Origin of the sequence: Sphingomonas sp. BE138 (genome assembly GCF_031456125.1) — a bacterium.
GTDB lineage: Bacteria > Pseudomonadota > Alphaproteobacteria > Sphingomonadales > Sphingomonadaceae > Sphingomonas.
Map to the genome: position 1 here is coordinate 1 of NZ_JAVDUC010000007.1, position 56,297 is coordinate 56,297.

General features: G+C 68.9%; 50 protein-coding genes (1 of these 50 running past the window's edge). 24 read left to right on the forward strand and 26 right to left on the reverse strand.

Annotated elements, in window-relative coordinates; all coding sequences use genetic code 11:
- Positions 1 to 253: 253 nt before the first annotated feature.
- Together J2Y58_RS10360 and J2Y58_RS10365 are read right to left on the reverse strand one after the other, a co-directional pair.
- Entirely contained in the window at positions 254 to 988 is a 735-nt protein-coding gene (locus tag J2Y58_RS10360) for a hypothetical protein (RefSeq protein WP_310102529.1), read from the reverse strand.
- Between the two features lie 2 nt (positions 989 to 990).
- Positions 991 to 2,211, reverse strand: a complete 1,221-nt coding sequence (locus J2Y58_RS10365) for a phage integrase central domain-containing protein (protein ID WP_310102531.1) — start codon at positions 2,209 to 2,211, stop codon at positions 991 to 993.
- A 418-nt stretch (positions 2,212 to 2,629) separates the two neighbouring features.
- On the opposite strand from J2Y58_RS10365, the gene J2Y58_RS10370 reads away from it, so the two are divergent.
- The 6 genes from J2Y58_RS10370 (at position 2,630) to J2Y58_RS10395 (ending at position 11,225) form a co-directional block, all read left to right on the forward strand.
- Entirely contained in the window at positions 2,630 to 5,551 is a 2,922-nt protein-coding gene (locus tag J2Y58_RS10370; protein WP_310102533.1) for a TonB-dependent receptor, read from the forward strand.
- Between the two features lie 113 nt (positions 5,552 to 5,664).
- Positions 5,665 to 7,320 carry a glycoside hydrolase family 43 protein gene (locus J2Y58_RS10375; protein WP_310102536.1) on the forward strand — a complete coding sequence of 552 codons (1,656 nt, stop codon included), beginning with the start codon at positions 5,665 to 5,667 and terminating at the stop codon, positions 7,318 to 7,320.
- A gap of 308 nt (positions 7,321 to 7,628) precedes the next feature.
- Positions 7,629 to 8,567: a serine O-acetyltransferase EpsC gene (epsC, locus tag J2Y58_RS10380; protein ID WP_310102539.1), complete on the forward strand. Its 939-nt coding sequence runs from the start codon at positions 7,629 to 7,631 to the stop codon at positions 8,565 to 8,567.
- Positions 8,560 to 9,300: a gamma-glutamyl-gamma-aminobutyrate hydrolase family protein gene (locus tag J2Y58_RS10385; RefSeq protein ID WP_310102542.1), complete on the forward strand. Its 741-nt coding sequence runs from the start codon at positions 8,560 to 8,562 to the stop codon at positions 9,298 to 9,300. The genes epsC and J2Y58_RS10385 overlap by 8 nt, the downstream gene beginning before the upstream one ends.
- Before the next feature lie 59 nt (positions 9,301 to 9,359).
- Complete coding sequence (locus tag J2Y58_RS10390) at positions 9,360 to 9,746, forward strand: hypothetical protein (RefSeq protein WP_310102545.1); 387 nt, start codon at positions 9,360 to 9,362, stop codon at positions 9,744 to 9,746.
- Between the two features lie 39 nt (positions 9,747 to 9,785).
- Positions 9,786 to 11,225: an MATE family efflux transporter gene (locus tag J2Y58_RS10395; protein ID WP_310102548.1), complete on the forward strand. Its 1,440-nt coding sequence runs from the start codon at positions 9,786 to 9,788 to the stop codon at positions 11,223 to 11,225.
- A gap of 2 nt (positions 11,226 to 11,227) precedes the next feature.
- Here the strand turns inward: J2Y58_RS10395 and rpoN are convergent, their stop codons facing one another.
- The 5 genes from rpoN to J2Y58_RS10420 form a co-directional block, all read right to left on the reverse strand.
- A complete protein-coding gene (rpoN, locus tag J2Y58_RS10400) occupies positions 11,228 to 12,697 on the reverse strand; it encodes an RNA polymerase factor sigma-54 (protein ID WP_310102550.1) in 1,470 nt (489 codons plus the stop codon).
- Between the two features lie 115 nt (positions 12,698 to 12,812).
- Complete coding sequence (gene lptB / locus J2Y58_RS10405) at positions 12,813 to 13,598, reverse strand: LPS export ABC transporter ATP-binding protein (RefSeq protein WP_310102553.1); 786 nt, start codon at positions 13,596 to 13,598, stop codon at positions 12,813 to 12,815.
- Positions 13,599 to 13,720: 122 nt separating this feature from the next.
- The gene (locus J2Y58_RS10410; protein ID WP_310102555.1) at positions 13,721 to 14,266 is read right to left on the reverse strand and encodes an LptA/OstA family protein; all 546 of its coding nucleotides are present in this window, start codon (positions 14,264 to 14,266) and stop codon (positions 13,721 to 13,723) included.
- 11 nt (positions 14,267 to 14,277) lie between these two features.
- Entirely contained in the window at positions 14,278 to 14,910 is a 633-nt protein-coding gene (gene lptC, locus J2Y58_RS10415) for an LPS export ABC transporter periplasmic protein LptC (protein ID WP_310102556.1), read from the reverse strand.
- Positions 14,903 to 15,523, reverse strand: a complete 621-nt coding sequence (locus J2Y58_RS10420) for a ribonuclease D (protein ID WP_310102559.1) — start codon at positions 15,521 to 15,523, stop codon at positions 14,903 to 14,905. The genes lptC and J2Y58_RS10420 overlap by 8 nt, the downstream gene beginning before the upstream one ends.
- A gap of 269 nt (positions 15,524 to 15,792) precedes the next feature.
- Here J2Y58_RS10420 and J2Y58_RS10425 point away from each other — a divergent pair, with 269 nt between their 5' ends.
- Positions 15,793 to 16,620 carry a cold-shock protein gene (locus J2Y58_RS10425; RefSeq protein ID WP_310102562.1) on the forward strand — a complete coding sequence of 276 codons (828 nt, stop codon included), beginning with the start codon at positions 15,793 to 15,795 and terminating at the stop codon, positions 16,618 to 16,620.
- Positions 16,621 to 16,842: 222 nt separating this feature from the next.
- Positions 16,843 to 18,369, forward strand: coding sequence for a peptide chain release factor 3 (locus J2Y58_RS10430; RefSeq protein ID WP_310102565.1), 1,527 nt, complete (start codon positions 16,843 to 16,845; stop codon positions 18,367 to 18,369).
- A 116-nt stretch (positions 18,370 to 18,485) separates the two neighbouring features.
- Here the strand turns inward: J2Y58_RS10430 and mgtE are convergent, their stop codons facing one another.
- Positions 18,486 to 19,889: a magnesium transporter gene (gene mgtE / locus J2Y58_RS10435; protein ID WP_310102568.1), complete on the reverse strand. Its 1,404-nt coding sequence runs from the start codon at positions 19,887 to 19,889 to the stop codon at positions 18,486 to 18,488.
- A 143-nt stretch (positions 19,890 to 20,032) separates the two neighbouring features.
- Here mgtE and J2Y58_RS10440 point away from each other — a divergent pair, with 143 nt between their 5' ends.
- The gene (locus J2Y58_RS10440) at positions 20,033 to 20,464 is read left to right on the forward strand and encodes a peptidylprolyl isomerase (RefSeq protein WP_310103055.1); all 432 of its coding nucleotides are present in this window, start codon (positions 20,033 to 20,035) and stop codon (positions 20,462 to 20,464) included.
- Between the two features lie 181 nt (positions 20,465 to 20,645).
- Here the strand turns inward: J2Y58_RS10440 and J2Y58_RS10445 are convergent, their stop codons facing one another.
- Entirely contained in the window at positions 20,646 to 21,530 is an 885-nt protein-coding gene (locus J2Y58_RS10445; RefSeq protein WP_310102571.1) for a LysR substrate-binding domain-containing protein, read from the reverse strand.
- A 300-nt stretch (positions 21,531 to 21,830) separates the two neighbouring features.
- On the opposite strand from J2Y58_RS10445, the gene J2Y58_RS10450 reads away from it, so the two are divergent.
- Positions 21,831 to 24,125, forward strand: a complete 2,295-nt coding sequence (locus J2Y58_RS10450; protein ID WP_310103058.1) for a CDC48 family AAA ATPase — start codon at positions 21,831 to 21,833, stop codon at positions 24,123 to 24,125.
- A gap of 160 nt (positions 24,126 to 24,285) precedes the next feature.
- On the opposite strand, the gene J2Y58_RS10455 is transcribed toward J2Y58_RS10450, so the two are convergent.
- Positions 24,286 to 25,593: an MFS transporter gene (locus J2Y58_RS10455; RefSeq protein ID WP_310102574.1), complete on the reverse strand. Its 1,308-nt coding sequence runs from the start codon at positions 25,591 to 25,593 to the stop codon at positions 24,286 to 24,288.
- Positions 25,594 to 25,746: 153 nt separating this feature from the next.
- On the opposite strand from J2Y58_RS10455, the gene J2Y58_RS10460 reads away from it, so the two are divergent.
- A complete protein-coding gene (locus J2Y58_RS10460) occupies positions 25,747 to 26,361 on the forward strand; it encodes a methyltransferase (protein ID WP_310102577.1) in 615 nt (204 codons plus the stop codon).
- An 8-nt stretch (positions 26,362 to 26,369) separates the two neighbouring features.
- Here J2Y58_RS10460 and J2Y58_RS10465 read toward each other — a convergent pair whose 3' ends face one another.
- Positions 26,370 to 27,833, reverse strand: a complete 1,464-nt coding sequence (locus tag J2Y58_RS10465; RefSeq protein WP_310102580.1) for a S41 family peptidase — start codon at positions 27,831 to 27,833, stop codon at positions 26,370 to 26,372.
- 112 nt (positions 27,834 to 27,945) lie between these two features.
- Between J2Y58_RS10465 and J2Y58_RS10470 the strand changes: the two genes are divergently transcribed.
- Positions 27,946 to 28,299: a hypothetical protein gene (locus J2Y58_RS10470; protein WP_310102583.1), complete on the forward strand. Its 354-nt coding sequence runs from the start codon at positions 27,946 to 27,948 to the stop codon at positions 28,297 to 28,299.
- 86 nt (positions 28,300 to 28,385) lie between these two features.
- The gene (locus J2Y58_RS10475) at positions 28,386 to 29,192 is read left to right on the forward strand and encodes a glutaminyl-peptide cyclotransferase (protein WP_310102586.1); all 807 of its coding nucleotides are present in this window, start codon (positions 28,386 to 28,388) and stop codon (positions 29,190 to 29,192) included.
- Between the two features lie 148 nt (positions 29,193 to 29,340).
- On the opposite strand, the gene J2Y58_RS10480 is transcribed toward J2Y58_RS10475, so the two are convergent.
- The 5 genes from J2Y58_RS10480 to J2Y58_RS10500 form a co-directional block, all read right to left on the reverse strand.
- Positions 29,341 to 29,475, reverse strand: a complete 135-nt coding sequence (locus tag J2Y58_RS10480; protein ID WP_310102588.1) for a hypothetical protein — start codon at positions 29,473 to 29,475, stop codon at positions 29,341 to 29,343.
- 214 nt (positions 29,476 to 29,689) lie between these two features.
- Positions 29,690 to 31,090, reverse strand: coding sequence for an ammonium transporter (locus tag J2Y58_RS10485; RefSeq protein ID WP_310103061.1), 1,401 nt, complete (start codon positions 31,088 to 31,090; stop codon positions 29,690 to 29,692).
- Positions 31,091 to 31,137: 47 nt separating this feature from the next.
- The gene (locus J2Y58_RS10490) at positions 31,138 to 31,476 is read right to left on the reverse strand and encodes a P-II family nitrogen regulator (RefSeq protein WP_028967359.1); all 339 of its coding nucleotides are present in this window, start codon (positions 31,474 to 31,476) and stop codon (positions 31,138 to 31,140) included.
- 132 nt (positions 31,477 to 31,608) lie between these two features.
- A complete protein-coding gene (locus J2Y58_RS10495) occupies positions 31,609 to 31,809 on the reverse strand; it encodes a DUF2007 domain-containing protein (protein ID WP_310102592.1) in 201 nt (66 codons plus the stop codon).
- Entirely contained in the window at positions 31,809 to 32,360 is a 552-nt protein-coding gene (locus J2Y58_RS10500; protein WP_310102594.1) for a pyridoxamine 5'-phosphate oxidase family protein, read from the reverse strand. The genes J2Y58_RS10495 and J2Y58_RS10500 overlap by 1 nt, the downstream gene beginning before the upstream one ends.
- 49 nt (positions 32,361 to 32,409) lie before the next feature.
- Between J2Y58_RS10500 and J2Y58_RS10505 the strand changes: the two genes are divergently transcribed.
- Both J2Y58_RS10505 and J2Y58_RS10510 read left to right on the forward strand, forming a co-directional pair.
- Positions 32,410 to 32,655, forward strand: coding sequence for a type II toxin-antitoxin system CcdA family antitoxin (locus J2Y58_RS10505; protein WP_310102596.1), 246 nt, complete (start codon positions 32,410 to 32,412; stop codon positions 32,653 to 32,655).
- Complete coding sequence (locus tag J2Y58_RS10510) at positions 32,656 to 32,955, forward strand: CcdB family protein (protein WP_310102599.1); 300 nt, start codon at positions 32,656 to 32,658, stop codon at positions 32,953 to 32,955. It abuts the gene before it with no gap.
- Here J2Y58_RS10510 and tldD read toward each other — a convergent pair.
- Complete coding sequence (tldD, locus tag J2Y58_RS10515) at positions 32,952 to 34,367, reverse strand: metalloprotease TldD (RefSeq protein ID WP_310102601.1); 1,416 nt, start codon at positions 34,365 to 34,367, stop codon at positions 32,952 to 32,954. The genes J2Y58_RS10510 and tldD overlap by 4 nt on opposite strands.
- 33 nt (positions 34,368 to 34,400) lie before the next feature.
- Positions 34,401 to 34,637 carry a zinc-finger domain-containing protein gene (locus J2Y58_RS10520; RefSeq protein WP_310102604.1) on the reverse strand — a complete coding sequence of 79 codons (237 nt, stop codon included), beginning with the start codon at positions 34,635 to 34,637 and terminating at the stop codon, positions 34,401 to 34,403.
- Between the two features lie 84 nt (positions 34,638 to 34,721).
- Between J2Y58_RS10520 and J2Y58_RS10525 the strand changes: the two genes are divergently transcribed.
- The 6 genes from J2Y58_RS10525 to J2Y58_RS10550 all read left to right on the forward strand — a co-directional run bounded on the left by J2Y58_RS10525 (position 34,722) and on the right by J2Y58_RS10550 (position 44,526).
- Entirely contained in the window at positions 34,722 to 35,663 is a 942-nt protein-coding gene (locus tag J2Y58_RS10525; RefSeq protein ID WP_310102606.1) for an ABC transporter ATP-binding protein, read from the forward strand.
- 196 nt (positions 35,664 to 35,859) lie between these two features.
- The gene (locus J2Y58_RS10530) at positions 35,860 to 36,795 is read left to right on the forward strand and encodes a DUF1080 domain-containing protein (protein ID WP_310102609.1); all 936 of its coding nucleotides are present in this window, start codon (positions 35,860 to 35,862) and stop codon (positions 36,793 to 36,795) included.
- 235 nt (positions 36,796 to 37,030) lie between these two features.
- Complete coding sequence (gene nadB / locus J2Y58_RS10535; protein ID WP_310102611.1) at positions 37,031 to 38,611, forward strand: L-aspartate oxidase; 1,581 nt, start codon at positions 37,031 to 37,033, stop codon at positions 38,609 to 38,611.
- A 145-nt stretch (positions 38,612 to 38,756) separates the two neighbouring features.
- Positions 38,757 to 39,866 carry a serine hydrolase gene (locus J2Y58_RS10540; RefSeq protein WP_310102618.1) on the forward strand — a complete coding sequence of 370 codons (1,110 nt, stop codon included), beginning with the start codon at positions 38,757 to 38,759 and terminating at the stop codon, positions 39,864 to 39,866.
- A 165-nt stretch (positions 39,867 to 40,031) separates the two neighbouring features.
- Positions 40,032 to 42,794 carry a DNA polymerase I gene (gene polA / locus J2Y58_RS10545; RefSeq protein WP_310102621.1) on the forward strand — a complete coding sequence of 921 codons (2,763 nt, stop codon included), beginning with the start codon at positions 40,032 to 40,034 and terminating at the stop codon, positions 42,792 to 42,794.
- Positions 42,795 to 43,002: 208 nt separating this feature from the next.
- Positions 43,003 to 44,526, forward strand: coding sequence for a lipopolysaccharide biosynthesis protein (locus tag J2Y58_RS10550; protein ID WP_310102624.1), 1,524 nt, complete (start codon positions 43,003 to 43,005; stop codon positions 44,524 to 44,526).
- 87 nt (positions 44,527 to 44,613) lie between these two features.
- Here the strand turns inward: J2Y58_RS10550 and purH are convergent, their stop codons facing one another.
- From purH to J2Y58_RS10570, 4 genes are all read right to left on the reverse strand, one after another.
- The gene (gene purH, locus J2Y58_RS10555; RefSeq protein ID WP_310102627.1) at positions 44,614 to 46,188 is read right to left on the reverse strand and encodes a bifunctional phosphoribosylaminoimidazolecarboxamide formyltransferase/IMP cyclohydrolase; all 1,575 of its coding nucleotides are present in this window, start codon (positions 46,186 to 46,188) and stop codon (positions 44,614 to 44,616) included.
- 218 nt (positions 46,189 to 46,406) lie between these two features.
- Positions 46,407 to 48,128 (reverse strand): heparinase II/III family protein, encoded by a 1,722-nt coding sequence (locus tag J2Y58_RS10560; RefSeq protein WP_310102629.1) that lies wholly within the window; start codon positions 48,126 to 48,128, stop codon positions 46,407 to 46,409.
- Positions 48,125 to 48,787 (reverse strand): ribulose-phosphate 3-epimerase, encoded by a 663-nt coding sequence (gene rpe, locus J2Y58_RS10565; RefSeq protein ID WP_310102632.1) that lies wholly within the window; start codon positions 48,785 to 48,787, stop codon positions 48,125 to 48,127. Before rpe ends, J2Y58_RS10560 begins: the two co-directional genes overlap by 4 nt.
- A 28-nt stretch (positions 48,788 to 48,815) precedes the next feature.
- Positions 48,816 to 50,135, reverse strand: coding sequence for an RsmB/NOP family class I SAM-dependent RNA methyltransferase (locus tag J2Y58_RS10570; protein WP_310102635.1), 1,320 nt, complete (start codon positions 50,133 to 50,135; stop codon positions 48,816 to 48,818).
- Positions 50,136 to 50,227: 92 nt separating this feature from the next.
- Here J2Y58_RS10570 and J2Y58_RS10575 point away from each other — a divergent pair, with 92 nt between their 5' ends.
- Positions 50,228 to 50,389, forward strand: a complete 162-nt coding sequence (locus tag J2Y58_RS10575; RefSeq protein ID WP_310102638.1) for a DUF1674 domain-containing protein — start codon at positions 50,228 to 50,230, stop codon at positions 50,387 to 50,389.
- Positions 50,390 to 50,433: 44 nt separating this feature from the next.
- On the opposite strand, the gene J2Y58_RS10580 is transcribed toward J2Y58_RS10575, so the two are convergent.
- Entirely contained in the window at positions 50,434 to 50,958 is a 525-nt protein-coding gene (locus J2Y58_RS10580; protein WP_310102641.1) for a sterol desaturase family protein, read from the reverse strand.
- 51 nt (positions 50,959 to 51,009) lie between these two features.
- Between J2Y58_RS10580 and J2Y58_RS10585 the strand changes: the two genes are divergently transcribed.
- Complete coding sequence (locus J2Y58_RS10585) at positions 51,010 to 52,599, forward strand: lysine--tRNA ligase (RefSeq protein ID WP_310102644.1); 1,590 nt, start codon at positions 51,010 to 51,012, stop codon at positions 52,597 to 52,599.
- Between the two features lie 164 nt (positions 52,600 to 52,763).
- On the opposite strand, the gene J2Y58_RS10590 is transcribed toward J2Y58_RS10585, so the two are convergent.
- The 3 genes from J2Y58_RS10590 to hemC are packed head-to-tail and all read right to left on the reverse strand — an operon-like array spanning position 52,764 to position 55,226.
- Positions 52,764 to 53,654 (reverse strand): hypothetical protein, encoded by an 891-nt coding sequence (locus tag J2Y58_RS10590; RefSeq protein WP_310102649.1) that lies wholly within the window; start codon positions 53,652 to 53,654, stop codon positions 52,764 to 52,766.
- A gap of 31 nt (positions 53,655 to 53,685) precedes the next feature.
- Positions 53,686 to 54,321 carry a uroporphyrinogen-III synthase gene (locus J2Y58_RS10595; RefSeq protein ID WP_310102652.1) on the reverse strand — a complete coding sequence of 212 codons (636 nt, stop codon included), beginning with the start codon at positions 54,319 to 54,321 and terminating at the stop codon, positions 53,686 to 53,688.
- An 11-nt stretch (positions 54,322 to 54,332) separates the two neighbouring features.
- Positions 54,333 to 55,226, reverse strand: a complete 894-nt coding sequence (gene hemC, locus J2Y58_RS10600; protein ID WP_310102654.1) for a hydroxymethylbilane synthase — start codon at positions 55,224 to 55,226, stop codon at positions 54,333 to 54,335.
- A 99-nt stretch (positions 55,227 to 55,325) separates the two neighbouring features.
- Between hemC and tsaD the strand changes: the two genes are divergently transcribed.
- Positions 55,326 to 56,297, forward strand: the 5' portion of a protein-coding gene (tsaD, locus tag J2Y58_RS10605) for a tRNA (adenosine(37)-N6)-threonylcarbamoyltransferase complex transferase subunit TsaD (RefSeq protein WP_310102656.1). The gene runs 54 nt beyond the window's last position; the window shows 972 of its 1,026 coding nt (coding positions 1-972); its start codon is at positions 55,326 to 55,328; the stop codon falls past the right edge of the window.

The window sequence follows — 56,297 nt, forward strand, 5'->3', positions numbered from 1 at the left end:
ACCGAAAACTTCCCGCACCGCCCGCGCCCTCGTCAAAGACGATAAGCATCCCGGCTACGGCCAAACGGGCAAGGCGGCCCTCAGGCCACGCTTACGGACCTGCTGCACCGAGTAAAATGGTTCGTCCATGTCTGTTGCCTCCGTAAGGATGCCAGCGGAAGCTGGCGGCAACAGAGGCAATAAGCAGCGTTATCGCTGGAAAATGCCATCACGTTTGCGCATCTCTGACTTTGTCAAAGCAGCGCGACAATGACTACCGACGCTTACGGCCCCTTATTCGTCGGGCATCCTGCAGTTGCTGAGCGTCTAGCTTCAAGGCCAATTCCCAATCCTCCAACCCCTCAGTTGAGGCCGGATCGCGGATGCGAGCGTAGGCGATCTCCACGGTTTCCCAATTCGCGACACCGTTCCGACCGGCGCGCTCCGCGATGGCGATCGAAAATTCTATGCGGTGCTCTCCAAGAGGACGAATATCGCGCCTCCAACTGGTGTTTATCGTGCTCCAGTCAGCATTGAATGCCTTTCCTATGGTCCACGCACGATCGACCGATGACATGCCGCGACCTCTCAGATACGCGTCCCAGGATATTGCCCTTAGTTTCAACCGGTGTTCGCGATGCTTCGTCGTTGGCACCATTTCGAGCTTCGCGAAAGTGACCGGAGTATCGCCGTTCGCAATAGCCATCGCCTCTTCGATAATTCGGATAGGAGAGGCTTTGTCCTCCGGCAGGTCTTTGAAGAGGCTGGCGTAGATAAGCAGCCGAGCCGACGCGACCTTGAGGACGGAGACTGGATCGTCCTCATCGACAGTGCCAATGGCGGCACTCAACATGTCATTGCCCAGCAGCTTATAGACGAAAAACATTGCTTTGGTTAGGGCATCGGCGGCCATAATGTGACGCCGTTCCTCGTCCTCGACCGCAAGAAATTGCTGCCGATCATTTGCTATTTCCGCGAGGACGTCGGCTAATGTCTTCTTGCCCTCCATCGTCAGGCGCTCTGGGGCTGCGAGAGGCAGAAATTGCCCCAAGCGGTCAGCAAAGCGCGCCGCATCTCCAAGAAAGTCGTGCGCTTGTACGCTCTCACGACCTTGTCAGGCACCGCATGAGCCAGCGCCGCCTCGGCGACCGGATCAGGCACGCTGGGCATTTTCTCAGCGGCCCAATCTCGAAACGAGCTGCGAAACCCATGTGCATCGAACGCCATCTTAGCGTCACGTAAAACCTTGTTCAGCGTCATGTCGGAGAGCTTGCCGCCAGCTTTCCCAGAGAAAATCAGCTGGTGGGGTTTGTGTTCGGCATCGCCGCCAACCCGCTTCAGCAAGGCCATAGCTGCGGCGTTGAGGGTCACCGTATGAGAAACCCCACTCTTCATGATGTCAGCGGGGCGGCACCACTCGCCTTTGTCGAAGTCGATCTGGCCCCAAGCGGCTGCACGCACCTCCCCTGGGCGAGCGGCGGTCAAGATTTGAAACAGCAGTGCTGATCGGCCGGCAGTGACTGGCTTGTCCTCCAAGGCGGAGACGAAAGCCGGCACATCGCTATACGGCATCGCCTTGAAATTGCCCCCGGTGGGCTGTTTGGGCAGGCCGATCGTAACGGCCTTGCCGGGCGCCTCAGATGCCCGCCAGCCTTTTGACTTAGCGAAGTTCAGGACGGTGCTGATCCGCTGCCGTACCTTGCGAGCCATCACGGGCAGCTTCAGCCAGATCGGCTCAATAGCGTCGCGAATGTGGTGGGCCTCGACCACGTCGACCTTCATGGCGCCTAGCTTCGGCCATGCGTGTTCCTCCAACGAGGACAGAAACGCAGCCGCGTTTTTATCCGCCCAGCCGCTTTTAAGGGCAAGGTGAGCCGCTTTGGTGGCTTCCTTGAAGGTGGGCGTGACCCGCCGTTCTTTGTCGCGCTCGAGGACTGGATCAAGACCGGCCTTGGCGGCGCGTCTCAACAGCCCCGCCTTTTCTCGTGCCTCGATCAAGGTGAGGTCCCGCTTTCTAAGTAGCGAAACCTCTATCTCCTCAGAGACGACCCGTTCCGACTTCGGAGCCGTGACCACGCTACCCAGCCCGATGTCGCGCCGCTTGCCATCCGCCTGTATCCGCAACAACCAGGATTTGGCCCCTGACGGCTTGACCAGAAGGTACAATCCTTCCCCGTCGCCGTGCCGACCGGGTTTGGCGTTCTTAACAGAAAGGGCGGTCAGACGACCCACAACGTACCTCCACCTGTTCCCACACTATCTTGCGGAAATAGGCGGAGGTCAACGGACATATGCGGAACGCGCACACGCCTTCTATCAGCAAAAACAGAGCAGATGAGGACGTATGCGAATGGCAGCGGACAATGTGTTATGATCCTTGTCGGGCATCCAGCTTCCCCCCCCCTTCGACATCGTTGGGCCGTTCCTGATCCGGTGACGCGCGCTTGCGTTGCGCGGATGCGTCCGGATGTTGCTGTGGCGCGTATCGTCCGCCGACCAAGGCGATCCATCGCCCGTCCGCCGCAAAGTGGTTGATTAATCGGATAAAACGCGCTTCGCTGGTGATCGCAGGGAGAGCGGCGCAACGACGTCGTCCGAAACGAACACCGGTCTCTCCGCGCGCGTTCGATAAAGAAATAGGGAGAGGAACATGAGGTCGTGGTTGATTCTGGCGACGCTGGGCGCCGGATGCTCGCTGCCGACGATGGCGCTGGCACAGGCGGCGGGATCGACGCCTTATGCACAGACGCCCCCCACCGATCAGGCGCCCGCCGCCGACACCACCACCACCGCGGCTTCGCCGAGCGCTGCGCCCGCCGCGGCGCCGCAGACGCCCGAGGCGGTCACCGGTGAGCCCGGGCCGGGGACCGACATCGTCGTCACCGGCATCCGTGCCAGCCTCAGTTCCTCCGCACAGGTGAAGCGCGACGCCAACCAGATCGTCGATTCGATCACCGCGGTCGACGTGGGCAAGTTCCCCGACGCCAACATCGCCGAATCACTGCAACGGATCACCGGCGTCGCGATCGACCGCTCGGGCGGCGAGGGGCAGTTCATCACGGTCCGCGGCCTGGGGCCGGAATTCAACACCGTGCTGGTCAACGGCCGCGTGATGGCGACCGACAATGCGGGACGCGAATTCTCGTTCGACGTGCTGTCGTCGAACATGATCCAGCGCACCGACGTGTTCAAGTCGCCGGTGCCCGAGTTGCAGGAAGGCGGGATCGGCGCGACGGTCAACATCATCACCGCCCGCCCGCTGGAAGGGCGCGGCGGCTTCCACGCCGCGGCGCAGATCGGCGGCATCTACGACCGGTCGCGCGAGAAGGTCACTCCGGATCTCGCCGCCACCGTGTCCTATGCCAACCCCGACAAGACCTTCGGCGTGCTGCTCGCCGGGTCCTATACCAAGCGCCAGAGCCAGACCGACCAGATCGCGATCGACGGGTGGATCAACGGCCGCCCCGACATCGTCCAGACCATCGGCGGCGTCCCGACCCTGATCACCGGCCGCGATTCGCGCTACCCGGTGACCGGCAACGCCAACCTGCCGCAGAGCGTCTACTACCAGCGCGCGCAGGAGGAGCGCGAGCGGATCAACGTGTCCGGCGCGGTGCAGTTCAGGCCCACCGACACGCTGGAGATCACCGTCGACGGCATCTACTCGCGCTTCAACATCTCGGGCGTGACGCGGCGGCTCGATAACTTCATGGCCGCGCCGTATTTCCAGCCGACCTTCGACGACACCAACACCGCCACCAGCCTGACGATGCTCGGCCGCGACTTCATCGCCGCCAATCCCGGCTTCCTGGCGGCGAACCCCACCCTCACCAACAACGGCGTCAACGCCAAGGTCGACCACGTCTACAACACGACGAACCGCAAGTCGGACAGCTACCAGATCGGCGGCAACATCAAGTGGAACCCGACCGACAATGTCGAGCTGCGCTTCGACGCGTCGACCACCGGCGCCAACCGCACCTCGCCCAACGCCTATCTCGTCTACGGTGCGCTGCTGCCCTACAGCTATCAGTTCACGCTGGACGGCGGGAAGGGCATCCCGTCGATCTCCTACGACAACAACGTCATCAACAACGCCGATCTGATGCGGCTGCATTACATGGGGATCGACGCCAACCGCACGCGCGACCGCGGCTCCGAATATCATCTCGACACCAAATGGACGGTCGACAATTCGATCCTGCGCACCGTCACGCTCGGCGGGTCGTATACGGAGCGGCGGAAGATCAACCGCCAGTTCAACAACAGCGATTCGAACTGCACCTATTGCGGGTATCAGGTGCCGATCGCCGCGGGGCTGCTCCAGCCGTACGAGTGGGGAGACCTGCTCGGCGGCGGGCAGAACATCCCGCCATCGATGTTCCAGGTCGATCCGGAGGCGTTCCTCGCCTATCTGAACAACCCCGCGACGCTGAACATCCCGTCGAACGGGCGCACGCCCGCGCAGCAGGCGGCGTTCGCGGCGCAGGTGCAGGCGCTGCCCGGCGGGCCGTTCGGGGTGCGCGAGCAATTGCGCGGCACCGTCAACGTGCAGGAACGCCTGACCGCCGGCTACATCAGCATGCAATTCGGGGGTGAGCGCTGGACCGGCAACGCCGGCGTGCGCGTGATCCGCACGCAGGTGCTCTCCTCCGGCTTCGACACGCCGGTGACGGGCATCGCCAACACGCCGGGCGACGACACGCTGCAATATACCTATGGCCCCGCCACCGCGATCGCGGTGCGCAGCAGCTACGTCAACGCGCTGCCCTCGGTAAATGCGAAGTACAACGTCACCGAAAAGCTGATCGCGCGCGGCGCCTTCTCGCAGACGATCACGCGCCCGACGCTGACCGATCTGGGCGTCAACAACGATTACGGCGGCCGCATCGCGGTGCCGCTGTCGTCGGGCGGCAACCCCAATCTGCTGCCGTTCCGCTCGACCAACTACGACGTGTCGCTGGAATGGTATCTGTCGCGCGTCAGCTACATCAGCGTCGGCGGGTTCTGGAAGGACCTGTCGGACTTCCTGGAGCTCCAAACGCTGCCGGTGGAGCGCTTCGGCCGCATCTATCAGGACACCCGCACGCGCAACGGGCAGAGCGGCACGATCAAGGGCGTCGAGGTCGGCGGGCAATATTCGTTCGACGCGCTCAGCGGGTTCATCGGCGGGTTCGGCGTGACGGGCAATTACACCTATGTCGCCAGCAACGCGCAGCGCGACCAGACGCTGGCCGATTTCCAGTGCGGCTATAATGGCCTGTCGCCGCACTCGGCGAACGGCAGCGTGTTCTACGAGAAATACGGCCTCTCGGCGCGCGTCTCGTACAACTGGCGATCGGACTATCTGCGCAACTGCCGCGACAGCCAGTCGCGGCCGCGCAACCGCTCGTCCTACGGTCAGCTCGACTTCAACGTGTCCTACGATTTCACGCCCAACTTCCAGGTCTATGTGCAGGGCGTGAACGTGACGAACCAGTTCATCGACGAATGGTCGGCGATCAAGGACCGCTACCTGCTCCAGCAGGAGACCGGCGCCCGCTACAATTTCGGCGTCCGCGCGAAGTTCTGACCAACGTTGCGGGCGGGGCGGCACCGGCTGCCCCGCCCGCGAAGCCTCTTGCCCTGATAGCGCTACCGTCTACGGTAGGCTTCCAGCCCGCGACGGGAAAAGGGAGAGGATACATGCGCATCACCCGCCTCGGTGGCGCAGCGGCGCTGGCCGCGATGCTCGGCACCGCCGCGACCGGTCAGGTCGCGACGTTCGAGCGCTTCAGCTACGATGGCCGCGCGCAGGAACGCGTCACGCCCACGCGTACCGAATATCGCAACCCGATCCTGTCGGGCTATTATCCCGATCCCTCGGTCACGCGCGTCGGCGACGACTATTACCTCGTCAACTCGTCCTTCGCGCACTTCCCCGGCCTGCCGGTGTTCCGGTCGAAGGACCTCGTGAACTGGGTGCAGATCGGCAATGCGATTGACCGGCCGGGGCAGCTCGACTTCACCGGGCGGCGCGTGTCGCAGGCGGTGTTCGCGCCCGACATCTCCTATCACGCCGGCACCTTCTACATCGTCAACACCTGCGTCGAGTGCGGCGGCAATTTCGTCATCACCGCCAGGGATCCGGCAGGCCCGTGGTCGCAGCCGATCTGGCTGCCGTTCGAGGGCATCGACCCGTCGATCCATTGGGAGGGTGACCGCGCGTACATCGTCAACAACCGCGCCCCCGACGAGCCGCCGCGCTACGACGGGCACCGCGCGATCTGGGTGCAGGAATATGACTGGCGCGCCGGCAAGATGGTCGGCGAGAGCACGCAGCTGATCAACGGCGGCGTCGATCTCGCCACCAGGCCGGTGTGGATCGAAGGGCCGCATCTGCTCAAGAAGGACGGCTGGTATTATCTGACCGCTGCGGAGGGCGGGACGGGCGACAACCACTCGCAGGTCGTGTTCCGGTCGAAGGCGCTACGCGGCCCGTTCGTCTCCTACACCGGCAACCCGATCCTGACGCAGCGCGACCTGCCCGCCGACCGCGCACATCCGGTCACCTCCGCGGGGCACGCGAAGCTGGTGCAGACGCAGAACGGCGACTGGTGGGCGACCTTCCTGGCGACGCGCCCCTATGCCGACGGACTCTACAACATCGGACGCGAGACTTTCCTCCTGCCGGTGACCTGGAAGGACGGCTGGCCGCATATCCTGCCGCGCGGCAAGCCGATCCCGTACGTCGCCCCGCGCCCGAAGCTGCCCGCCGGGCCTGTCCCCACGCTGCCGACCAGCGGCGATTTCGGCTATGTCGACGATTTCGGGGGCGACCGGCTGGCGATGCCATGGATCGGCATCCGCACACCGAAGCAGCCCTTCTACCGCGTCGCGAACGGCGCGCTGGCGCTGCAACCGGGGGCACGTTTCGGCGACCTGAACGGCGTGCCGTCGTTCGTCGGGCGGCGGCAGCAGCACCACGTCGCCACCGTCTCGACGGTGATGCGCTACATGCCGGGGCGCGACGGTGCGCGCGCCGGGCTGGCGGCGGTGCAGAACGATCGTTCGCTGCTGCTGTTCGGGGTCACGCGCCATGCGGGCAAGCCGGTGGTGGCGCTATGGACGCGCGACGGTGCCGATACCGACACGCTGGTGGCGAGTGCGCCGATCGACCCCGCGCAGCCGGTGACGCTCACGCTGCGCGCCGACGGCGGTACGATGGCGTTCGACTATGCCGTGGGCGGGGCGGCGGCGAAGACGCTGCGCACCGGCGTCGACGTCCGTTTCCTCAGCACCACGCGCGCGACCGGCTTCGTCGGGACCGTGATCGGCCCGTTCGACGAGCCGGGTCTGTAGGGCGCCGCGCAACCCTTGCGCGCGAGCCGCCGGCCATAATTCCGTGCGGCTCCGCCGCCAACCGCCGCCCTTTCGTCATCCCCGTGCAGGCGGGGATCCAGAACCTCTGACATGCCGACTCTCACGAGAACCTGCGCGTCTGGATTCCCGCCTGCGCGGAAATGACGGTCGCGTGCGGGGTGGGGGAGACCTGTGGCGGCCCGCCGCACCCGCACGTACGGACCCTAACCCAGCTTGCCCCCACGTAGCGCGCTTCTATCAACACCTACCACGCTGATCGGATATGATGCGCCGCGAAAGGACGGCGCATGGATCAGGGCGGTGGATTGTCGACGGCGGTGGCGGCGTTGCGCGCGGCGCGCGACGATTGGCGCGCGCGGCACGACGAGGGGCGCGATCCGACCAGCTTCCCGACGCGCGGCGCGATGGAGCGCGTGGTCGAGCTGCTGTCCGCGGCGCTCTATCCACGCCGGCTCGGCCAGTTCCGCGGTGCGCCGGGCGAAGAGGACGGGTTCGTCGCCGCCAAGCTGCTCGCCGCCGCCACCGAGCTGGAGCGCGCGGTCGCGGCGGAACTCGGCTATTGGCAGGCCGAGGCGAGCAGCGGCACCTTCGACCGCGATCAACCTGCCACGATCGCGCGGCTGTTCGTCGCCGGGCTGGGCGAGGTCCGCCGGCTGATCGACAGCGATGTCGAGGCGGCGTTCCTGGGCGACCCCGCCGCGCGCAGCACCGACGAGATCCTCGTCTGCTATCCCGGCGCGATCGCCAGCCTTCACCACCGGCTCGCGCACCCGCTCTACGAACTCGGCGCGCCGATCGTCGCGCGGCTGATCTCCGAGCTCGCCAACGAGCGGACCGGCATCGACATCCACCCCGGCGCGACGATCGGCCCGTCGTTCTTCATCGACCACGGCACCGGGGTCGTGATCGGTGAGACCGCGATCATCGGCGCGCGCGTCCGTCTCTACCAGCACGTCACGCTCGGCGCGCGCACCCCGCGCGCCGATGATCCCGATCGCCCCCACACGCGTTATGCCCGCCATCCGATCGTGGAGGACGATGTGGTGATCTATGCCGGCGCGACGATCCTGGGCCGGGTGACGATCGGGCAGGGCGCGATGATCGGCGGCAACGTCTGGCTGCTCGACGACGTGCCGCCGGGCCGGGTGGTGGTGCAGCCCGAGGCGCGAGTGATCGAGGATACGGGTGAGGGGCCCGCCGTCGACTGGCGGAGCCGCGATGCCTGACGCGCGCAAGCCGATCATCGGCGTGCTGTGCTGCAACGAGGTGGTGCAGCGTCCGGTGCAGGTGGTCGCGACGCGCTTCGTCGCGCCGCTGGCGACGCTGTCCGACGCCTGCGTGCTGCTGGTCCCCGCGATCGCCGCGGTCACCGACGCGCGCGCGCTCGCCGCACAGCTCGACGGGCTGCTGCTGACCGGCTCGCGCTCGAACGTCGCGCCGACCCGCTACGGCGCCGCAAGCGACTCCGGCGGCGGGGTGCTCGATCCCGACCGCGACGAGGTGGCGCTGACGCTCGCCGACGCGATGATCCGCGCGCGCCGCCCGGTGTTCGGGATCTGCCGCGGGATGCAGGAGATCAACGTGCTGTTCGGCGGCACTTTGTCGAGCGAATGCTGCTCGGGCCGCCACCTCAACGGCGGCTGGGACCATCGCGACTACACCGCATTGTTCGACCATCGCCACGACGTGCGGCTGGCCGAGGGCGGCGTGCTGGCGGACCTGACCGGGACCGACCGCCTCTCGGTCCATTCGGTCCACGAACAGGCGATCGAGCGGCTCGGCGACGGGCTGACCGTCGAGGCGTGGTCGAGCGACGACGACGTCATCGAGGCGATCGCCGCACGCCCGTACGGGGCCGACGTGCTGGCGGTGCAATGGCATCCGGAATGGGACGTCGATACCAGCGCGGGCAGCCGCGCGTTCTTCGCCCGGATCGGCTGCGCGCTGCGCGGCGGGTGATGCAACAAAGCCCGCGGGTGGCGGATTGTCGCAGGCGTTGCTGGACGGAGTAGAGTGTGATGAAGCCGCTTGCCCTGATCGTGCCCCTCGCCGCGCTGGCGCTGGCCGCCTGTTCGGAACGCGCGCAGGATCATGCCGAGCGTACCGGCGATGCGGTCGCCTCCGACATCGAACGCGCGTCGGACAATGTCGCGCAGAGTGTCGATTCGCTCAGCGACCGGATCGCCGATCACGTCACCAACCGCGTCGACGGGCTCGCCGCGCAGCAGATCGACCGCGCCGCCGACCGCATCTCGGAGGCCTCGGACCGGCTGGAGGCCGAGGTGCGTCGCCACGCCGATACCGCGCGTGACCGGACCGGCGCGGCGATGGAGGACGCCGGCGCCGACCTGCGCGAGCGTGACCGCGTCCGCGACGAACGCGACACGGTGCGTGACCAACGTTGATCTGTCGCACCGCGTCACGGCGCGCTACGTAACGTCGCGATGGCGCGCGCACCGCAACGAGATCTGACGACCGGCCCGATCGGCCGCACCCTGTTGCTCTTCGCACTGCCGACGCTCGGGTCGAGCGTGCTGCAATCGCTGAACGGTTCGATCAATGCGATCTGGATCGGGCAGTTCCTGGGCGAGGGCGCACTGGCCGCCACGACGAACGCCAACATCATCATGTTCCTGCTGATCGCCGCCGTCTTCGGCTTCGGCATGGCCGCGACGATCCTGATCGGCCAGAACATGGGGCGGGGCGACGTGGCGGCGGTGCGCCGCGTGCTCGGCACCTCGCTGAGGTTGTTCGGCGTGCTGTCGCTGGTGACGGCGGTCGTGGGGCTGCTGGCCGCACCCGCGATCCTGCGTCTGCTCGCCACGCCCGCCGACGTCTACGCGCTGGCGCTCGGTTACCTGCGCGTGATCTTCGTAGCGATGGTGCCGGGGTTCCTCTCGGTGCTGCTGACGATGGCGTTGCGCGGGACCGGCGATTCGATCACGCCGCTGAAGTTCATGGCGCTGGGTTCGGCGGTCGACGTCGCGCTCAACCCGCTGCTGATCCGCGGGTGGGGGCCGATCCCGGCGCTGGGCATCGAAGGATCGGCGACCGCGACGCTGATCGCCAATACCGTCTCGCTCGTGGCACTGCTCGCATATGTCTATGCGCGCGACCTGCCGATCCGGCTGCGCGGGGCGGAGTGGCGCTACATCCTGCCCGACGCCGCGCTGCTGCGCACGATCGTCGTCAAGGGCGTGCCGATGGGGTTGCAGATGCTGGTCGTCTCCACCTCGGCGCTCGCGATGATCGGGCTCGTCAATCGCCACGGCACCGCCACCACCGCGGCGTACGGCGCCGCGAACCAGCTGTGGACCTATATCCAGATGCCGGCGATGGCGGTCGGCGCGGCGGTCAGCGCGATGGCGGCGCAGAATATCGGCGCGGGCGCGTGGGAGCGGGTGGGGCGGATCACCCGCGCCGGCATCCTCACCAATCTGGCGCTCACCGGCGGGCTCGTCGTCGCCGTGACGCTGCTCGACCGCCACATCCTGTGGCTGTTCCTGGGACAGGACAGCGCGGCGGTGGCGATCGCGGTGCGGATCAACCTGATCGCGGCGTGGAGCTTTGTGCTCTTCGGCGTGTCGATGGTCCTGTCCGCGACGGTGCGCGCCAATGGGGCGGTAATCGGCCCGCTGGCGATCCTGGCGGTGGCGATGTTCCCGCTGCGGCTCGGCATGGCCGCCGGGCTGGCGCCGTCATGGGGTGCCGATGCGATCTGGTGGAGCTTTCCCGCCGGCTCGCTCGGCTCGATGCTGCTGATGATCGCATTCTACCGCCACGGCGGCTGGCGGCGCGGGCGCTTGCCCGTGGCCCGGCACGAGGGCGAGGAGAAGGCGCTGGCCGACGGTCAGCCCGCCGCGCGTTCGATGCCGGCCGGCTGACCTCAGGCGCGTTGCAGCGCGCGGGCGCGGCGGCGCTGCACCGAACTGCCGATCCCCATCGACTCGCGATATTTCGCGACGGTGCGGCGCGCGATGTCGAAGCCCTTCGCGTTCAATTGCTCGACCAATGTATCGTCGGACAGGATCGTGTCGCCTTCGCCCGCGATCAGCGCGCGGATCGCGCTCTTCACCGCCTCCGCCGACACCGCGTCGCCGCCGTCCGCAGCCGCGATCGCCGAGGTGAAGAAATATTTCAGCTCGAACACTCCGCGCGCGCAGGTCAGGTACTTGTTGCTCGTCACGCGGCTGACGGTCGATTCGTGCAGGTCGATCGCATCGGCCACCTGCCTGAGCGTCAGCGGGCGCAGATGTGCGACGCCCTTCAGGAAGAACGCCTCCTGCTGGCGGACGATCTCGGTGGCAACGCGGATGATCGTGCGCTGACGCTGGTCGAGCGCCTTGACCAGCCAGTTCGCGCTGGCGAGCTTCTCGGCCAGCCACGTCTTGCCCGCCTTGTCGCGCGCACCGTGCGACAGCTCGGCGTGATAGCCGGTGTTGACCAGGACGCGCGGCAGCGTCGCGGCATTCAGCTCGATCGCCCAGCCGCTCTTCGTGCGCGTCACGGACAGGTCGGGAATGACCGGCGCGGGCGGCTCGCCGCCATAGCGGCAGCCGGGTTTGGGGTCGTAGCCGCGCACCTCGCGGATCATGTCGGCCATGTCCTCGTCGTCGACCTGGCACAGCCGCTTCAGTCGCGTCAGGTCGCCGCGCGCGAGCAGGTCGAGATGGTCGAGCAGCCGCGCCATGCACGGATCGTAGCGGTCGACCTCTCGCGCCTGGATCGCCAGGCATTCGGCCAGGTCGCGCGCGCCGACCCCGCTCGGCTCGAAGGTCTGGATCGTCGCCAATATTGCCGCCACGCGCGGCGGAGGGACGCCGAGCCGCTGCGCGACTTCCTCGACTGCGGCGCGCAGATAGCCGGCCTCGTCGATCTGGTCGATCAACGCGCGGGCGATGAACAGGTCGTGCTCGTCGAAGATCGCGCCGGCCTGTGCCAGCAGCACGTCGGCCAGGCTCTCGCTGGTGTCGGCGAAGCTGTCGAGATCGGGCGCCTCGCCGGAGCCGGTCGCGGGTGCCGCGCTCGACGACAGCCCGCTGTGGTCCGACGGCGAATCGTCGAAGCGTTCGGCGGCGATGTCGACGTCGAGCGCTTCGCCCGCCGCCTCGCCCGCGACGACCAGTTCGTCCGCGCCGGCGGGTTCGTCGCGCACGGGCGTCTCGACGGTGGCGGGTTCGGGCGCGTCGTCGCCGCCGGGTGCGCTTTCCAGCAGCGGGTTGCGCTCCAGCTCCTCGGCGATGACGCCTTCAATCTCGAGGTTGCTCAGCGCCAGCAGCTTGATCGCCTGCTGGAGTTGCGGAGTCATCACCAGCGATTGCGATTGCCGCAGGTCGAGGCGCGGGGCGAGGCTCATGTCAACGGCGGTCGCCCGGGCGCAGGCCGGGGTTTCCGTCCGCCCGCACGTCCCTGCGGCGCGAGATTCCGGCCGGCGCCGGGATGACGGTCATGGAAGCCAGAGCTTCCATGACCTACAGCGCGAAATCCTCGCCCAGGTACAGGCGGCGGACGTTCTCGTCGCGCACCAGTTCCTCCGGGCTGCCGGTGAACAGCACCTTGCCGTCGTAGATGATGTAGGCGCGGTCGACGATGTCGAGCGTCTCGCGCACGTTGTGATCGGTGATCAGCACCCCGATCCCGCGCTCCTTCAACTGGCAGACGAGGTCGCGGATGTCGGCGATCGAGATCGGGTCGATGCCCGCGAACGGCTCGTCGAGCAGCATGATCGACGGATCGGCCGCCAATGCGCGCGCGATCTCGGCACGGCGTCGCTCGCCGCCCGACAGCGCCATCGCCGGCGCGTCGCGAAGCCGCGTCAGACCGAACTCGCCGAGCAACTGCTCCAGCTTGTCGGCGCGGGCGGCGGCGTCGGGCTCGGCCAGCTCCAGCACGGTCAGGATATTCTTCTCGATCGTCAGTCCGCGGAAGATCGAGGTCTCCTGCGGCAGATAGCCGAGCCCCAGGATCGCGCGGCGGTACATCGGCAGCCCGGTGATGTCGTCGCCGTCGAGCATGATTCGCCCCGAATCGGGCTTCACCAATCCCATCACCGAATAGAAGCAGGTGGTCTTGCCCGCGCCGTTCGGCCCGAGCAGCCCGATCACCTCGCCGCGCCCGACCGTCACCGACACGTCGGTCAGCACGACCCGCTTGTCGTAGCTCTTGGCGATGGAGACGACCTGCAGGCCGCTGCCCAGCTCCGCCTCGTGGATCGGCGCGACCCGGCCCAGGCGATCGTGATCCAGCGCTGTGGTCATGCCGTCCATCGTTCGTCGCTCTCTCAGAACAGGGTTACCGCTTCGTCAACGCCGCCACGTCTGGCAAGATTCATGCATGAAGCGGGCGCGAAGGTGAACCCCCCGCTCCCGGATGCGGCGGGTCAGTTGCGTTTGGGCACCGAAAACGTGCCGGTGACCCGTCCATTGGGCGCCTGCGTGACGCCGCTGCCGCCCGGCGCGGCACCGCCCGCGACCGACGAGCCGTCGATCACCGCGCGGCCGGTGTCGAGATTGATCGTCAGCCGCCCGCCGTTGATCGTGTTGTTGGCCTGCGTCAGCCGCACCGAACCGAGCATGGTGATGACCCGCCGGTTGAGGTCGTAGACGCCGAACTGGCTGCGTGCGGTCTGATCGGGGCGCACCACGGTCACCCCGCCGCTGGCGTCGAGCCGCGACACCTGCGGATTGCCGTCGATGACCTGCCCCGTATAGGCGACGGTCATCCGCTGCGCGGTCAGCGTCATCTCGGCCTGGCGCACCTTGACGTTGCCCGACAGGACCGCGCGGTTCGCCCGGTCCTGCAGCTCGATATGATCCGCGCCGAATTCGATCGGCGCGGCGGTGTCGTGCCGCGTCTGCGCCCCTACGGGCGCCGCAAGCGACAGCGACAGGGCAGACAGGGCGGCGATAACGGCAGGGCGCGACATGGCGGGCTTCTCTATCGTCTCGGGGTGAACCGCAAGCGCGCATTGCCGTCGAGCGTGACGGTGCGCGCTTCCAGGTCGGCGCTCATCCGGTCGCCGCGGAACGTGCCCTGGCGCACGGTGCCGGTCGCCGCGTCGGTCGATTGCAGCCGCCGGCTCTTCAGGTCGACGACGGCATTGTCGGTGTCGAGCGTGTAATTGTTGGGACCGCGCACCTTGATCGGCCCGTCGACCTGCACCTGCTCGCTGTCCATGTCGTAGCGGCCGGTCGGCGCGGTGAGCGTCGCGGGCCCGTCCGACAGGCGGATCGCGGCCGCCATGTCGGCGATGCGCACGATCGGCTCGGCGGAACTCTTCTGGATCGCCGACCCGGCGTCCAGCTCGAACGGCTGCCCCTTGGCATCGGTGCCGCGATAGCGCGCCTGCTGGAGCTTCATCCGCTCCTTGGCGACCTCGACGCGGTTCTTGTCCAGCACGAACGAGGCGTCGCCGCCCATCGTCAGCGGCGCCATCACGAGGAACGCGAACAAGATGCCGATCGACACCGGTAGGATGCGATTGGCCGCCGCGATGACGCGGTCGTGCCGTCCGCCGGGCTGTGCCCAGCGTTGCCGTTCGGACCGGGCGCGGAGCGCGACGTCAGACATGCGCGAAGATGTCCACCTCCGGCCAGCCGGCGAGATCGAGCTCGGCGCGCGCGGGCAGGAAGTCGAAGCATGCCTGCGCCAGCGCGGTCCGTCCCTCGCGCGCCAGCCGCCGGTCGAGTTCTTCCTTCAGCCGATGCAGGTAGCGCACGTCCGACGCGGCATAGTCGCGCTGCGCCTCGCTCAGCACCGGGCCGCCCCAGTCGGACGATTGCTGCTGCTTCGAGATGTCCTGCCCCAGCAACTCGCGCACCAGCTCCTTCAGTCCGTGGCGGTCGGTGTACGTGCGCACCAGTCGCGACGCGATCTTGGTGCAGTACACGGGCGCCGCCACGACGTTCAGATAATGGCGCAGCGCGGCGATATCGAAGCGCCCGAAATGATAGAGTTTGAGGCGCGCCGGGTCGGCCAGCACCGCGCGCAGGTTCGGCGCGGCATAATCGCTGCCTGGCGAAAAGCGCACCAAATGCTCGTCGCCGCCGCCGTCGGACAGCTGCACCAGGCACAGCCGGTCGCGCGGCGTGATGAGCCCCATGGTCTCGGTATCGACCGCGATCGCGGCGCCGGGCGCGAATACGTCGCCGGGAAGGTCTTCTTCGTGCAGATGTACAGCCATATCCAGCCTGTAGCGGCGCGGCCGGCATGGCTCAATCGCTTCGTGACTCGCGCGGCGCAAGACGACGGAACGTGGCAACAATACGACCGATCCGCGGCGTTTACCGGCCGATGCCTGAAAAGACGCGCAAAACGATTCGCAGGATGGCGCAAGATGGTCTATGAGCGAGATGAGGCGCAGTAGGTCCTGCGCCAAGGGGAGCCGCGTTCGCCGTCCTGCGCGTGGCCCTGATGGAAGTGTTCGGGCGGACCGGGAAGACGAACAGGGTTATGGGTTACGACAAGGGCGGCCGCGGCAATCGCGGCGGGCGTGGGCGCGACAAGCGCGATGGTTTCGGCGGCGGCGGTGACGATTTCGGCGGCGGCTTCGGCGGCGGTGGATTCGGTGGCGGCTTCGAGGATCGCGGTGGCGGCTTCGGCGGCGGCGGTCGCGGCTTCGGCGGTGGTGGCGGCGGCTTCGGCGGCGGCGGCGGTGGCTTCCGCAGCGGCAGTGGCGGCTTCGGCGGTGGCGGCGGCGGTGGTCGCGGCTTCGGCGGCGGTGGCGGCATGCCCCCGCAGGTCGTCGGCGAAGGCACCGGCGTGGTCAAGTTCTTCAACGGTCAGAAGGGCTTCGGCTTCATCGTCCGTGACGACGGCGGCGAGGACGTGTTCGTGCACATCTCGGCGGTCGAACAGGCGGGCCTGTCGGGCCTGGCCGAGGGCCAGCCGCTCGGCTTCACGCTGGTCGATCGCGGCGGTCGCGTCTCGGCGACGGACCTGAAGATCGACGGCGAGCCGATGCCGGTACAGGAGCGTTCGGCACCGCGCGAAGGCGGCTTCGGCGATCGCGGCGGTGACCGTGGTCCGCGCGGCGGCGCCGGCGGCCCGCAGCGCCAGCTCACCGGTGAGAAGGCGACGGGCACCGTCAAGTTCTTCAACGCGATGAAGGGCTTCGGCTTCATCCAGCGCGACGACGGTCAGCCGGACGCGTTCGTGCACATCTCGGCGGTCGAGCGCGCCGGCATGCCGACGCTCAACGAAGGCGATCGCCTGAGCTTCGAGATCGAAGTCGATCGTCGCGGCAAGTATGCGGCGGTCAACCTCGAGTCGGGCAGCTAAGCTACCCTGATCGATGAACGACAGGCGGCTCGCCCGGCAGATGTCGGGCGGGCCGCTTCTCGTTCGGGGAACCCAAGAACTGCGGCGCCAGTGGCTCTCGCGAGCACTTGCGCGTCCCGATCCCCACCTCGGCCGGGACACGCCCGCCTCCGCCCCTGTCGTTCCCACCGCCATCCTGCTAACCGGGCGCGCCCGCCGCACCCGCGCAACACTGGACCCTCGATGACCTCCCCCCGCCGTACCTTTGCGATCATCTCCCACCCCGACGCGGGCAAGACGACGCTGACCGAAAAGCTGCTCTATTTCGGTGGCGCGATCCACCTCGCCGGCGAGGTGAAGGCGCGCGGGGCGAACCGGCGCGCTCGCTCGGACTGGATGAAGATCGAGCAGCAGCGCGGCATCTCGGTCACCTCCAGCGTCATGACGTTCGAGAGCGGCGGCGTGACCTTCAATCTGCTCGACACGCCGGGCCACGAGGATTTCAGCGAGGACACCTACCGGACGCTGACCGCGGTCGACTCCGCGATCATGGTCATCGACGCGGCGCGCGGCATCGAGGCGCAGACGCGCAAGCTGTTCGAGGTCTGTCGCCTGCGCTCGGTGCCGATCATCACCTTCGTCAACAAGGTCGATCGCGAAGGGCGCCCGCCGTTCGAGCTGCTCGACGAGATCGCCGACGTGCTCGCGCTCGACGTCTGCCCGATGACGTGGCCGGTCGGGATGGGCGGTACGTTCGAGGGCATCCTGAACCTCGACGCGAACCGCATCGCGCGCCCCGAGGGCGACAGCCGCACCTTCCAGGGCAAGGTCGAGGATGCGCCCGCGCTACCGGAAGCGGTGGCGGAGGAGATCGAGCTGGCGCAGGCCGGCTATGCCGCGTTCGATGCCGAGGCGTATCGGCACGGCGACCTGACCCCGGTGTATTTCGGCTCGGCGCTGAAGGACTTCGGTCCGGCCGACCTGATTGCGGCGCTGAGCGATTATGCGCCGCCGCCGCGCCCGCAGCCGGCCGAGCCCGCGCCGGTCGCGCCGGAGGAGAAGGAGGTCACCGGCTTCGTCTTCAAGGTGCAGGCGAACATGGACCCGCAGCACCGCGACCGGATCGCGTTCATGCGGCTGTGCTCGGGCACGTTCCGGCGCGGCATGAAGCTGACCCCGACCGGGCACGGCAAGCCGATCGCGGTCCATTCGCCGATCCTGTTCTTCGCGCAGAACCGCGAGGTCGCCGACGAGGCATATCCCGGCGACATCATCGGCATCCCCAACCACGGCACGCTGCGCGTCGGCGACACGCTGTCGGAGAAGGCCGACGTGCGCTTCACCGGGCTGCCGAACTTCGCGCCCGAGATCCTGCGCCGCGTCGCGCTCAAGGATCCGACCAAGACCAAGCAGCTGCGCAAGGCGCTGGACGACATGGCCGAGGAAGGCGTGACGCAGGTCTTCTATCCCGAGATCGGAAGCAACTGGATCATCGGGGTCGTGGGCCAGCTACAGCTCGACGTGCTGCTGAGCCGGCTGGACGCCGAGTATAAGGTCGCCGCCGGGCTGGAACCGGCGCCGTTCGACACCGCGCGCTGGGTGTCGGCGGAGGATCCGGCGGAGCTGAAGAACTTCACCGACCTGAACCGTGCGGCGATGGCCAAGGACCGCGACGGCAATCCGGTGTTCCTCGCCAAGAGCGCGTGGGAGGTCGGCTATGTGCAGGACCGCTACCCCAAGGTGAGGTTCGCCGCCACGCGCGAGCGGTAATCACTCCGCTCGTCATTCCCGCGAAGGCGGGAATCCAGACGCGCAGGTTCTCGCAAGGGCCGGTAGGTCAGAGGTTCTGGATTCCCGCCTGCGCGGGAATGACGATGGGGGCGTGACTATCCCCCCAGCCCCCACAAGGCCGCCAGCCCCAGGAAGGTGAAGAACCCCAGCGAGTCGGTGCACGTCGTCACGAACACCGACGACGCCACCGCCGGGTCGACATCGAAGCGGTCGAGCGTCACCGGCACCAGCACGCCGGCCAGCCCTGCGACGATGTTGTTGATGAAGAGCGCCAGCCCGAACACCATCGCCAGCGCCGGATTGCCGAACCAGAGGTAGGAGCCGACGCCGACCAGCAGCCCCAGGCCCAGCCCGTTGCTCGCCGCGATGCGCAGCTCGCGCACGATCATGCGCACCGTGTTCGATCCGGTCAGCTGGTTGGTGGCGAGCGCGCGGACGACCACCGCCAGCGTCTGGGTGCCGGCATTGCCGCCCATCCCGCTGACGATCCCCATCAACTGCGCCAGCACCGCAAAGCGCGCGATCCGTTCGTCGAACAGCCCGACGACCGTCGCCGCCAGCATCGCGGTCGGCAGGTTGATGAGCAGCCACGTCAGCCGCGTGCGCACGGTGAAACGGATCGGCTCGTTGATGTCGCCTTCACCCGCGCCGGACAGCCGCAGCGCGTCCTCGCCCGCTTCCTGCTGGATGATGTGGACGACGTCGTCGACGGTGATCATGCCCACCAGCCGCCCCGATCCGTCGACGACCGCCGCGGAGATCAGCGCATATTTCTGGAAGCGCAGCGCGACCTCTTCCTGGTCCATGTCGACCGGGATTAGCGTCTGTTCGCGCTGCATGACGTCGGCGATCGCGATGCTGCGCGGGGTGCGCAGGATCCAGCTCAATGAGCAGGTGCCGACCGGCTCGTGAGTGGGATCGACGACGAAGATTTCCCAGAAGTCGGTGGTCAGCGTCTCGTCGGCGCGCAGATAGTCGAGCACGTCGCCGACCGTCCAATGTTCGGGCACCGCGACCAAATCGCGCTGCATCAGGCGACCGGCGGATTCCTCGGGATAGGACAGCGCCTCCTCGATCGCGGCGCGATCGTCGGGCTCCATCGCGCGCAGGACCTCGCGCTGGTCCTCCGGCTCCATGTCCTCGATGATCGCGACCGCGTCGTCGGTATCGAGTTCGCTGGCGATGTCCGCGACCTGCCGCGCGTCGAGCGCGTCGATCAGCGCCTCGCGGACGTAATCGTTCATTTCCGCGAAAACGTCGGCGTCGAGCAGGTCGCTGATCGCAGCGGCCAGCGCGCGGCGGCAATCCTCGGGAGTCAGCTCGAACAGGTCGGCAACGTCGGCGGGGTGAAGCGGCTCGACCAGCGCATGCGCCTCGGCCACGTCGCCGGCCTCGACCGCGTCGAGCACCGCGCGGACGAACTCAGGCTTCAACCGGTCGTCCTCGTCCAGCCGGTCCTCCTGCTCGTCATAGACCTCGGGCAGCTCGGTCTCGCTCATGTGCCGGCTCCCTCGTTGCGTCGCGACTCCTCGGCACCTAGCGCGGGCGTCATGCATTTGCCACCCGGGCGCGGGACCGGTAGGGGCGCGCGCATACGGCAAGAAAGGAACTGCCCGTGACCGATACCTATTCGACGCTGACGATGACGCTGGACGGCGGCGACGTGACGATCAAGCTGCGCCCCGACCTGGCGCCCGAGCACGTCAAGCGCATCGCCGAGCTGGCCAACGAAGGCTTCTACGACGGCGTACCGTTCCACCGCGTGATCCCCGGCTTCATGGCGCAGGGCGGCGACGGCGGGAACCACAACGGCACCGGCGGGTCGTCCAAGCCGAACCTGAAGCAGGAATTCAACAAGGAACCGCACGTGCGCGGCACCTGCTCGATGGCGCGGACGATGGATCCGAACAGCGCCAATTCGCAGTTCTTCATCTGCTTCGACGACGCGCGCTTCCTGGACGGCCAGTATACCGTGTGGGGCGAGGTGACCGAGGGCATGGAACTGATCGACGCGCTGCCCAAGGGCGAGCCGCCCGCGAACCCGGGCAAGATCGTGACGATGAAGGCTTCCTGATCCGACTTCGCCGCCCCGGCGCGACCGGCGTCGGGGCGGGCCGGCGTGGGTCGGCCCCGGACAGCGAAGACGGAATGTGCCCATCGCCACGTCATCTCCGCGGAGGTGGCAGGCTTTCGAAGGGGCCGAAACGTCAGCGGTTCGGGATCCGCGCCGACGCGGAACGCCGGGGGGGAGCGGCTTACCCCTCGCGCAACGTGCGGATCAGCCAGTCGCGGAAGATCTTTACCGGCTTGGTCTGGAGCGCGCGCGGGCGGCACGCGAACCAGTAACTGTACGGGCTGGTCACCTCGATGTCGAACAGCCGCACCAGCCGCGGGTCGTTGGCGTCCTGGAAATGGTTTTCGTGCATGAAGGCCACGCCCAGACCCTGCGCCGCGGCTTCGAGGATCAGCACGCCGGTGTCGAAATAGTCGATCGCGACCGGCTCCATCCCCGGATAGCCCGCCGCCTGGCTCCAGGCGGCGAACGTGTCGGGCATGTCGCGGTGGAGCAGCACGCTGTGCTCGCGCATCTGCTCGGGATCGCGCAGCGGGTTCGGCCCTTCCAGCAAGCCGCGCGCACCGATCGGATAGACCATGTTGCGGTCGAGCCGTTCCGAATACAGCATCGGATCTATATCGCGCGCGACGACGATCACTGCGTCCAGTCCCTCGCCGAGCCGCGCCAGCGCATTGCCGCCCGTGTCGATGTCGAGATGGAGTTCCGGATGCGCGGCGCGCAGCTCGCCCAGCCGCGGGAACAGCCGCTGCGACGCATAGAGCGGCAACACCCCCAACCGCAGCCGCAGCACGTCGGTGCCGCTGCTCATCCCCTCGATCGCGTCGGACATGCCGTCCAGCGCCGGCGCGATCGCCGCGAGCAGCCGCTCGCCATCGGCATTGGGCACCATCGCCTGGTGGCGACGATCGAACAGCGGGCGCGCGATGAAGCGCTCCAGCGTCTGGATGCGCCGGCTGAGCGCCGGGGGCGATAGCGCGAGCTCCTGCGCCGCGGCCTTGATCGATCCCAGCCGCGCAACCGCAACGAAGGCTTCGATGGCAGTAAGGGGAGGAAGCCGACGCATGGCAGGTCCAATGTCGCTATTGCGCTGCATCATGCAACATCTCGTTGCCGACGCAACCGCTATCGCCGGTACGATTGCACAATGTGCAACCATAGCGCTATCATTTCGCACTTGCGAAGAACATGGGTCAGCGGCACATAGGGCGGGCCTTTCAGGCATCCTCTCCTAAAAACTTTCAAACGGCCGGCCCTCTGGGGCTGGCCTTTTTTTCGTGCATCGTCGATCAAGGCGCGGGCTCGCAATGCGGAACCGGCGCCCTATCTCCTGCGCTCCGCGGACGACCGCGTGGAAAGGATCGACATGGCGGATGCCGACGACAAATTGGTGAAGTTGCAGGTCGCCAACGCGCGCCCCGAGGACAGCGGGCGCGGCGTCGCGCATTTGCCGCGCGCGGTGTTCGCCGCGCTGGGGATCACCGATGGCGACGTGGTGGAGATCGTCGGCAAGAAGACCACGCCGGCACGCGCGATCGGCCCCTATGCCGAGGACGAGGGACTGGAGCTGGTCCGCATCGACGGGTTGCAGCGCGCCAACGCCGGCGTCGGATCGGGCGATTTCGTCGAGGTCAAGCGCGCCGAGTCGAAGGCGGCGACTCGGGTGGTGTTTGCCCCCGCGCAGCAGAACCTGCGCCTGCAAGGATCGACCAACGCGCTGAAGCGCACCTTCTTCGGCCGCCCGCTGTGCGCAGGCGATATCGTCGCGACCGCCGGGCACCAGCGCGTGCAGAACATGCCGCCGGGCATGGAGCGCTACGTCAATGCGCCCGCTTACGCATTGCAGGAGATCCGCCTGCTGGTCGTGTCGGCGAGCCCCAAGGGCGTCGTGCACATCGACGAGAATACGGAGGTCGAGCTGCGCGCCGAATATGAGGAGCCGCAGGCGGCGCGGCGCGCCGACGTCACCTATGACGATATCGGCGGTATGGCCGGGACGATCGACCAGTTGCGCGAGATGGTCGAGCTGCCGCTGCGCTATCCCGAACTCTTCCAGCGGCTGGGCGTCGATCCGCCCAAGGGCGTGCTGCTGCACGGACCACCCGGCACCGGCAAGACGCGGCTGGCGCGTGCCGTCGCTAACGAATCGGACGCGCAATTCTTCCTGATCAACGGGCCGGAGATCATGGGCTCCGCTTATGGCGAGTCCGAACAGCGGCTGCGGCAGGTGTTCGAGGAGGCGAGCAAGGCCGCGCCGTCGATCGTCTTTATCGACGAGATCGACTCGATCGCACCCAAGCGGGGTCAAGTGTCAGGCGAGGCGGAAAAGCGTGTCGTCGCGCAACTGCTGACGCTGATGGACGGGCTGGAGGCGCGCGCCAATCTGGTGGTGATCGCGGCGACCAACCGGCCGGAGGCGATCGACGAGGCGCTGCGGCGGCCGGGCCGGTTCGACCGCGAGATCATCGTCGGCGTCCCTGACGAGCGCGGACGGCGCGAGATCCTGGGCATCCACACACGCGGCATGCCGCTGGGCGACCGTGTCGACCTGAACGAGCTGGCGCGGCAGACCTTCGGCTTCGTCGGGGCGGACATGGCGGCGCTGACCCGCGAGGCGGCGATCGAGGCGGTACGGCGGATCATGCCGAAGCTGAACCTGGAGGACCGCACCGTACCGCCCGAGGTGCTGGATACGCTTGCGGTGACGCGCGAGGACTTCACCGAGGCGCTGAAGCGCGTGCAGCCGAGCGCGATGCGCGAAGTGATGGTGCAGGCGCCGACGACCAAATGGTCCGACGTCGGCGGGCTGGACGATGCGCAGATGCGGCTGAAGGAGGGCGTCGAGCTGCCGCTGAAGAACCCCGACGCCTTCCGGCGGCTCGGCATCCGCCCGGCGAAGGGCTTCCTGCTCTATGGCCCGCCCGGCACCGGCAAGACGCTGCTCGCCAAGGCGGTGGCGCGCGAGGCGCAGGCGAACTTCATCGCGACCAAGTCGAGCGACCTGCTGAGCAAATGGTATGGCGAGAGCGAGCAGCAGATCGCGCGGCTGTTCCAGCGCGCACGGCAGGTGGCGCCGACGGTGATCTTTATCGACGAGCTCGATTCACTGGTGCCGGCGCGCGGCGGCGGGCTGGGCGAACCGCAGGTGACCGAGCGGGTGGTGAACACGATCCTGGCCGAGATGGACGGGCTGGAGGAGCTGCAATCTGTGGTGGTGATCGGCGCGACCAACCGGCCGAACCTGGTCGATCCGGCGTTGCTGCGGCCGGGGCGGTTCGACGAGCTGATCTATGTCGGGGTGCCGAGCGTCGAAGGGCGGCGGCGGATCCTCGACATCCAGACGCAGAAGATGCCGCTGGCCGCCGATGTCGATCTGGACGCGATCGCGGCGCGGGCGGAGCGGTTCACCGGCGCCGACCTGGAGGATGTGGTGCGGCGCGCCGGGTTGATCGCACTGCGCGAGTCGATGGACCTACGCGAGGTGCGGATGGCGCATTTCGAGCGCGCGATCGAGGAAAGCCGCGCGAGCGTCACCCCGGAGGTGGAGCGCGATTACGAGCAGATGGCGGCGCGGCTGAAGCAGGAGGCGAATGCGATCCAGCCGATCGGCTTCATCACGCCGGGTCAGCTGACGGCGCGGCCAGGGGGCAAGGAGGTCTGACCACTTCCGGCCCGGCCGATCCATGGACCGTGGTGCTGACCCTGTCGAAGCGCGTGCCGCTGGGCATGCCCTAGGACAGGCTCAGCACGAACGGTGGTGGATGGTTGCAGGTCAAGGGAAAGCGGCCGCATTTTTGGCCGCTGTCGGTTGCCGCTGAGGATCAGGCGTCATGCAATCCGCGCCACCCCAAGACCAGCAGCAACGCGCACGCCAGCCCCGCGACCGTGTACGGCAGCGGCACGGCCACGCCGTACAGCGCGACGCCGAGCGACGGGCCGAGCACAAACCCCGCGCCACTGATGCTGGTCACCTTGCCCGCGACCGACGCCTGCAACTCGGGGCCGACCGCCAGGCTTGATCCGGCGGTGAAGCCGGGGCGGACGAAGCCGAAACCGAGGCTGGCGAGCGCATAGGCGGTGGCGATCGACGGCAGCGTCGTCGCGCGGCCGGTCAGCAGCGTGCCCGCCGCCGCCAGCGCCAGCCCGACGAGCACCAGCGCGCGCGGGCGCAGGTTGAGGAGCGGGATCAGCCCCCATTGCGCGAGCAGCGCCGCGCCCGCGCCCATCATCAGCACGAGCCCGGTCGGCCCCAGCGCCTCGGCGGGCGGCAGCGCGAGCCGGTCGATCACGAGGAAGCCGATCACCTGGCCCGTCATCGCCTGCGCATGCGCCATCACTAGCCCGGCGACCGTCCAGCCGCGGATGCGCGCGTCGAACATCCCGATCCGCGCGCCCGGCGAAGCGGTGGCGGCGGTGACGCTGGCCCCCGACGACTGCCCGCCGATCGACGGATAGGCGGTGGCGGCGCCGTGCGCGTCGTCGGTGTCGGTCCCATAAGGAGCAGGGCGGTCGTCAGGCAGGCGGCGCAGCACCGCGATCAGCATCGCCACCCCGAACAGCGCGAAGACGAACCCCGGCCCCGCCAGCCCGATCGCCACCGGCCCCACATGCCCGAGCACCAGATAGGGGGCGAGCGCCGGGCCGAGGATCGTCCCCAGCCCGAACGCCGAGGCGAGCAGGGTCAGCGCCTTCGTCCGCTCGTCGCGCGTGGTGCGTGACGCGACCAACGCCTGCACCGCCGGCGGCGCGGCGGCGCCGAGCACGCCGTAGATCATGCGGCCCAGGATGAAGAGCGCGAACGCCGCCGCGCCGCCGATCCAGCCGTTGATGCCAGCGACGAGAAACGCGCCGCACAAGGTCAGGCTGATCGCATAGCCGGCCAGCCCGAGCTGGATCATCGCGCGGCGCCCGTGGCGGTGCGAGCGATGCGCCCAGAACGGCGCGGCGAGCACCCACAGCAGCGCCGAGATCGAGAAGGCGAGCGCCACTTCCGCATCGCGCACCCCCAGCGAGCGGCCGAGCGCGGGCAGCACCGATTGCAGCGCGGTGTTGCCCGCCGCGATCGTCAGCATGACCGTGAACAGCAGCGCGAAGGTCGCATCGCCGCTCCGGTCGCCATCCCGCCGCATCGTTCCGCCTCCCGCTGGTCGCACCGCAACGTCGATTAGGCGCTTGGGGGCGGCGCGCAACCGGGCTATGGCAACCGCTTCGTCTGCAAGGCGTTCGTCATGCGGATGACGCGAAATCGTCATCACACCAGGTTCGGGAGCCGTTTTTTCCACATGACCAGTTCCACCGACGCCGTGCGGCGCGACCGCAGCAAATCCGCCGGCGTGCCCGGACCGTGGCAGATGTTCTTCACCGGCTTCCTGAAGCACCCGGTGATGGTCGGCTCGATCATCCCGTCGTCGGACCGGCTGATCGCCAAGATGCTGGGGCCGGTCGACTGGGCGAATTGCAAGCTGTTCGTGGAATACGGCCCCGGCGTCGGTACCTTCTGCCGCCCGATCCTGGAGAGGATGGCGCCCGACGCGATGCTGATCGCGATCGACACCAATGCCGATTTCATCCGCTACCTCGACCACACGATCACCGACTCCCGCTTCGTAGCGGTGCACGGCTCGGCGGCGGACGTGGAACGGATCGTCGCCGACCACGGGCATGAGGCGGCGGACTACGTGCTGTCGGGGCTGCCGTTCTCGACGCTGCCCGACGGCGTCGGCCCGGCGATCGCGGCGGCGACGCAGCGCGTGATCCGCACCGGCGGCGCGTTCCTGGTCTATCAGTTCAGCCCCAAGGTCCGCGACTTCATCGCGCCGCACTTCCACCGCATCGACCATGACATGGAATGGTGGAACGTGCCGCCGGCGCAGCTCTACTGGGGCTGGAAGGACTAGGCTTCGGGCTAGAACAGCCCGGGCATGTCGCGCTGCGCGGCGGTCGGGTTGGCGGCGGTGACCGGGCGTTGCCCCGCCTCGAACAGCCCGGTCATCCGCGTCGCAGACGCGCTGGCCCCGATGCGGGTGCAGCCGCGCCCCGCCAGCCAGTCGAGCGCAGTGCGCACCGATGTCTCGTTGGGGTCGCCGAGCGGGCGTGTGTAATCGTCGGGCGCCTGACAGGTGGCGCCGACCTTCGTCGCGAGCCCGTCGTAATAATCGCCTTGCCGGTCGGCGTTCTGGAGCGCGAAGGCGATCACGCGCAACCGGTCGTCGCTGCACGACGGATTGTCGAGCGCGATCTGCCCGACCGGCTTGCCATAGGTGTTGCTACCGACCAGCGCGAGGTCGCCGCGCAGGTACGGCACCAGCGCGTTGATGACATATTCGCTGGCCGAAGCGGTCTGCCCGGTGCCGATGAACGCCACCCGCGTCGGCGCGATCGCCTGCGCCTCGCGTGCGAAGCGGCGCGTCTCGTTCTCCGACGATTTCGACGCGCGGAACGTCGTATACGCCTGCACGTCGCCCGTGGAGCGGTTGGCGCCGAGCAGGTCGGTGAACGTCTCCGCGGTGCGCAGCAGCCCGCCGCCGTTGTAGCGCAGGTCGACGATCACCTGCGTGATGCCTTGCGCGCGAAAGCCGGCGAAGGCGCTGCGCAACTGGTCGTCGGCGGTGTCGATGAAGGTGCGCAGGTTGACGTAGCCGACCTTGCGGCCGTTATCGTCGATCACCTTGCTGCCGTAGCGGGTCGACACCGGCGACACTGCGTAGTTGGTGCTGGACACCGTCACCTCGCGCGTGCCGCTCGCGTCGGTGATCCGCAGCACGCGCGTGGTGCCGGGCGTGGACGTGTCGAGGACGCGGTCCAGCTCGGCAGTGCCGGTGCTCAGGATGTCGCTGATCGGGCGCAGCGTCGTCGTCGAGGAGCCGATCGCGACGATCTGCGCCCCGCGGTCGACGCCGGCCGCCAGCGCCGGGCCGCCTTCGAACGCCTCGGTCACGAACAGGCGGTTGCTGCCGTCGAACGCCAGCCGCACGCCGATGCCGGCGGTCGCGCCCGATTCGTAATAGGCGCGCTCCTCGGCCACCGAGGTCAGATAGGTGAAAAAGCGGTCGCGACGCTGCGCCCGCGCGTTGACGGTCAGCGCATCGAGATAGGCGTCGACGGTCGTGTACGTGCCCGGATCGACGTTCGTGGGCAGCAGATCAGGGAAGAGGTACCATTCATTCATCTGCGCGAGCACCCAGTCCTGCCGGGCGCGCAGCGCGCAACCGTTGGCGGGCGTCGTGACGACGCCGGTCGTCCCGCCCGCGCCGCCGGCACCCGTGCTGGCGCTCGCGCGCGTCGCGCCGTCGCTGCCGCCGCACGAGGACAACATCGGGGCGAGGATCGCCAACGCCGCCACCAGCCCGACCGGCCCCCGTCCACGCATCACTCGATCCTCACGATTCGACCCCGAAGGTGGCGGCATCATAGCGAGCGGCGATGCAACCCGAAGCAGTGAAATCGGTTGGGGCTGCATATCCATCGTCGAGGGTCCGTCCATGCTTCGCCACGCCGTGATCGCCGCCATCCTGCCGCTGTCGCTGGCCGCGTGCGGATCGAACAGCACCGATGCGGCGCAGGAGGCCGCCGCCAGCAACAGCAGCGGCACCGCCTATCTGGCGCGGATCGAGCAGATGAACGAAAACGAGCGCAACGGCGTGCTGTTTCGCGCGATCAGCGATGCGGGCCGCGCGTGTCAGGGCGTGACGCGATCGGTGGCGGGGCCGGCGATGCGGGGCAACCCGAGCTGGATCGCGACGTGCGAAGACGGCACGCCTTGGGTGGTGTCGATCAACGGCAACGGCATCGCCACGGTCAGCGCAGTAGCGGCGAGCACGCCCAAGGCGGGGTAAGTCGCCTGCGGCTCGATCACGGGCCAGCGACGTGCGGCGCGGCGATCGCGATTGCCCCGCGTCGCACAGCGTCGTACCGCTGGCTCATGTCGCGCCGGTTCCTCCTTCCGCTTCTCGCCCTCGCCACGTCGATGGGGGCGGCATCGCCGGGCATCGCACCGGCGCTCGCGGGGCAGGCCGCGCCGGCCGCCGCTCGGCAGCCGGGTCTGGTCAGCCCGGTGATCGTGCGACGCTTCCCGCATGATCGCGAGGCGTTCACCGAAGGGCTGGTGTGGGACGGTGCGGCGCTGATCGAAAGCGTCGGGCTGGAGGGGCGATCGGACGTGCGGCGCGTTGATCTCGCGACCGGCAAGATCCGCCTTCGGCGCACGATTCCGGCGGCGCAGTTCGGCGAGGGGCTGGCGCTGTGGAAGGGTCAGGCGGTCAGCCTGACGTGGCACGACGGCGTCGCGCACCGCTGGAGCGCCGCGACGCTGAAGCCGCTCGGCACGATGCGCTACAGCGGCGAGGGCTGGGGTCTGACGTCCGATGCGACCTCGCTGATCCGCTCGGACGGGAGTTCGACGATCTTCTTCCACGATCCGGCGACGATGACGGTGCGCCGGACGATCACCGTCACCTTTGCCGGACGGCCGCTCGACCAGATCAACGAGCTGGAGATGGTCGACGGCGCGATCCTGGCGAACGTCTGGCACCAGCCCTTCATCGTGCGGATCGACCCGCGGAGCGGCGCGGTGACGCGGGTGATCGACCTGCGCGCAATCGTCGCGGAGGTGGGCGCGCGCGATCCGGAGGCAGTGGCGAACGGCATCGCCTGGGACGCGAAGGCGCGGCGTCTGTTCGTCACCGGCAAGCGCTGGCCGACGCTGTTCGAGATCCGCCTGCCGAAGTAACGCGGCGCCGCGCCCGGACGATCGCGCCGACTTCCTGACCGGCACGCCGGGCGTGTCGAAGCGCATGTTTCGCGCGCCACTTGCCGCGCGTGCTTCTACGGGCTCGTGCAGGAGCGGGGTAGGTGGTCGAGGTTCGGCGGGCGTTCTGTCAGCGGATCAGTAGTTCGCCGATGCTGATGACGGCGGTGGCGGCAAGTTGCGCGCCGAGCACGGCGGCGGTGAACAGCCCGGCGAGCCCCGCCGCGACCGCCCCATGATGCGCGATGTCTTTGGTGAGTTGCATGACCTCTCTCCTTCTCGGAGCCGGGTCTCGCCTGTCCGGGATCACCCGGCGCCGGACTCTTATATAGCGCCTTCGTGAACGCGTGTCATCTTGCAGTGCAGCGGGCGCAAAAAAGGGCCCAGTCGCGTTGCCGCGCCGGGCCTTGAGGTGTCGTCCGCAGGAGGAACATCGGTGGCGGGGAAGCGGTTAGCGCCGCCGCTACCCCGCGAAATCGTCAGTAATTGTAGGCGCGCTCGCCGTGTTCGTTGATGTCGAGACCCTCGACCTCGACCTCGAGCGGAGCGCGCAGGCCGATCGTGGCCTTGATCCCGTAGAACAGCACCGCCGAGACACCGCCCGACAGTACCAGCGTCAGCACGACCGCCTTGATCTGCGTGACGATCTGCGCGGCCATGTCGTACGTGCCGGCGACCGACGGGAAGCTGGTATAGTCGATCCAGCCCTGTCCGCCGAGCGCGGGGTCGGCGACGATCGCGGTGCCGATCGCACCGATGATCCCGCCGACGCAGTGGACGCCGAACACGTCGAGCGTGTCGTCATAGCCGAGCTTGTTCTTCACCGTGGTGACGAAGAAGAAGCAGACGATGCTGGCGACGAAGCCGAGGATGATCGAGGTCATCGGTGCGGCGAACCCCGCAGCGGGCGTGATCGCCACGAGGCCCGCGACCGCCCCCGACACGCCGCCCAGCAGCGACGGCTTCTTGTGGACGATCTGCTCGATCACCGCCCAGGCGACCGCCGCGGCAGCGGTGGCGACGAAGGTGTTGATGAAGGCGAGCGCAGCGGCGCCGTTCGCTTCCAGGTTCGAGCCCGCGTTGAAGCCGAACCAGCCGACCCACAGCAGCGAGGCGCCGATCATGGTCATGGTCAGCGAGTGCGGGGGCATCGGCTCCGACTTGTAGCCATGGCGCTTGCCGATGATGAGGCAGCCCACAAGCCCTGCGATGCCGGCGTTGATGTGCACCACGGTGCCGCCCGCGAAGTCCAGCGCGCCCCAGCCATACAGCAGCCCGGCGTCGGTCGGTGCGTCCGCCAGGAAATCCGGGCCCGCCCAGTACCAGACCATGTGCGCCATCGGGAAATAGACGATCGTCAGCCAGAGGACGACGAAGATCAGCAGCGGCGTGAACTTCACCCGCTCCGCAAACGCGCCGACGATCAGCGCGGGCGTGATGCACGCGAAAGTCATCTGGAAGGCGATGAACGCATATTCGGGAATGTAGACGTTGTTCGAGAAGGTCGCTGCGACCGACGTCGGCCCGACTCCGGCGAGAAACGCCTTGGAGAAGCCGCCCACGAAGGCGTTGCCGCTGGTGAAGGCCATCGAATAGCCCCAGCAGACCCAGACGAGGCTGGCGACCGAGACGATCATCAGCACCTGCATCAGCACGCTGAGCATGTTCTTGGTGCGGACGAGGCCGCCGTAGAACAAGGCGAGGCCCGGGATCGACATCATCAGCACCAGTGCTGCCGAGATCAGCATCCACGTGGTGTCGCCCTTGTTGACCATCGTCGCGGCGAGATCGGCGGCAGGGGCGCGCGCCGGTCCGGCAGCCTGCGCCAGCGCTGGCGCGGCGGTCATCATCGTGGCGAACAGCGCCCCCGCGCCTGCCATGGTCTTCTTGGCCGCAATCTTTCTGGAAAGCGTCATCGGTCCCCCCATCACAATGCCGTATCGTCGGTTTCGCCGGTGCGGATCCGCACGGCCTGGCCGACGTCGAGCACGAAGATCTTGCCGTCACCGATCGCGCCGGTATTCGCCGCGGCCTGGATCGCCTCGACCACGCGGTCGGCGATGTCGCTGGCGCACACGACCTCGATCTTGATCTTGGGCACCATGTTGGTGCTGTATTCGGCGCCGCGGTAGATTTCGGTCTGCCCCTTCTGGCGACCGAACCCCTTCACCTCCGACACGGTCATCCCGGCCACGCCGACGGTGGTGAGCGCTTCGCGCACCTCGTCGAGCTTGAACGGTTTGATGATGGCTATGACCAGCTTCATCGCGCCCCCTTTGCGTTTGTCCCGACGGGGAACTTCGCAAGTGGCGTGCCAGTTACGGCAAGACGGGACTGGGCGGGTAAGAGGGCCTAACGAACGTTAATAATTGTGCAACGCGGCAGGCGTGCCTTTTTTTTAGGCAGCGTCCGCGATGACCTTCGCCGCGCTCAGATCATCCTCGTCGACCATGACGCGGACCGGGATCAGCAACCAGCTGCCGTCCGCGATGCTGGCGCCGCCGTCGAAGGCGAGCGCGGGGATGCCGTCGCTCTCCAGCCGCGCGACCAGGATGTTGGCGAGATTGCGGTCGTAGCGACCGAGCTCGACGAGCGCCATCAGGCGGGCACCTGCGTCGGGCTGCGCACCGGTAGCCCGTCGATGCTATGCGTGCGGACCGCATATTTGCCGAAGCGCGTCGCGTCATCGGTGCTCGCGTGATATTTGTTGAGCGTGTCGCGCTCGCGCTCGAACCCCATATGCGGCACGCCCCAGCCGCACGAGGTCTGCACCTCGTCGACTGCGATGACGAAGATCTGCCGCGTGCCGGGCAGCAGCGTGAAATGCTGGGCGAGATCGGACCAGTCGTCGTCCTGCGGCAGCACGGGACGCCCGCGGCCGTAGATGCGGAAGATCAGCGCGGGATTGTCGAAGGCGCAGAACATGATCGTGATCCGCCCATCGGCGAGCAGGTGCGCGTTGGTCTCGTTTCCCGATCCGGCGACGTCGAGATAGGCGACGGTGGTGTCGCCGAGCACGCGAAAACTGTCCATCCCCTTGGGGCTGAGGTTCACGCGCGCGTCGGGGGCGGCGGTGGCGACGAAGAACACCGGCTGCTTTGCGACGAACGCACGATGCTCGGGGGTGAGCGCGGGGTAGAACTTGGCCATAGCGGTGCTCCACGTTGACGCGCATGGGCGATGCGCATAGCGTCCGCGCATGAAGCACGATCCGATCGTCTCCGGCAAGCGAAAGCCGGTCAATCTGTCGCTCGATACGGGCGTGGTGGCGTTCGCGCGGGAGCAGGGGCTCAACCTGTCGCAGGTGACCGAGGCTGCGTTGCGCAAGGCGGCGAGCGACGAGCGCAACCGGCGGTGGGCGGAAGAAAACCGTGCGTGGATCGAGGCCAATAACAAGTGGGTGGAGGAAAATGGCCTGCCGCTCGAAAAATATCGGATGTTCTGAGTGGCGAAGTTCGACGTATATCCGTCACCCGACGGTGGATATTGGTTGGACTGTCAATCCGACACGCTTTCCATGCTCAACAGCCGGTTCGTCGTGCCGCTTGCCAACCGGGAACATGACCTCGCCCTCGCCGACCGTCGCCTGAATCCGGAGTTCGACATCGTCGGCGAGAAGATGGTGATGCTTACCCATTTCGCCGCCGTCGTGCCGGCAAATCTGCTACGATCGCCGGTCGCCTCGCTGGTCGACGACGAATATGTGATCGGCATCGCGCTCGATATGCTGATCTCGGGCTTCTAAGCCGTCCCGCCCACCGTCAGCCCGTCGATCAGCAGCGTCGGCTGTCCGACCCCGGCCGGGACGCTCTGCCCGCCCTTGCCGCACACGCCGATCCCTTCATCGAGCGCGAAGTCGTGCCCGACCCCCAGCACCTTGGTCAGCACGCTCGGCCCGTCGCCGATCAGCGTCGCGCCCTTGATCGGCGCACCGATCTTCCCGTCCTCGACCAGATACGCCTCGGTGCAGGAAAAGGTGAACTTGCCCGAGACGATATCGACCTGCCCGCCGCCGAACGACTTGGCGAAAATGCCCTTCTTCATGCGGGTCAGCAGCTCGGTGGGATCGTCGCACCCGGCTTTCATGAAGGTGTTGGTCATGCGCGGCATCGGCGCATGCGCGAAGCTCTCGCGGCGACCGTTGCCGGTCGGCGCGACGCCCATCAGCCGCGCGTTGAGCCGGTCCTGCATATAGCCCTTGAGGATGCCGTCCTCGATCAGGATCGTCTCCGACGTGGGCGTGCCCTCGTCGTCGATCGTCAGCGAGCCGCGGCGGTCGGCGATGCTGCCGTCGTCGACGATCGTGACGCCGGACGCCGCAACGCGCTCGCCGATCCGGCCGGAAAAGGCCGAGGTGCCCTTGCGGTTGAAATCGCCCTCCAGCCCGTGGCCGATCGCCTCGTGGAGCAGCACGCCCGGCCAGCCGGAGCCGAGCAGCACCGTCATCTCGCCCGCGGGCGCATCGACCGCCTCCAGGTTGACCAGCGCCTGCGCCAGCGCCTCGTCGATCGCCCTGTTCCACATCTCGGGTGTCATCAGCCGGTCGTAGAGATAGCGACCGCCGACCCCGAACGAGCCGGTCTCGCGCCGCCCGTTCGCCTCCGCGACGATCGACACGTTCAGTCGCACGAGCGGGCGCACGTCGGTGGCGACGAAGCCGTCCGGGCGCACGACCTCGACCACGCTCCACGTCCCCGACAGCCCGACCGACACCTGCGACACGCGCGGGTCGCGCGCGCGGGCGGCGGCGTCGATCGTCTGGCACAGGTTCACCTTCTCGGCGAACGGCACCAGGTCGAGCGGATCGGCATCGGTATAGAGGCGGTGGTTGGTCCGTGCCGGCGCAGCGGCGCGGGGCTGGGTGGAGGGATCGATCAGCGCCATCGTCGCGCCCGCACGGCGGATCGCCGCTTCGCTCAGTTCATTGGCGTGCGCGAAGGCGGTCATCTCGCCCGACACGGCGCGCAAGCCGAAGCCAGCGGTCGTGTCGTAGCTGGCGGTCTTCAGGCGCCCGTCGTCGAACCCGAACGCCTCGGCCTTGCGATATTGCAGGAACAGCTCGCCGTCGTCGGTGCGCGCCAGCACGTCGGCGGTGACGCGTAGCGTCGTTTCCGGGTCAAGGGTGTCGCGGTAGAGGAAGGAGCGGGGATCGGTCATGTCGCCCAAGATAGGCGCATGGCCGCGCCGATACTACTGTGGGCTGGCGCCGTCGGGAATGTCGGGCAGCGTCGTCTGGTCCGCGCCATCCGCCGGGCCGCCGATCAGCACGAAGCGCCGGTCGCAGTAACCGCAATCGACATAGCCGAGCTCGTCGATCTGCAACCACACGCGCGGGTGGCCGAGCGCCGCGCCGCCGGGAATGTCGGTCGCCCCGTCGCAGGCGACGCGGGCGGAGGAGGTGCGGACGAGTTCGGACGGCGGGCGCATGAGCAGGCGATTAGCAAGGGCGGCACCACGAAACAATCCTCGGTGTTATTGGCTTCCGCGTCCCGCACGCCTATCCCGGCCCGCATGACCGAAGCAGCGATCTCGATCCGCGACCTGTGCAAGACCTACGCCGGGGTGAAGGGTGGCGCGCCCAAGCGCGCGCTGGACGGCGTGTCGTTCGACGTGCCGCGCGGCAGCATCTTCGGCCTGCTCGGGCCAAACGGCGCGGGCAAGTCGACGCTGATCAACATTCTGGCCGGGCTGGTCAACAAGACCAGCGGCAAGGCGTCGATCTGGGGCTTCGACATCGACGCGCATCCGCGCAACGCCAAGGCGTCGATCGGGATCGTCAATCAGGAGATCCTGTTCGACCCGTTCTTCACGCCCGTGGAGACGCTGGAGATCCAGGCCGGGTTGTACGGCGTGCCCAGGAAGGAGCGCCGCTCGATGGAGCTGCTGCGCGCGGTGCATCTGGAGGACAAGGCGCGCGCCTATGCCCGGACGCTGTCGGGGGGCATGAAGCGGCGGTTGATGGTGGCCAAGGCGATGGTCCACCAGCCGCCGGTGCTGGTGCTCGACGAGCCGACCGCCGGCGTCGACATCGAGCTGCGCCAGCAACTCTGGACCTATGTGCGCAGCCTGAACGAGGCAGGCGTCACGGTGGTGCTGACGACCCACTATCTGGAAGAGGCCGAGGAACTGTGCGATCGCATCGCGATCATCAACCACGGCCGCGTCATCGCCAACGAGCCCACCGCCGAGCTGCTCGGCAAGGCGCAGGAGAAGATCGTCGCGGTGACGGTCGACCGCGACGTGGGCGTGGTGCCGCAGAACGTGTGTTTCGAGAAGGTCGCGCTGAAGGGCACGCGCACGCTGGAGATCACCTTTGCCAAGGACCGCGTGAACGCGGGCGAGGTGCTGGGCGCGGTGCAGGCGGGCGGCTACGGGATCGTCGACGTCTCGACCAAGGAAGCTGATCTGGAGGACGTGTTCCTCAACCTGACTCGCGCGGCCAACGCGGGCTAAGATCCACGCCGACGCGTGGCGGCTCGCGTCGCCCCGGCGGAAGCCGGGGCTTCGATCGACGACACGATACCTTTGAGGCGAGAGGCTTCAGCGTAGGTCGTCTACGCGGCTCCGCGTGATCGATATGCGACCATCAACGCGTTGTAGAACATCGCCAATCCTGCGATGCCCACCCCGGTGACGGGGAGGGAATACGATGAAAACGATCCTGCTCGCGGCCGCCGCCGCCGCGCTGGCGCAGGCGAGCGCCCCGTCGCCGGTCGACCAGGCCCGCGCGATCGTCGGCGACGCCCCCGCCGCCGCGCAGACACTGGTCCTCACCGACGTCCCCAGGCCGACCGGGCCGATGCGCGAACTGTTCAACCGCCGCGACCTGACCGGCTGGACGACGTGGCTGGGCTATCCCGATCCCGCCGTCACCTATCGCGACCAGCCCGGCGCGACCCCGATCGGGCGATCGCGGCCGACCGGCGGCGATGTCGCGGTGAAGACGATCGACGGTGCGCCGGCGCTGTGGGTCAAGGGGCAGACCTGGGGCGCGATCGTCCATGATGCCGACCTGCGCGACTATCACCTGCGCCTCGAATACCGCTGGGGCGACCGCCGCTGGGCACCGCGCGCCGACAAGGCGTCCAACAACGGGCTGCTCTACCATACGCACGGTGCGCCCGGCGCGGTGTTCGGAACGTGGCAACCATCGGTGGAGTTCGAGATCATGACCGGCTCCACCGGCATGGCGGTGGCGGTCGGGCGCGACGTGCGCATCCGCACCACCGCCGCGCTCGACCCGACGCTGATCTCGCCGCCGGTGCGCTATCGCCTGGGCGGCACCCCGGTAGAAATCGTCAACGGCACGCTGATCTGGAACGTCGAGAACGCGCGCGATGCCGAGCGGCCGGCGGGGCAGTGGAACGTGCTCGACCTGTACGTGCTCGGCGACCGCGCGGTGCATGTCGTTAACGGCGTGCCGGTGATGGTGGTCGAGGGGCTGGCGACGATCGGCAAGGACGGCGTACGCACCCCGCTGACGCACGGGCATATCCAGCTGCAGTCGGAGGGCGCGGAGACGTGGTTCCGGCGGGTCTCGGTCGAGCCGATCGACCGATTGCCGCGGGTGATGGAGAAGCGCTGACGTTACCGCTCTTCCGTCATTCCCGCGCAGGCGGGAATCCAGAACCTCTGACCTGGCGGCTCTTGCAAGAACCTGCGCGTCTGGATTCCCGCCTCCGCGGGAATGACGAAAGGGGCGCGCAAACACCTGTCCCACAGACCCCGATCTATGCCACATGGATCAGCATGTGCCGCTTCCCCCCGACCGCAAAACCCCGCCATCGTCTCAACATTCGCAACATTCGCGGGGCTGCGGCATGACGCAGAGCGATGTGCTGATCGTCGGCTCGGGCGCCGCCGGGCTGACCGCTGCGCTCAACCTCGCCGATCGCTTCAAGGTGACCGTGCTCGCCAAGGGCGCGCTGAACGACGGGTCGACCGCCTGGGCGCAGGGCGGGATCGCCGCGGTGCTCGAACCCGGCGACACGTTCGAGCATCATGTCGAGGACACGATGGTCGCCGGCGCCGGCCTGAACGACCGCGCGATCGTCGAGTTCGTGGTCGAGCGCGCGCCCGCGGCGATCGAACGGCTGCGCGCGCTGGGCGTGCCGTTCGCGGAAGAAGCGGGTGCGCTGCACCTGACGCGCGAGGGCGGTCATTCGCATCGCCGCATCGTCCATGTCGCCGACGCGACGGGCTGGGCGGTGCAGGAGGCGCTGCAACGCGCCGCCGCGGCGCACCCCAACATTACGCTGATCCCCGACCAGGTCGCGATCGACTTGGCCACCAGCCGCCACGAGCAGCGCTATTCGGGCGCCGGCAATGTGTGGGGCGTCTATGCGATCGACCGGCAGAGCGGGCGCGTCGGGCTGCACACCGCGCGCGCGACGATCCTGGCGACCGGTGGGGCAGGGCGCACGTACCTGTTTTCCACCGCACCGCGCGGCGCGACCGGCGACGGGATCGCGATGGCGTGGCGGGCGGGCGCGCGGGTCGCGAACATGGAGTTCATGCAATTCCACCCGACCTGCCTCTACCATCTGGAGGTCAAGAACTTCCTGATCACCGAGGCGGTGCGTGGCGAGGGCGGGCGGCTCATCAATCCGACCACCGGCAAGCGCTTCATGCCCTATTACGATGCGGAGCGGCTGGAACTCGCGCCGCGCGACGTGGTGGCGCGCGCGATCGACGCCGAGATCAAGCGCTACGGGCTCGATTTCGTCCATCTCGACATCAGTCACATGCCCGCCGATTTCGTCCGCGGGCATTTCCCGAACATCTACGAAAAGCTGAAGGGACTGGGGATCGACATGACCGTCGCCCCGATCCCGGTGGTGCCGGCGCAGCATTATACCTGCGGCGGGATCGTGGTCGACCGCGACGGGCGCACCGATCTGCCCGGGCTCTATGCCGCGGGCGAGTGCACGCAATCGGGGCTGCACGGCGCGAACCGGCTGGCCAGCAATTCGCTGCTGGAATGTTTCGTCTTCGGCGAGGCGGCGGCGCGGCATATCGCGGAGTGCTGGGACACATTGCCCGGCGTGCCGGTGATCCGCGCTTGGGACGAAAGCCGCGTGACCGATTCCGACGAGGAAGTGGTCATCAAGCAGAACTGGACCGAGATCCGGCGCTTCATGTGGAATTACGTCGGCATCGTGCGCACCACCAAGCGGCTGGAGCGCGCGCAGCATCGCATCGACCTGCTGCGCAGCGAGGTTGAGGATTATTACGGCCACTTCCGCGTCACCCCCGACCTGATCGAGCTGCGCAACCTTCTCCAGACCGCCGAGCTGATCGTGCGATCCGCACTGCACCGACACGAGAGCCGCGGGCTGCACTACACGCTCGACTGGCCCGAGCTGAGCGACCCGCCGGTCGACACCGTGCTGGTGCCGTGAGCGCGACGAGGTCAGCCGGTTGAGCGAGCCCGACTCGATTCGTCGTATGGGCACGGGCGGTCGTCGCAACCGCGAGTCGCGGGGCTATGCGCCCGCGCCCGCGCCCGTCACACCGGCCGACGAAGCAGGGGTAGCAGCGGCGGACATGGGCAAGACGACATTCGCGCACCGCGCCTCGGTGATCGGCTGGTCGCTGCTGATCGCCGGGTGCGGCGCGGGCGCTGGCTCGACCCTGATCCCGGCTGCCCCGCCGCCACCGCTGGTGTCGGTCGCGGTGCCGCCGCCCGCGCCGCCGCGCCCGAAGTCGGCGCCGCGAGCGCTCCAGGCGCGCGTGACGCAGCTGATCCGAAGTTTCCCCGGCAAGGCGGGCGCGGCAATCCAGGCGGTCGACGAGGACTGGATCGTGTCGGAGGGCGGCGGACTCTACCTGCCGCAGCAGAGCGTCAGCAAATTGTGGGTCGCGATGACCGTGCTGGGGCAGCGCGACGCCGGGCGGCTGAAGCTCGACGATCCGGTGCTGGTCACCCGCGACGATTTGACCCTGTTCCACCAGCCGATCGCGTCGCTGGTCACGACCGCAGGATATCGCACCACGGTGGCCGCGCTGATGACGCGCGCGCTGACGCAGAGCGACAATACCGCCAACGACCGGCTGCTCACCTATGTCGGCGGTCCGGCGGCGGTGCGACGCTTCCTGGCGGAAAAGCGGCTTTCCGGCATCCGCTTCGGTCCCGGCGAGCGACTGCTCCAAAGCGGCACCGCCGGGGTGACGTGGAACCAGTCGATGGCGATGGGCCGCGGGTTCGAGGCGGCGCGCGCCAGGCTCGATCCCGAGCTGCGCCGCGCCGCGCTGCAACGCTATATCGACAATCCGCCCGATGGCGCGCAGCCTGCCGCGATCGTCGAGGCACTGGCGCGGCTGGCGCGCGGCGAATTGCTGAGCGAGACCTCGACGCGCATCCTGCTCGATACGATGGCGGCATCGCGCACCGGCCACGCGCGGCTCCGCGCCGCGACCCCGGCGGGGTGGCAGCTCGCGCACAAGACGGGTACCGGGCAGGAACTGGGCAGCCGCAACGCCGGGTTCAACGACATCGGCCTGCTGACCGCGCCGGATGGCCGCCGCTATGCGATCGCAGTGCAGATCGGCGACACGACCGCGCCGATGCGGGTGCGGCAGGTGCTGATCCAGCAGGTCGCGGCGGCGTTGACCGGTGCGCAGCCGCGCGCGGGTGGGGCCGACGAGTCGGAATAAGCCCTCTCCCCTCCGGGGAGAGGGTTGGGTGAGGGGCGGGTGCCTCGCAGAGAGGGCCGGTTTCGGTGAGACCCCGCCCCTCACCCCAGCTCTCTCCCGGAGGGGAGAGGGAGCAAGCTGCAAACCCGGTTCCCCACAAACCCAATCCGTTATAGGGCCCCCGCCATGCCGCACCTCTATCTCGTCGACGGATCGGGCTACATCTTTCGTGCCTATCACCGCCTGCCGCCGCTGACCAACCGGCACGGCGAACCGGTCGGGGCGGTCTACGGCTACACCGCGATGCTGTGGAAGCTGGCCGATGCGCTCCACAAGGCGGACGGCCCCACGCACATGGCGGTCATCCTCGACAAGTCGAGCAGTACGTTCCGCAACGAGCTGTACGACCAGTACAAGGCGCACCGCCCGCCGCCGCCCGAGGATCTGGTCCCGCAATTTCCGATGATCCGCGACGCCACGCGCGCCTTCTCGCTGCCGTGCATCGAGGAACAGGGGTGGGAGGCCGACGACCTGATCGCCAGCTATACCAAGGCGGCGCTGGCGCAGGGGTGGCAGGTCACGATCGTCAGTTCCGACAAGGACCTGATGCAGTTGATGACCGATCCGTCGGTCGACATGCTCGACACGATGAACAACCGCCGGCTCGGCCCCGACGCGGTCGTCGAGAAGTTCGGCGTCGGCCCGGAGAAGCTGGGCGACGTCCTGGCGTTGATGGGCGACAGCGTCGACAACGTGCCCGGCGTCCCCGGCGTCGGGCCGAAGACCGCCGCGAAGCTGATCCTCGAACATGGCGACGTGGAGGGCGTGCTGGCGGCTGCCGACACGATGAAGAAGGGCAAGCTACGCGACAATCTGATCGAACATGCCGAGGCGGCGCGGATGAGCCGCAAGCTGGTCGAACTGGCGTGCGACGTGCCGCTGCCGCAGCCGCTGGAGGAGCTGTCGCTGGCGGACGGCATCCCCGATGCGCCGCTGCGCGCGTTCCTGGAGCATCACGGCTTCCGCACGTTGCTGTCGCGGCTCGGCGAGGTCGCCGACGCACCCGTCGCCGAGTCGCCGACCGATGCCGCGTTCGACGCCGACGAGCCGTGCCGGCACGACGATTACGAAACCGTCGTGGACGAGGACGCGCTCGATCGCTGGATCGCCGTCGCGCGACATCAGGGCTGGGTCGCGATCGATACCGAGACGACCGCCAAGGACCCGATGCTCGCCGATCTGGTCGGCGTGTCGATGGCGCTCCACCCGAACCTCGCGTGCTACGTGCCGCTGGCACACGGCGGCAGCGACATGTTCGCAGAACGCCCGGCGCAGCTGGACCGCGACGTGGCACTCGCCAGGCTCAAGCCGCTGCTGGAGGATCCGAGCGTCCTCAAGATCGGGCACAACCTGAAATACGACATGATCGTGCTGGGTCGGCTGGGGGTCGACGTCGCGCCGTATGACGACACGATCGTGATGAGCTTCGATCTCGACGCCGGGCTGCACGGCCACGGCATGGACGAACTCGCCGCCACGCACCTGTCGCACACCTGCATCGCCTACAAGGACGTGGTCGGCACGGGGAAGAAGGCGCTCGGCTTCCACGAGGTCGATCTGAAGGCCGCGACCCGCTACGCCGCCGAGGACGCCGACGTGACGCTGCGGCTGTGGCGGCGCTTCTCCGCGCGGCTGCCGCGCGAAGCGGGCACGCGCGTCTACCAGATGGTCGACCGCCCGCTGGTATCCGTGATCGCGCGGATGGAGCGCCGCGGGGTGAAGGTCGATCGCGAGAAGCTGGCGCAACTCTCCGCCGACTTCTCGACGCAAATCGCCGCGCTCGAAGGCGTCGTCCACGAACTGGCGGGCGGCGCCTTCACCATCGGCAGCCCCAAGCAGCTGGGCGACGTGCTGTTCGAACGGATGGGGCTGAAGGGCGGGCGCAAGGGCAAGAGCGGGGTCTATTCGACCGACGTCACCGAGCTGGAGCGACTGGCGGCCGACAAGGACTCGCCCGGTGCCGAGATCGCCACCAAGGTGCTGGAATGGCGGCAGCTGACCAAGCTGAAGAATACCTATACCGACAGCTTGCAGGAACAGATCAACCCCGCGACGGGGCGCGTCCATACCAGCTATTCGCTGACCGGCGCGCAGACCGGGCGGCTGTCGTCGACCGACCCGAACCTGCAGAACATCCCGATCCGCACCGAGGTCGGCCGTCAGATCCGCGATGCCTTCGTCGCCGAGCCGGGCAATGTCATCCTCGCCGCCGACTATTCGCAGATCGAGCTGCGGCTGGCCGCGCACATGGCCGAGGTGCCGCAGTTGAAGGAGGCGTTTGCGCGCGGCGACGACATCCACAGCCTGACCGCGCAGGAATTGTTCGGCGAGGTGACGCGCGACACCCGTGCGTCGGCGAAGACGATCAACTTCGCGATCCTCTACGGCATCTCGCGCTGGGGGCTGGCGGGGCGGCTCGACATCTCGGCGGACGAGGCGCAGGCGATGATCGACCGCTATTTCGAGCGGTTCCCCGGCATCAACCGCTACATTGCCGAGACGCTGACGCAAGTGCGCGAGCAGGGCTTCACCGAGACGCTGTTCGGCCGCAAGACGCATTTCCCGCGCATCCGCAGCAAGGTGCAGCACGAACGCCAGGGCGCCGAGCGCGCCGCGATCAACGCCCCGATCCAGGGGACGAGCGCCGACATCATCAAGCGCGCGATGGTGCGGATGGAAGCGGCGCTCTTGGAGGCGGGGTTGCCGGACGTGCGGATGCTGCTCCAGGTCCATGACGAACTGGTCTTCGAACTGCCCGAGGGCGACGTCGAGCGCGCACGACCGGTGATCGAGCGCGTGATGGCGGGCGCGGCGGAACCGGCGGTGGTGCTGGACGTGCCGCTGGGCGTGGAGATCGGCGTAGGAGCGAGCTGGGGAGCGGCGCATTGACCGCGCAGCGCGGATGCCGGCTACGCCCGGCAACCACGCGCCAGCGCGGCCGGCGGGCAACGCCCGTCCGACGACATGGCTTTGCCGCGGCGCGCCCAGCCCCCCTGCGTCATTGCGAGCGTAGCGACGCAATCCAGAGCCCAGCGCGTGACGCTCTGGACTGCTTCGCTCCGCTCGCCATGACGGCGGCTGTGAGATGCGCTCTCGCATGACCGTCACCGACCAGCCCGAGGATATCGCCGCGCTCGCCAAGGGCGGGCGCACCAACGTCGCCGGCTTCATCCTGCGGCTGGGCGCGCGCATCCCGTTCCTGTTCATCGCCGGCCATATGTACGGCGCCGCGCTGGTCGGGCGCTTCGCGATTGCGGTCGTGGTCGTCGAATTTGCCGCGCTCCTCGCCACGCTGGGCCTCAAGCGCGGGCTCGCGCAGGCCTTGTCCTCCACCGGGCGGCCGCACAATCACGTCGTCTTCGACGCGCTGGCGCTCGCGCTGATCGCCAGCCTGATCGCCAGCGGGGTGCTGTTCGCCTTTCCGCAGGCGATGTACCCCAATTCGGCGATCGTCGGGCTCGACCGCTTCTTCCCGCTCATCATCCTCGCGCCCGCGCTGTCCGATGTCAGCCTTGCCGCGCTCGCCTATCGCCACGACGTGAAGGCCAGCGTCACCGCGCGCGCGGTGATCGAGCCGTGGACGCTGTCGGTGTTTGCGTTCCTGTTTTCGTTCTTCACGCACAAGGACGGGTTGGTGCTGGCCTATGTCGCCAGCATGGTCGCGGCGCTGAGCGCCAGCATCGTGCCGCTGATCCGCAGTTACGGCGTGCCGCACGGCTGGTCGCCGCATGTCGGGCAGTTGTGGCAGATGACGCGCGCGAACACGCCGCTGGCGGGTGCCGATGCGCTGGAATGGGGCAGCCGCAACGTCGACCGGCTGATCCTGGGCACGCTGTTCGCACCGAGCGTGGTCGGAATCTATTATATGGCGCAACAGGTTGCGAGCCTGCCGCAGAAGTTGAAGACCAGCTTCGACCCGATCCTGGGTCCCGTGGTGACGCAGAGCCTGGCGCGCGGCGATCTGGCGGCGATCGCGCGGCAGGTACGGCAGGTGGCGTTCTGGATCATCGCCGCACAGCTGGCGCTGGCGATCACCGCGTCGATCCCGCGCGAGGGCGTGATGGCGACGATCGGCCCGCAATTCGTCAGCGGCGCGGCGCCGATGGTGTTCCTGCTGTTCGCGGAGGTGTTCGCTTCGACAGGCGCGGTGTCGGAATCGGCGCTGGTTTACATGGCCAGGCACCGCAATCTGCTCATTTCGATGACCATGCTGGCGCTGCAGGTCGCGCTTTCGTTCGCGTTGATCCTGGCGCTGCGCACCGCGGGCTACGGCGTCACCACGCAGGCGGCCGGGGCGCCGGTGGCGTTGATGCTGGTGGTCCTGCTCACCTCGTTCATCAAGGCGGGCGTGCTGGGGCGGCTGCTGGGGGCGAGCGTGTCGCCGATGCGCTGGCCGCTGGTCTGGGCGGCATCGGCAGGAGCGGTGGTGGGCGGCGCGTTCACGCTGTTGCCGCCGGGGTGGCGGTGGGCGCAGGTGTCGATCGGGGTGGCCGCGACGCTGGCGGCGTATCTGTTCGTGATCTGGCGTTACGCCTTCGGGCCGGAAGACCGCGCGTTGTTCAGCAAGATGCCGAGTGCCGAAGAGGCGACCCTGCCGAACGAGGGCGGGTTCATCCGCTGATCCTCTCGAACGTCACCCCGGCGAAGGCCGGGGTCTCTTGCCGCGAGCGGCCCCGGCGTTCGCCGGGACGACGATCGCGGCCCGCGATCAATGCCGGAAGTGGCGCATGCCGGTGAAGACCATCGCCAGGCCGGCTGCGTCCGCCGCCGCGATCACCTCGTCGTCGCGGATCGAGCCGCCGGGCTGGATCACCGCGGTCGCGCCCGCCTCGACGGCCGCGAGCAGGCCGTCGGCGAACGGGAAGAAGGCATCGGATGCGACCGCCGAGCCGGTCGTGCGCGGCGCGTCCCAGCCGGCCTTGTCGGCGGCATCCTTCGCCTTCCACGCCGCGATCCGCGCGGATTCGAGCCGGTTCATCTGGCCGGCGCCGACGCCGGCGGTGCTGCCGCCCTTGGCATAGACGATCGCGTTCGACTTCACGTGCTTGGCCACCGTCCAGGCGAACAGGCAGTCGGCCAGTTCCTGTTCGGTCGGCTGACGCTTCGTCACGACCTTCAGGTCGGCGGGCAGCACGCGGCCGGCGTCGCGCGACTGGACCAGCCAGCCACCCGCGATCGATTTGGCGAACAGGCCGTCGCGCGCCGGATCGGGCAGTTCGCCGGTCAGCAGCAGCCGCAGGTTCTTCTTGGCGGCGAACAGCGCCAGCGCCTCGTCGTCGGCTTCGGGCGCGACGACGACTTCGGTGAAGATGCCGGTGATCGCCTTCGCCGTCTCGCCGTCCAGCGGGCGGTTGACCGCGATGATCCCGCCGAACGCGCTGACCGTGTCGCAGGCGAACGCCGCTTCATACGCCTGCGCCAGCGTCGCGGCGGTGGCGACGCCGCACGGATTGGCGTGCTTGACGATCACGCAGGTGGGGCCTGCGTCGCGGAACTCCGCGATCAGCTCCAGTGCGGCATCGGCGTCGTTGTAGTTATTGTAGCTCAGCGCCTTGCCCTGCACCTGTCGCGCCTGGCCGATCCCGCGGGTGGCGTCGCCGGTCGCGGCGTAGAAAGCGGCGTGCTGGTGCGGATTCTCGCCGTAGCGCAGTTCCTCTTCCGCGCGCTTGAGGGTGATCGGCAAGGTGGCGGGGAAGCGCTCGCCCTGGTCGACCTGCCCGAACCAGCGCGCGATCGCGCCGTCGTAGGCGGCGGTGGTGGCGAACGCCTTGGCCGCCAGCCGCTTGCGGTCGTCGAGCGTCGTCGCGCCCTCGGCGACCAGGGCGTAATCGGCCGGGTCGGTGACGATCGCGACATAGGCGTGGTTCTTCGCCGCCGAGCGGACCATCGACGGTCCGCCGATGTCGATGTTCTCGACCACCTCGTCGCGCCCCGCGCCCTTCGCGACCGTCGCCTCGAACGGGTAGAGATTGACGACCACGAGGTCGATCGCGCCGATCCCGTGCTCCTCCATCGCGGCCGCGTGCGCGGCGTCGTCGCGCACCGCGAGCAGCCCGCCATGGACCTTGGGGTGCAGCGTCTTCACGCGGCCGTCCATCATCTCCGGGAAGCCGGTCAGCTCGCTGATGTCGCGCACGGTCAGCCCCGCGTCGCGCAGCGCCCGGGCGGTGCCGCCGGTCGAGACGAGCTCGACGCCCTTGCCGGCGAGGGCGGTGGCGAGATCGACGATCCCGGTCTTGTCGGAGACGGAAAGGAGCGCGCGGCGGATCGGGATGCTGGTCATGCGCGCGCGCTTACGCGGGGGCGGGGCAGGGCTCAAGTGCGAACCCCGTTCCACGGGTTGGTACCCGTACCGCATCCGGGTCGGTCGCGCTTGTGGGCCGGGTTCATTACAGAACGCCGTTCGCCCTGAGCCTGTCGAAGGGCGCTCCCCTAGCGGCACGTGCTTCGACAGGCTCAGCACGAGCGATCTGGTTTTGGGTTGGCCGCGCGGCGAACCCGCTACCGCGCGCGCTTCATCACCCAGTTGACGTTGACCCCGCCGGGCGGGGCGAGGCCGTGGATCACGATCTGCTGCGTCGTGAACAGCCGGCCGAAGGCATCGACCCACACGCTGTCCTCGATCGTCAGCCGTTCGCCGCGGCTGCGGAAATGCCAGAAGTTGCCCGCAGCGGTGCGCAGCATCGCGGCCTGGTTGTCGGCGGTCGCCACCGCCTCGACCCCGGCGGCGAGGTGAAAGCGGATCAGGAACGGCGTCATCGCATCCGGACGACGCGGACGCGCGCCCGGCACCGCGAGCAGCGCATCCTCGCCGCGCAGCTCGCGCCCGTCGCTCAGCAGCAGCAACGTGCGCTGGTGGTGGAAGCCGTGGCGGCGCGCATAGCCGTCGTGGCGCGCCTCGATCCGGCTGCCGAGTTCCGATTCCTGCCGCGTCAGCTCGACCTCGCGCACGCCCTTGCCGAGCGACCCGTCGGCGAGGATCGCGGTCGAATTGGTATCGCCGATCGTCAGCGTCGAATGTGCCGCGGTGCTGCGCAGGCCGGTCGCCATCGCCGGCGACATCCGTGCGCCAGTGACGCCCGCGCCGCCGCAATTGACGATCAGCCGCTCCGCCCCGTCGCTGAACTCGAAGGCGAGCGTCGAGGCGCAGCCGCCCTCCGCGACGCGCGCCACCGGCGGCGGCGCGGCGTCGACGATCAGCACCGCCTGGCCGTTCGCCAGCCGTTGATACCCCCAGTCGCGCGACTGGCGCAGCGGCCGCCCGTGCGCGCCGCTGGCGAGCAGCACGTCGTTGACCGTCTCGGCATCGACCGGCAGCCCGCCCTGCCAGCTCGACAAGGCGCCGTCGCCCAGCGTCGTGCCGAGCAGCGCCGGGGTGGCGCGCCCCAGTGCCTCGATCGCGCAATCGGGCAGCGGCAGCCCGCGCGCCTCGCACGCCGCGCGCAGCAGCGCCAAGGTTGCGAGCAGGTCGAGCAGCGCGGCGGGCGAGCGGCTGACGACGCCGCCATCGGCGGTCATGCCGGTCGCCAGCGCACGCGTGAGCCCCGCCTCGCCGATCGCGACACGCGGCTCGCCGCCGGGCAGCAGCAGCCCGGCGATCAGGACGCCGGTCCAGGCGGCGACCCGCTCGTGCCCCGGCGGCGCCTTGTCGGCGGTGCGATCGAGATGCCGTGCGGCGCGCGCGATGCCGTTGAGGATCCGCGAGCGGAAGACGAGGTCGGACGACGACAGCAGCAGCGGCGCATGGAACGACCACATCGCCAGCCGTCGCGCGGTGACCGCCGGCCGCCACGCCGGATCCGACACCCGATCGCCATGCGCCGCCAGCCAGCGACCCGCCAGCGCCTCGGCCAGCGGCAGCGTGCGCGCGCGGTCGTCGATCGCCGACAGGTCGCGCAGCCAGCCGAAGCCGTGGAGATAGTCGACGAACGCCGGCCCCGCGGCGGGAGCGGCCATGTCGAGCGTCTCGATCGCGTGATGCTCGCCCCCGGCATACATCCAGCCGTCGAGCAGCGCCTCGCCCAGATCGGTTTCGGCGGGGAGCGGATCGACCGGCGCGCCGACCAGCTTGACCGGGTGCTGGCCGTCGAGCCGCCGGTCGTGGAGCGGCGTGCGCCACGTCAGTCGTTCGAACCACGTCGCGACCCGGTCGCCCAGCGACTCGCCGGTGCCCGCGGCGATGATATGCTTGTCGGAATCGATGCCCGTCCGGTCGTCGGTCATCCGCCGCGCAGGCTCCGGATGTTCTCGGCGTAGCGCTCGGGCCCGCCGCGGAAGGTGGCGGTGCCCGCGACCAGCGCATCGGCGCCGGCCTCGATCGCGCGCCGTGCGGTCTCCGCGTCGATGCCGCCGTCGACCTCCAGGTCGATGTCGCGGCCCGAATGGTCGATCATCTTGCGGATCGCGGCGATCTTCCTGAGCTGGCTGTCGATGAAATGCTGCCCGCCGAAGCCCGGGTTGACGCTCATCACCAGCACCAGGTCGACCATATCGATCAGGTAATCCAGCATCTTGGCCGGGGTGCCGGGGTTCAGCACCACGCCGGCGCGCTTGCCCAGCCCCTTGATGTGCTGGACCGTGCGATGGATGTGCGGCCCCGCCTCCGGGTGGACGGTGATCGTGTCGGCGCCCGCCTCGGCGAAGGCATCGAGATAGACGTCGACCGGCGAGATCATCAGGTGGACGTCGAACGGCTTGGTCGTGTGCGGGCGCAGCGCCTTCACCACGGCCGGGCCGATCGTGATGTTGGGGACGAAATGCCCGTCCATCACGTCGATATGGATCCAGTCGGCCCCGGCGGCATCGATCGCGCGCACTTCCTCCCCCAGTCTGGCGAAGTCGGCGGACAGGATCGAAGGCGCGATGCGGACGGGCTTGGTCATGATCCCGCCCCGTTAGCGGTTGTGGGCGTCAGGCGGAAGCACGCTCGACCCGCGCCACGAAGAACCCGTCGCATCCGCCGACCGCTTCGAGGGTGCCGGGCAGCGTGCGGACCCAGCCCTCGGGTTCGGCGGCGATGCCGTCGGGGAGTTCGCCGGCCTGCGGGGCGCGGAGCCGGAAATCGGGGCGGTCGCGCAGGAAGCGTTCGATCTGCGCCTCGCCCTCCTCCGGCTCCAGCGAGCAGGTGGCGTAGACGAGCGTCCCGCCGGGCGCGACCCAGTCGGCGGCGCGCGCGAGGATGCGCGCCTGGAGATCGGCCATCTCCGCCACGATGCCGCCGTGCGCGCGGTGGAGCACGTCGGGGTGCCGGCGGAAGATGCCGGTGGCGCTGCACGGCGCATCGACCAGCACCGCCTGCGCCGGCGCGGGGGGCGACCAGGCGAGCACGTCGGCGATCGCGATGTCGAACGACAGCCCGGTGCGCTCGCGATTGTCGCGAAGTCGCGCGGCGCGACTTTCGGACAGCTCGACCGCGGTCACCTGCCACCCGGCGGCGGCGAGCTGGAGCGTCTTGCCGCCCGGTGCGGCGCACAGGTCGAGCGCGATGCCGGTGCCGCGGCCGATCAGCCGCGCCGGGATCGAGGCGGCGAGGTCCTGCACCCACCAGTCGCCCTCCGCAAAACCGGGGAGCGCGGCTACGTCGCTCCCGGCCGCGACGCGCCCGTGCGCGGGGGCAAGCGACGTGGCATCGGGCAGAACCTTGGTGGGGTCGGGGGCGGCGTCGGCATAGCTGAGGTCGATCGGCGGCGGCGCGGCGATCGCGCGCGCGGCGGCGGCGGCGACATCCTTCCCCCAATTGTCGCGCCAGCGCTCGGCCACCGCGGCGGGGAGCGTCGGCACCTCGGGCAGCGTCGCGCCGTTGCGCATCAGCGTGCCGAAGACGCCGTGGACCAGCTTGCGCGGGCCGCCGTCGACCAGCGGCAGCACGGTGGCGATCGCGGCATGCGGCGGGGTGCCGAGCGACAGCGCCTGCGCCAGCGCGATCCTGAGCGCGCTGCGCGCCTTGGCATCGTCGGGCAATTTCTGGCGGGTGGCCGAATCGATCAGCGCGTCGAGATCGGGGAGGCGGCGCAGCGTCTCGGCGGCGATCGCATGCGCCAGCCCGCGGTCCGGGCCGCCCGCCAGCGCGCGCGTGGCATGTGCCAGCGCCGATTCGAGCGGCTCGCCCCGGCGCAGCACCGCATCGAGCAGCCGCAGCGCGGCACGCCGCGCGGCGGTGCCGAGCGGTTCGGGACCGCCCGGAGCGGGGCGCGGTCGCGCGGGACGGCGGGGGGTGCGGGCGTCAGCCACGCACGGTCTGCCGGATTTGGCTCGGCTTGAAGGCGATCATGGCGCTGCATATGTGCGGACCCGAACGCCGGATCAATCGGAAGGACCGTCGAATGGGCAAGCGCCCCGATCACGTGAAGCCGCCCGCGCACCTCACCCCCAATACCCCGGTACCCGAACCCGAACCGATCGAGCGGCCGACCAACGACCCGCTCGGGCGCGATCCGGTCCGCTTCGGCGACTGGGAGCTGAAGGGCATCGCGATCGACTTCTGATCGCGATCGCGAGCGTAGCGCAGCAATCCGCTGCTCCGTGCGCCTTACACCCGCGGCGACACCTCGCGCTCCGCTCCCGCCGCCGCACGCACCCCGGCACGCCCGCGGCGCTTCAGTTCGGCCTTCAGGTCCTCGGGCTTGGGCGCGATCAGGAAGCCGAAGCTGACGTTGCCTTCCTTCGTTTCGACGACGTGATGCAGCCGATGCGCCTGGATGATCCGCTTCATATAGGCGGATTTCGGAAGATACCGCGACGGCAGCCGCTTGTGGACGATCACGTCGTGGAAGCCGAAATAGATCGCGCCGTAGGCCGCGACGCCTGCGCCGATCCAGGCGAACCCCGGCCACCAGCCGAGTTGGAGCGCGCCGAGGATCATCACGAACGACGGCACCGCGAAGATTGCGGCATACAGGTCGTTCAGTTCCCAGTGACCGGTGCGCGGGCGGTGATGGCTCTCATGCAGGAACCAGCCCGGGCCATGCATCACCCAACGATGCATGACATAGGCGAACCCCTCCATCAGCGCGACGGTGGCGAGGAACAGCAGGAAAGCGGGCCAGAACGACATCGCGCGTGCATATAGCCATTGCGCCTGCGTCTCGCTACGTCGGCGCGCATCATGACCGACGATCTCCGCCCGGAAAGCCTCCGCTCCGCCGCTCTCGACTCCAAGGCCTGGCCGTATGAGGAGGCGCGCAAGCTCCTCAAGCGCTATCCCGAGGGCAAGCCAGACGGCGCGCCGGTGCTGTTCGAAACCGGCTACGGCCCGTCGGGGCTGCCGCATATCGGCACCTTCAACGAAGTGCTGCGCACCACGATGGTCCGCAACGCCTTCCACACGCTCAGCGACCTGCCGACGCGGCTGATCGCGTTCAGCGACGACATGGACGGGCTGCGCAAGGTGCCCGAGAACGTGCCGAACGGCGACATGCTGCGCGAGCATCTGGGCAAGCCGTTGACGCGCATCCCCGATCCGTTCGGCAAGTTCGACAGCTTCGCTGCGCACAACAATGCGATGCTGCGCGACTTCCTCGACCGCTACGGCTTCGATTACGAATTCGCGTCGTCGACCGACTATTACACCTCGGGCCGCTTCGACGACGCGATCCGGGGCGTGCTGCGCCACTGGCAGGGCGTGATGGACGTCATGCTGCCGACGCTACGTGCCGAGCGCCGCGCGACCTATTCTCCGGTGCTGCCGGTCAGCCCGAAGAGCGGCATCGTCCTCCAGGTGCCGGTCGAGGTGGTCGATGCCGAGGCCGGCATGATCGCGTTCGAGGATGAGGGCGAGCGGATCGTCCAGTCGGCGCTCGGCGGGTCCGCCAAGCTCCAGTGGAAGGTCGACTGGGCGATGCGCTGGGTCGCGCTCGGCGTCGATTACGAGATGGCGGGCAAGGACCTGATCGATTCGGTCGTCCAGTCGTCGAAGATCGCGCGCGTACTCGGCGGTCGCCCGCCGGAGGGCTTCAACTACGAGATGTTCCTCGACGAGAAGGGCGAGAAGATCTCCAAGTCGAAGGGCAACGGCCTGTCGATCGAGCAATGGCTGACCTACGGCCCCGAGGAAAGCTTGGCCTTCTATATCTATCGCGAGCCCAAGAAGGCCAAGCAGCTTCACATGGGCGTGATCCCCCGCGCGGTGGACGATTACTGGCAGTTCCGCGGCAATTACGCGGGTCAGGCGACCAAGGAGAAGCTCGGCAACCCCGTCCACCACGTCCATGACGGCACGCTGCCGGAGGGGACGTTGCCGGTCACCTTCGGGCTGCTGCTCAACCTGGTCGGGGTGATGGGCGAGGGCGCCACGCGCAAGCAGGTGTGGGCGTATCTGGCGAACTACGTCGCGGATGCGACGCCCGCGGCCTATCCGGAGCTCGACCGGCTGATCGGCCATGCGCTGGCGTATCACCGCGACCATATCGCCCCGACGCTGAAGCGCCGCGCGCCCGAGGGCGTCGAGGTGGCGGCGCTCGAGCGGCTCGACGCCGAACTGGCCGCGCTGCCCGAGGATGCGAGCGCCGAGGACATCCAGAACATCGTCTACGAGATCGGCAAGACCGGCGGGTTCGCGGAGCTGCGCGACTGGTTCAAGGCGCTCTACGAGACGCTGCTGGGATCGAGCCAGGGGCCGCGGATGGGCAGCTTCATCCGCCTGTACGGCATCGCGAACACGCGCGCGCTGATCGCCGAGGCGCTGGGGCGGGGGTAATTTCGATCGGCCGGAGCGTTGGCCGCCACCTGTTCCGTCATTCCCGCGGAGGCGGGAATCCAGACCCTCTGACGTAGCGACCCTTGCGAGAACCCGCGCGTCTGGATCCCCGCGTTCGCGGGGATGACGACGTGACGATTGGGGCGAAGAAGAGAAGCGCCGGCCTAAAGCGGCGCGCCGCCATTCGTCGGCGTCCCGGCCGCGGGCGTCGGCGCCGCCGCGGGCGGCGGCCCGGCGACCCGCGGCGGGGCGAACGCGCCGGTGATCGCCGCCGTCTCCAGCGTGTCGAGCGCCGCGCGCGCCGCGATCCAGCGGCGTGCCGCCGCGGTCCAGTTGGTCGCGTCGGCCGCACCCGGCAGCCGCTCGACCTCCGCCAGCGCGGTCTCGACATTGCCGTTGTCGAGCTGCCGCCGCGCGCGCGCCAGCCGGTCGGACGGCAACGGCGAGGGCGTGTCGGCGCGGTGAATGACGACGAGGTTGCGCAGCTCGCTGCCGATCCCGCTCCACCAGTCGCTGGGCGTCGCCAGCAGCATCGGCGCCGCGGTGTTCAGGCTTTCGCGCAGATCCTCCAGCGTCACCGGCTGGCGCGCGGCGCGGATCACCGTCGCCACCTGCTGCGGCAGGTTGGCGCCGAAGCGCTGCCGCAGCTCGTTTTCCAGATAGCCGAGCCCGGCGCCGCGATCGAGCGCACGCCGCGCCGCGAACGTCACCAGGATCGCTTCCGCCTTGCCGGCATCGACCGCCGCCTGCGCGGTATCGGCATCGGTGCGCGCCGCGCGCGCCTCCAGGTTGGTCAGCTGCGCCGCCAATGCCGCCTCGCGCAGCGCCAGCGTCGTCGTATCGGCGTCAGGGGCCGCCGCCACCGGCGTCGGCGCGGCGGTCGGGCGGGCGGCGGGAGTCATGGCGGCGCTGCCGCGCGCGAAGAAGCCGGGCGTGTTGCGGACCGCATAGGCCATCAGCCCCAGCCCGATGACGAACGCGACGATCGCGATCGTCAGCGCGGGGCCGATCCGCGATCGCGTGGGGGTGCGCGCCAAGGCGTCGGGATCGCTCATGCGTCGCTTATCCCCGCGCCGCCCGCGCCGGTCAATCGCACGCCGCGCGCACCGCCTGGATCAGCGCGGCATCGCGGGGTTCGGTTGCGACGATCGCCTGCGCCCAGCCCGGACCCGCCGCCCGTGCGACCGACGCGCTCAACGCCGCGATCCGGACCCGGTCGCGCGGCAGCGTCGCCGCCAGCCCTGCGAATCGCGCCGCGGCACGCACCGAATGGAGCAGCACGACCGCATCGAGCGCGGCGTCGATCGCTCCCGGTGCCACTGGCAGCGGGTCGGCGGCATAGACCGTCACCGCCGTCACCCCGGGCAGCGCGACCCGGTCGCGCCCGGCGAGGTGCAGCAGCCGCGGATAGCCGGTCGCCTGTGCCACCGCCGAGGCCGCATCGCCGCGCCCGACGATCGCGACCGTCAGCCCCGCCGCGCCCGCCGCCGCCGCCGTGGCAGCACCCACCGCGACGACCGGCAGGTGCGCCAGCCGCGCCAGTCCCGCGCCTGCGTGGCGCACCGCCTGCGCACTGGTCAGCAGCAAGGCATCGTGATCGGCGGGATCGGGCGGCGACCACGCACACGGCGCAACCGCGAACAGCGGCAGCGCCACCGGCTCGAACCCCGCCGCCGTCAGCGCCGCGCAGGTGCGCGCATTGCCCGGCTCGGGCCGCAGCACCAGCGCGCGCGTCACCCGAACAGGGCGCGGATCGCCGGCGGGGCGCGCGCGAGCAGCTCCTCGGCCAGCCGCGCGCCGAGCGTCACCGGATCGTCCCCGGTCGCTTCACCGTCGACCGCGTCGTCGCCTTCCGGCGTCAGCAATTGCGCACGCAGCCGCAACCCGGTCCCCGCGACCGTCGCCAGGGCCGCCACCGGCGAGTGGCAGTCGGCGCGCAACCCTGCGAGCAGCGCGCGCTCGGCGGCGATCGCGCGGTGCGTCGGCGCATCGTCGATCGCGGCGACCAGCGCACGCGCCGCGCCGTCCGCCAGCGTCTCTATGCCGACCGCGCCCTGCGCCGGGGCGGGCAGCATCACCTCCACCGGGATCGCCACCCCGGTATCGTGCCGCCCCAGCCGCTCCAGCCCGGCGGCGGCCAGCAAGGTCGCGTCGACCTCCCCCGCCGCGAGCTTGCCGAGCCGGGTGTCGACGTTGCCGCGGAACAGCACCGCCGACACGTCCGGCCGCAACCGCCGCAGCTGCGCCGCGCGGCGCGGGCTGCTGGTGCCGATCACCGCCCGGTCGGGCAGCGCGGCGATCGATGCCGCGCCGATCAGCCGGTCGCGCACGTCGGCCCGCGGCAACGTCGCGGCGATCGCGATCGCATCGGGGCGCAGCGTCTCGACATCCTTCATCGAATGGACGCAGGCATCGACCTCGCCGGCCAGCAGGGCGCGGTCGAGCTCCTTGGTCCACAGCGCCTTGCCGCCGATCTCGGCGAGCGCACGGTCCTGCACACGGTCGCCGGTGGTGCGGATCGTGACGATCTCGACATCGGCCCAGCCGTGTGCCGCCATCAAGGCGTCGCGTACCATGCCCGCCTGGGTGAGCGCGAGCGGAGAACCACGGGTGCCGAGCCGGAACATGACGCGTCTCTTGGCGGCTCGGCTCGCGGCCTGCAAGCGTTGCCGCACCGTGCGAACCCAAGGCTCGATAACCCGCGCCCGATCCACTAGATAGCCGCCATGCTGATCCTCGGGCTCGAATCCTCCTGCGACGAAACCGCCGCCGCCTTGGTCACCGGCGCGCGCGAGGTGCTGGCGCACCGGCTCGCCGGGCAGGAGGCTGCCCACCGCCCGTACGGCGGGGTCGTGCCCGAGATCGCGGCGCGCGCGCATGTCGAGGTGTTGCAGCCGCTGGTCGAGGCGGCGCTGGACGACGCGGGTGTCCGGCTCGCCGATGTCGACGCGATCGCCGCCACCGCGGGGCCGGGGCTGATCGGCGGGGTGATGGTGGGACTGGTGACGGGCAAGGCGCTGGCGCACGCCGCGGGCAAGCCGCTGGTCGCGGTCAACCATCTCGAGGGCCATGCGCTCAGCCCGCGGCTCGCCGATCCGGACCTCGACTTTCCCTATCTGCTGCTGCTGGTTTCCGGCGGGCATTGCCAGCTGCTGCTGGTCGAGGGCGTCGCGCGCTATCGCCGGCTCGCCACCACGATCGACGATGCCGCGGGCGAGGCATTCGACAAGACCGCCAAGATCCTCGGCCTCGGCTTTCCGGGCGGCCCGGCGGTCGAGCGCGCGGCGGCGGCGGGCGATCCGCGCGCGGTGCCGCTGCCGCGCCCGCTGAAGGGCTCGCCCGAGCCGCATTTCTCGTTCGCGGGGCTGAAGGCGGCGGTGATGCGCGCCGCGCCCGATCATGCCGCCGCCGATGTCGCGGCCAGCTTCCAGCAGGCGGTGGTCGACTGCCTGATCGACCGCACGCGCCGCGCGCTGCGCGACGCGGGGGGCGCGACGGCGCTGGTCGTCGCCGGCGGGGTCGCGGCCAACGGCGCGGTGCGCGCGGCGTTGCAGGCGCTTGCCGCCGAACACGGCCTGCGCTTCGTCGCGCCGCCCGGCTGGCTGTGCACCGACAATGCCGCGATGATCGCCTGGGCGGGGGCGGAGCGCTTCGCCGCCGGGCTTACCGACCCGCTCGACACCGCCGCGCGGGCGCGC

Excerpts from the sequence above, each read along its gene's own strand:
- J2Y58_RS10360 (WP_310102529.1), bottom strand. The coding sequence starts at position 988 with ATGGAGGGCAAGAAGACATTAGCCGACGTCCTCGCGGAAATAGCAAAT.
- J2Y58_RS10370 (WP_310102533.1), top strand. The coding sequence starts at position 2,630 with ATGAGGTCGTGGTTGATTCTGGCGACGCTGGGCGCCGGATGCTCGCTG.
- J2Y58_RS10375 (WP_310102536.1), top strand. The coding sequence starts at position 5,665 with ATGCGCATCACCCGCCTCGGTGGCGCAGCGGCGCTGGCCGCGATGCTC.
- epsC (WP_310102539.1), top strand. The coding sequence starts at position 7,629 with ATGGATCAGGGCGGTGGATTGTCGACGGCGGTGGCGGCGTTGCGCGCG.
- J2Y58_RS10385 (WP_310102542.1), top strand. The coding sequence starts at position 8,560 with ATGCCTGACGCGCGCAAGCCGATCATCGGCGTGCTGTGCTGCAACGAG.
- J2Y58_RS10390 (WP_310102545.1), top strand. The coding sequence starts at position 9,360 with ATGAAGCCGCTTGCCCTGATCGTGCCCCTCGCCGCGCTGGCGCTGGCC.
- J2Y58_RS10395 (WP_310102548.1), top strand. The coding sequence starts at position 9,786 with ATGGCGCGCGCACCGCAACGAGATCTGACGACCGGCCCGATCGGCCGC.
- rpoN (WP_310102550.1), bottom strand. The coding sequence starts at position 12,697 with ATGAGCCTCGCCCCGCGCCTCGACCTGCGGCAATCGCAATCGCTGGTG.
- lptB (WP_310102553.1), bottom strand. The coding sequence starts at position 13,598 with ATGACCACAGCGCTGGATCACGATCGCCTGGGCCGGGTCGCGCCGATC.
- J2Y58_RS10410 (WP_310102555.1), bottom strand. The coding sequence starts at position 14,266 with ATGTCGCGCCCTGCCGTTATCGCCGCCCTGTCTGCCCTGTCGCTGTCG.
- lptC (WP_310102556.1), bottom strand. The coding sequence starts at position 14,910 with ATGTCTGACGTCGCGCTCCGCGCCCGGTCCGAACGGCAACGCTGGGCA.
- J2Y58_RS10420 (WP_310102559.1), bottom strand. The coding sequence starts at position 15,523 with ATGGCTGTACATCTGCACGAAGAAGACCTTCCCGGCGACGTATTCGCG.
- J2Y58_RS10425 (WP_310102562.1), top strand. The coding sequence starts at position 15,793 with ATGGGTTACGACAAGGGCGGCCGCGGCAATCGCGGCGGGCGTGGGCGC.
- J2Y58_RS10430 (WP_310102565.1), top strand. The coding sequence starts at position 16,843 with ATGACCTCCCCCCGCCGTACCTTTGCGATCATCTCCCACCCCGACGCG.
- mgtE (WP_310102568.1), bottom strand. The coding sequence starts at position 19,889 with ATGAGCGAGACCGAGCTGCCCGAGGTCTATGACGAGCAGGAGGACCGG.
- J2Y58_RS10440 (WP_310103055.1), top strand. The coding sequence starts at position 20,033 with ATGACGCTGGACGGCGGCGACGTGACGATCAAGCTGCGCCCCGACCTG.
- J2Y58_RS10445 (WP_310102571.1), bottom strand. The coding sequence starts at position 21,530 with ATGCGTCGGCTTCCTCCCCTTACTGCCATCGAAGCCTTCGTTGCGGTT.
- J2Y58_RS10450 (WP_310103058.1), top strand. The coding sequence starts at position 21,831 with ATGGCGGATGCCGACGACAAATTGGTGAAGTTGCAGGTCGCCAACGCG.
- J2Y58_RS10455 (WP_310102574.1), bottom strand. The coding sequence starts at position 25,593 with ATGCGGCGGGATGGCGACCGGAGCGGCGATGCGACCTTCGCGCTGCTG.
- J2Y58_RS10460 (WP_310102577.1), top strand. The coding sequence starts at position 25,747 with ATGACCAGTTCCACCGACGCCGTGCGGCGCGACCGCAGCAAATCCGCC.
- J2Y58_RS10465 (WP_310102580.1), bottom strand. The coding sequence starts at position 27,833 with ATGCGTGGACGGGGGCCGGTCGGGCTGGTGGCGGCGTTGGCGATCCTC.
- J2Y58_RS10470 (WP_310102583.1), top strand. The coding sequence starts at position 27,946 with ATGCTTCGCCACGCCGTGATCGCCGCCATCCTGCCGCTGTCGCTGGCC.
- J2Y58_RS10475 (WP_310102586.1), top strand. The coding sequence starts at position 28,386 with ATGTCGCGCCGGTTCCTCCTTCCGCTTCTCGCCCTCGCCACGTCGATG.
- J2Y58_RS10480 (WP_310102588.1), bottom strand. The coding sequence starts at position 29,475 with ATGCAACTCACCAAAGACATCGCGCATCATGGGGCGGTCGCGGCGGGG.
- J2Y58_RS10485 (WP_310103061.1), bottom strand. The coding sequence starts at position 31,090 with ATGGCAGGCGCGGGGGCGCTGTTCGCCACGATGATGACCGCCGCGCCA.
- J2Y58_RS10490 (WP_028967359.1), bottom strand. The coding sequence starts at position 31,476 with ATGAAGCTGGTCATAGCCATCATCAAACCGTTCAAGCTCGACGAGGTG.
- J2Y58_RS10495 (WP_310102592.1), bottom strand. The coding sequence starts at position 31,809 with ATGGCGCTCGTCGAGCTCGGTCGCTACGACCGCAATCTCGCCAACATC.
- J2Y58_RS10500 (WP_310102594.1), bottom strand. The coding sequence starts at position 32,360 with ATGGCCAAGTTCTACCCCGCGCTCACCCCCGAGCATCGTGCGTTCGTC.
- J2Y58_RS10505 (WP_310102596.1), top strand. The coding sequence starts at position 32,410 with ATGAAGCACGATCCGATCGTCTCCGGCAAGCGAAAGCCGGTCAATCTG.
- tldD (WP_310102601.1), bottom strand. The coding sequence starts at position 34,367 with ATGACCGATCCCCGCTCCTTCCTCTACCGCGACACCCTTGACCCGGAA.
- J2Y58_RS10520 (WP_310102604.1), bottom strand. The coding sequence starts at position 34,637 with ATGCGCCCGCCGTCCGAACTCGTCCGCACCTCCTCCGCCCGCGTCGCC.
- J2Y58_RS10525 (WP_310102606.1), top strand. The coding sequence starts at position 34,722 with ATGACCGAAGCAGCGATCTCGATCCGCGACCTGTGCAAGACCTACGCC.
- J2Y58_RS10530 (WP_310102609.1), top strand. The coding sequence starts at position 35,860 with ATGAAAACGATCCTGCTCGCGGCCGCCGCCGCCGCGCTGGCGCAGGCG.
- nadB (WP_310102611.1), top strand. The coding sequence starts at position 37,031 with ATGACGCAGAGCGATGTGCTGATCGTCGGCTCGGGCGCCGCCGGGCTG.
- J2Y58_RS10540 (WP_310102618.1), top strand. The coding sequence starts at position 38,757 with ATGGGCAAGACGACATTCGCGCACCGCGCCTCGGTGATCGGCTGGTCG.
- polA (WP_310102621.1), top strand. The coding sequence starts at position 40,032 with ATGCCGCACCTCTATCTCGTCGACGGATCGGGCTACATCTTTCGTGCC.
- J2Y58_RS10550 (WP_310102624.1), top strand. The coding sequence starts at position 43,003 with ATGACCGTCACCGACCAGCCCGAGGATATCGCCGCGCTCGCCAAGGGC.
- purH (WP_310102627.1), bottom strand. The coding sequence starts at position 46,188 with ATGACCAGCATCCCGATCCGCCGCGCGCTCCTTTCCGTCTCCGACAAG.
- J2Y58_RS10560 (WP_310102629.1), bottom strand. The coding sequence starts at position 48,128 with ATGACCGACGACCGGACGGGCATCGATTCCGACAAGCATATCATCGCC.
- rpe (WP_310102632.1), bottom strand. The coding sequence starts at position 48,787 with ATGACCAAGCCCGTCCGCATCGCGCCTTCGATCCTGTCCGCCGACTTC.
- J2Y58_RS10575 (WP_310102638.1), top strand. The coding sequence starts at position 50,228 with ATGGGCAAGCGCCCCGATCACGTGAAGCCGCCCGCGCACCTCACCCCC.
- J2Y58_RS10580 (WP_310102641.1), bottom strand. The coding sequence starts at position 50,958 with ATGTCGTTCTGGCCCGCTTTCCTGCTGTTCCTCGCCACCGTCGCGCTG.
- J2Y58_RS10585 (WP_310102644.1), top strand. The coding sequence starts at position 51,010 with ATGACCGACGATCTCCGCCCGGAAAGCCTCCGCTCCGCCGCTCTCGAC.
- J2Y58_RS10590 (WP_310102649.1), bottom strand. The coding sequence starts at position 53,654 with ATGAGCGATCCCGACGCCTTGGCGCGCACCCCCACGCGATCGCGGATC.
- hemC (WP_310102654.1), bottom strand. The coding sequence starts at position 55,226 with ATGTTCCGGCTCGGCACCCGTGGTTCTCCGCTCGCGCTCACCCAGGCG.